At 71.9% G+C, this 57,671-nt stretch carries 43 protein-coding genes and 1 pseudogene (1 of these 44 running past the window's edge); 24 read left to right on the top strand and 20 right to left on the bottom strand.

What is annotated here, in order from left to right; all coding sequences use genetic code 11:
• The first annotated feature begins 171 nt into the window (after positions 1-171).
• The 5 genes and pseudogenes from AB0B35_RS31180 (at position 172) to AB0B35_RS31200 (ending at position 8,813) form a co-directional block, all read left to right on the top strand.
• A complete protein-coding gene (locus tag AB0B35_RS31180) occupies positions 172-876 on the top strand; it encodes an MBL fold metallo-hydrolase (protein WP_361052149.1) in 705 nt (234 codons plus the stop codon).
• A gap of 7 nt (positions 877-883) precedes the next feature.
• Positions 884-4,495, top strand: coding sequence for an adenylate/guanylate cyclase domain-containing protein (locus AB0B35_RS31185; protein ID WP_361052152.1), 3,612 nt, complete (start codon positions 884-886; stop codon positions 4,493-4,495).
• Between the two features lie 3 nt (positions 4,496-4,498).
• Positions 4,499-5,305, top strand: a pseudogene (locus tag AB0B35_RS31190) (serine/threonine-protein kinase); the annotation flags it as partial.
• A 221-nt stretch (positions 5,306-5,526) separates the two neighbouring features.
• Positions 5,527-6,795: a carboxyl transferase domain-containing protein gene (locus AB0B35_RS31195; RefSeq protein WP_361052155.1), complete on the top strand. Its 1,269-nt coding sequence runs from the start codon at positions 5,527-5,529 to the stop codon at positions 6,793-6,795.
• Entirely contained in the window at positions 6,792-8,813 is a 2,022-nt protein-coding gene (locus AB0B35_RS31200) for a biotin carboxylase N-terminal domain-containing protein (protein ID WP_361052158.1), read from the top strand. Before AB0B35_RS31195 ends, AB0B35_RS31200 begins: the two co-directional genes overlap by 4 nt.
• A gap of 462 nt (positions 8,814-9,275) precedes the next feature.
• Here the strand turns inward: AB0B35_RS31200 and AB0B35_RS31205 are convergent, their stop codons facing one another.
• Both AB0B35_RS31205 and AB0B35_RS31210 read right to left on the bottom strand, forming a co-directional pair.
• Positions 9,276-10,409: a chaplin family protein gene (locus AB0B35_RS31205; protein ID WP_361052161.1), complete on the bottom strand. Its 1,134-nt coding sequence runs from the start codon at positions 10,407-10,409 to the stop codon at positions 9,276-9,278.
• Positions 10,410-11,044: 635 nt separating this feature from the next.
• Entirely contained in the window at positions 11,045-11,722 is a 678-nt protein-coding gene (locus AB0B35_RS31210) for a Crp/Fnr family transcriptional regulator (RefSeq protein ID WP_120317442.1), read from the bottom strand.
• A 242-nt stretch (positions 11,723-11,964) separates the two neighbouring features.
• Between AB0B35_RS31210 and AB0B35_RS31215 the strand changes: the two genes are divergently transcribed.
• From AB0B35_RS31215 to AB0B35_RS31235, 5 genes are all read left to right on the top strand, one after another.
• Positions 11,965-13,146: a CapA family protein gene (locus tag AB0B35_RS31215; RefSeq protein ID WP_361052164.1), complete on the top strand. Its 1,182-nt coding sequence runs from the start codon at positions 11,965-11,967 to the stop codon at positions 13,144-13,146.
• Between the two features lie 10 nt (positions 13,147-13,156).
• Positions 13,157-13,897, top strand: coding sequence for an endonuclease III (gene nth, locus AB0B35_RS31220; protein ID WP_361052167.1), 741 nt, complete (start codon positions 13,157-13,159; stop codon positions 13,895-13,897).
• Between the two features lie 125 nt (positions 13,898-14,022).
• Complete coding sequence (locus AB0B35_RS31225; protein WP_361052170.1) at positions 14,023-14,733, top strand: TlpA disulfide reductase family protein; 711 nt, start codon at positions 14,023-14,025, stop codon at positions 14,731-14,733.
• 151 nt (positions 14,734-14,884) lie between these two features.
• Positions 14,885-15,571 (top strand): CoA pyrophosphatase, encoded by a 687-nt coding sequence (locus AB0B35_RS31230; protein ID WP_360523918.1) that lies wholly within the window; start codon positions 14,885-14,887, stop codon positions 15,569-15,571.
• A 4-nt stretch (positions 15,572-15,575) separates the two neighbouring features.
• On the top strand, positions 15,576-16,754 hold the full coding sequence (locus AB0B35_RS31235; protein ID WP_361052173.1) for a MarP family serine protease: 1,179 nt from the start codon (positions 15,576-15,578) through the stop codon (positions 16,752-16,754).
• A 3-nt stretch (positions 16,755-16,757) separates the two neighbouring features.
• On the opposite strand, the gene mycP is transcribed toward AB0B35_RS31235, so the two are convergent.
• Both mycP and eccD read right to left on the bottom strand, forming a co-directional pair.
• Complete coding sequence (gene mycP / locus AB0B35_RS31240; RefSeq protein WP_361052177.1) at positions 16,758-18,017, bottom strand: type VII secretion-associated serine protease mycosin; 1,260 nt, start codon at positions 18,015-18,017, stop codon at positions 16,758-16,760.
• A 108-nt stretch (positions 18,018-18,125) separates the two neighbouring features.
• Positions 18,126-19,577, bottom strand: coding sequence for a type VII secretion integral membrane protein EccD (gene eccD, locus AB0B35_RS31245; protein ID WP_361052180.1), 1,452 nt, complete (start codon positions 19,575-19,577; stop codon positions 18,126-18,128).
• Positions 19,578-19,720: 143 nt separating this feature from the next.
• Between eccD and eccCa the strand changes: the two genes are divergently transcribed.
• Entirely contained in the window at positions 19,721-23,731 is a 4,011-nt protein-coding gene (gene eccCa, locus AB0B35_RS31250; RefSeq protein WP_361052183.1) for a type VII secretion protein EccCa, read from the top strand.
• A gap of 70 nt (positions 23,732-23,801) precedes the next feature.
• Here eccCa and AB0B35_RS31255 read toward each other — a convergent pair whose 3' ends face one another.
• A complete protein-coding gene (locus AB0B35_RS31255) occupies positions 23,802-24,293 on the bottom strand; it encodes an inorganic diphosphatase (protein ID WP_203698955.1) in 492 nt (163 codons plus the stop codon).
• Between the two features lie 301 nt (positions 24,294-24,594).
• Here AB0B35_RS31255 and dacB point away from each other — a divergent pair, with 301 nt between their 5' ends.
• Positions 24,595-26,562, top strand: a complete 1,968-nt coding sequence (gene dacB, locus AB0B35_RS31260; protein WP_361052186.1) for a D-alanyl-D-alanine carboxypeptidase/D-alanyl-D-alanine-endopeptidase — start codon at positions 24,595-24,597, stop codon at positions 26,560-26,562.
• Between the two features lie 4 nt (positions 26,563-26,566).
• On the opposite strand, the gene tilS is transcribed toward dacB, so the two are convergent.
• Together tilS and AB0B35_RS31270 are read right to left on the bottom strand one after the other, a co-directional pair.
• Positions 26,567-27,661: a tRNA lysidine(34) synthetase TilS gene (gene tilS / locus AB0B35_RS31265; RefSeq protein WP_361052189.1), complete on the bottom strand. Its 1,095-nt coding sequence runs from the start codon at positions 27,659-27,661 to the stop codon at positions 26,567-26,569.
• Entirely contained in the window at positions 27,658-28,740 is a 1,083-nt protein-coding gene (locus AB0B35_RS31270) for a zinc-dependent metalloprotease (protein WP_361052192.1), read from the bottom strand. Before AB0B35_RS31270 ends, tilS begins: the two co-directional genes overlap by 4 nt.
• A 59-nt stretch (positions 28,741-28,799) precedes the next feature.
• Between AB0B35_RS31270 and AB0B35_RS31275 the strand changes: the two genes are divergently transcribed.
• Both AB0B35_RS31275 and AB0B35_RS31280 read left to right on the top strand, forming a co-directional pair.
• Complete coding sequence (locus AB0B35_RS31275) at positions 28,800-30,383, top strand: gamma-glutamyltransferase family protein (protein WP_361052195.1); 1,584 nt, start codon at positions 28,800-28,802, stop codon at positions 30,381-30,383.
• Positions 30,384-30,637: 254 nt separating this feature from the next.
• Entirely contained in the window at positions 30,638-33,931 is a 3,294-nt protein-coding gene (locus tag AB0B35_RS31280) for a S8 family serine peptidase (protein WP_361052198.1), read from the top strand.
• A gap of 79 nt (positions 33,932-34,010) precedes the next feature.
• Here the strand turns inward: AB0B35_RS31280 and AB0B35_RS31285 are convergent, their stop codons facing one another.
• Positions 34,011-34,964: a helix-turn-helix domain-containing protein gene (locus tag AB0B35_RS31285; protein WP_361052201.1), complete on the bottom strand. Its 954-nt coding sequence runs from the start codon at positions 34,962-34,964 to the stop codon at positions 34,011-34,013.
• Positions 34,965-35,231: 267 nt separating this feature from the next.
• On the opposite strand from AB0B35_RS31285, the gene hpt reads away from it, so the two are divergent.
• From hpt to folE, 3 genes are all read left to right on the top strand, one after another.
• The gene (gene hpt, locus AB0B35_RS31290; RefSeq protein ID WP_360523952.1) at positions 35,232-35,795 is read left to right on the top strand and encodes a hypoxanthine phosphoribosyltransferase; all 564 of its coding nucleotides are present in this window, start codon (positions 35,232-35,234) and stop codon (positions 35,793-35,795) included.
• Between the two features lie 697 nt (positions 35,796-36,492).
• The gene (gene ftsH / locus AB0B35_RS31295; RefSeq protein ID WP_360523955.1) at positions 36,493-38,511 is read left to right on the top strand and encodes an ATP-dependent zinc metalloprotease FtsH; all 2,019 of its coding nucleotides are present in this window, start codon (positions 36,493-36,495) and stop codon (positions 38,509-38,511) included.
• A 14-nt stretch (positions 38,512-38,525) separates the two neighbouring features.
• Positions 38,526-39,152, top strand: a complete 627-nt coding sequence (gene folE, locus AB0B35_RS31300) for a GTP cyclohydrolase I FolE (RefSeq protein WP_361052205.1) — start codon at positions 38,526-38,528, stop codon at positions 39,150-39,152.
• Between the two features lie 99 nt (positions 39,153-39,251).
• Here folE and AB0B35_RS31305 read toward each other — a convergent pair whose 3' ends face one another.
• The 3 genes from AB0B35_RS31305 to AB0B35_RS31315 all read right to left on the bottom strand — a co-directional run bounded on the left by AB0B35_RS31305 (position 39,252) and on the right by AB0B35_RS31315 (position 42,222).
• On the bottom strand, positions 39,252-39,875 hold the full coding sequence (locus AB0B35_RS31305; protein WP_361052208.1) for a hypothetical protein: 624 nt from the start codon (positions 39,873-39,875) through the stop codon (positions 39,252-39,254).
• Between the two features lie 13 nt (positions 39,876-39,888).
• Positions 39,889-41,829, bottom strand: coding sequence for an FtsK/SpoIIIE domain-containing protein (locus tag AB0B35_RS31310; protein WP_361052211.1), 1,941 nt, complete (start codon positions 41,827-41,829; stop codon positions 39,889-39,891).
• 117 nt (positions 41,830-41,946) lie between these two features.
• Entirely contained in the window at positions 41,947-42,222 is a 276-nt protein-coding gene (locus AB0B35_RS31315; RefSeq protein WP_361052214.1) for a hypothetical protein, read from the bottom strand.
• A 101-nt stretch (positions 42,223-42,323) separates the two neighbouring features.
• Between AB0B35_RS31315 and AB0B35_RS31320 the strand changes: the two genes are divergently transcribed.
• The 3 genes from AB0B35_RS31320 to AB0B35_RS31330 all read left to right on the top strand — a co-directional run bounded on the left by AB0B35_RS31320 (position 42,324) and on the right by AB0B35_RS31330 (position 43,252).
• Positions 42,324-42,485: a hypothetical protein gene (locus AB0B35_RS31320; protein WP_155369439.1), complete on the top strand. Its 162-nt coding sequence runs from the start codon at positions 42,324-42,326 to the stop codon at positions 42,483-42,485.
• Between the two features lie 113 nt (positions 42,486-42,598).
• Positions 42,599-42,742 carry a hypothetical protein gene (locus tag AB0B35_RS31325; protein ID WP_361052217.1) on the top strand — a complete coding sequence of 48 codons (144 nt, stop codon included), beginning with the start codon at positions 42,599-42,601 and terminating at the stop codon, positions 42,740-42,742.
• Positions 42,743-42,766: 24 nt separating this feature from the next.
• Positions 42,767-43,252 (top strand): hypothetical protein, encoded by a 486-nt coding sequence (locus tag AB0B35_RS31330; RefSeq protein ID WP_361052220.1) that lies wholly within the window; start codon positions 42,767-42,769, stop codon positions 43,250-43,252.
• A 611-nt stretch (positions 43,253-43,863) separates the two neighbouring features.
• On the opposite strand, the gene AB0B35_RS31335 is transcribed toward AB0B35_RS31330, so the two are convergent.
• The 8 genes from AB0B35_RS31335 to folP form a co-directional block, all read right to left on the bottom strand.
• Positions 43,864-45,006 carry a M23 family metallopeptidase gene (locus tag AB0B35_RS31335; protein ID WP_361052223.1) on the bottom strand — a complete coding sequence of 381 codons (1,143 nt, stop codon included), beginning with the start codon at positions 45,004-45,006 and terminating at the stop codon, positions 43,864-43,866.
• On the bottom strand, positions 45,003-45,530 hold the full coding sequence (locus AB0B35_RS31340) for a hypothetical protein (RefSeq protein WP_361052226.1): 528 nt from the start codon (positions 45,528-45,530) through the stop codon (positions 45,003-45,005). Before AB0B35_RS31340 ends, AB0B35_RS31335 begins: the two co-directional genes overlap by 4 nt.
• A gap of 2 nt (positions 45,531-45,532) precedes the next feature.
• On the bottom strand, positions 45,533-47,365 hold the full coding sequence (locus tag AB0B35_RS31345) for an MFS transporter (RefSeq protein ID WP_361052312.1): 1,833 nt from the start codon (positions 47,363-47,365) through the stop codon (positions 45,533-45,535).
• A gap of 29 nt (positions 47,366-47,394) precedes the next feature.
• Entirely contained in the window at positions 47,395-50,889 is a 3,495-nt protein-coding gene (locus AB0B35_RS31350) for an ATP-binding protein (RefSeq protein ID WP_361052228.1), read from the bottom strand.
• Positions 50,886-51,248, bottom strand: a complete 363-nt coding sequence (locus tag AB0B35_RS31355) for a hypothetical protein (RefSeq protein WP_360523979.1) — start codon at positions 51,246-51,248, stop codon at positions 50,886-50,888. The genes AB0B35_RS31350 and AB0B35_RS31355 overlap by 4 nt, the downstream gene beginning before the upstream one ends.
• A 9-nt stretch (positions 51,249-51,257) precedes the next feature.
• On the bottom strand, positions 51,258-51,578 hold the full coding sequence (locus AB0B35_RS31360; protein ID WP_155369450.1) for a hypothetical protein: 321 nt from the start codon (positions 51,576-51,578) through the stop codon (positions 51,258-51,260).
• A gap of 313 nt (positions 51,579-51,891) precedes the next feature.
• Entirely contained in the window at positions 51,892-52,260 is a 369-nt protein-coding gene (gene folB, locus AB0B35_RS31365; protein WP_361052231.1) for a dihydroneopterin aldolase, read from the bottom strand.
• A gap of 2 nt (positions 52,261-52,262) precedes the next feature.
• Positions 52,263-53,096 carry a dihydropteroate synthase gene (gene folP / locus AB0B35_RS31370; protein WP_361052315.1) on the bottom strand — a complete coding sequence of 278 codons (834 nt, stop codon included), beginning with the start codon at positions 53,094-53,096 and terminating at the stop codon, positions 52,263-52,265.
• Between the two features lie 21 nt (positions 53,097-53,117).
• Between folP and folK the strand changes: the two genes are divergently transcribed.
• The 4 genes from folK to AB0B35_RS31390 all read left to right on the top strand — a co-directional run bounded on the left by folK (position 53,118) and on the right by AB0B35_RS31390 (position 57,226).
• Positions 53,118-53,645, top strand: coding sequence for a 2-amino-4-hydroxy-6-hydroxymethyldihydropteridine diphosphokinase (gene folK, locus AB0B35_RS31375; protein ID WP_360523988.1), 528 nt, complete (start codon positions 53,118-53,120; stop codon positions 53,643-53,645).
• Between the two features lie 34 nt (positions 53,646-53,679).
• Positions 53,680-54,192: a DUF3180 domain-containing protein gene (locus AB0B35_RS31380; protein WP_360523991.1), complete on the top strand. Its 513-nt coding sequence runs from the start codon at positions 53,680-53,682 to the stop codon at positions 54,190-54,192.
• Positions 54,193-54,349: 157 nt separating this feature from the next.
• Positions 54,350-55,630: an ABC transporter permease gene (locus AB0B35_RS31385; protein WP_361052234.1), complete on the top strand. Its 1,281-nt coding sequence runs from the start codon at positions 54,350-54,352 to the stop codon at positions 55,628-55,630.
• 297 nt (positions 55,631-55,927) lie between these two features.
• On the top strand, positions 55,928-57,226 hold the full coding sequence (locus AB0B35_RS31390) for a hypothetical protein (protein ID WP_361052235.1): 1,299 nt from the start codon (positions 55,928-55,930) through the stop codon (positions 57,224-57,226).
• 61 nt (positions 57,227-57,287) lie between these two features.
• Here the strand turns inward: AB0B35_RS31390 and AB0B35_RS31395 are convergent, their stop codons facing one another.
• A protein-coding gene (locus tag AB0B35_RS31395) for an NADH-quinone oxidoreductase subunit D (RefSeq protein ID WP_203695271.1) crosses the window boundary here: on the bottom strand, positions 57,288-57,671 show its 3' end. 774 nt of this gene lie beyond the right edge of the window; the window shows 384 of its 1,158 coding nt (coding positions 775-1,158); the start codon falls outside the window, past its right edge — the gene reads right to left on this strand; its stop codon occupies positions 57,288-57,290.

A 57,671-nucleotide genomic window follows, 5' to 3' on the forward strand; every position in this document is an offset into this window, starting at 1 on the left:
GGGGGGGGTTTGCCGCCGCCGCCGGGGTGGTATTGGATGTGGCCATATCCAATACACACCAGGGGGGGTTAATTGTTTGTGTTCGCCCAACGTCGATTAAAGGCCCCGGCCGGGGAAAGTCGTGCCGCGCGACCCGAGGCGACGCGCCCCGGGCTCAGTAGAGTTCTCGGCATGACGGCGCGGCTGACCTCGGAACTCCTCCCGGACTGGGTGACCTGGCTGCGGGCACCCAACCCCGGCCCGATGACCCTCGACGGCACCAACACCTGGCTCCTCGACGACGGCACCGTCATCGACCCCGGCCCCGACGACCTCGCCCACCTGGAGGCGATCGTCGCGGCGGGCCCGCCGATCCGGCGCATCCTCTTCACCCACAGCCATCCCGACCACGTCGACGGTGTCGCCACGCTGATCGCGCTCACCGGCGCGACCGTCGGCGAGGTCCCGGACTGGATCACCGAGCTGGGCACCCCCGGGCACACCACGGACTCGGTCTGCTTCGTCGCGGAACGGGGCGGGCAGCGCGTCGTCTTCACCGGGGACACCATCCTCGGCCGCGGCAGCAGCGTGGTGGCCTGGCCCGACGGCGATGTCGGGGCCTACCTGGCGAGCCTGGACCTGCTCGCGGGTCACCCGGTGCCCGGCCTGCCGGGGCACGGGCCCGCGCTGCCGAACACCGCCGTCGCCGCGGCCTGGCTGCGCGCCCACCGGCTGGAGCGCCTGGACCAGGTGCGGGCCGCGCTCAAGCAGGGCGCGAGCACCCCCGAGGACGTGGTGAACATCGTGTATGCCGACGTCGACCCGAGCCTCAGGTTCGCGGCCGAGTGGACCGTGCGGGCACAACTGGCGTACCTCGAAACGTTGAGCGAGCTGTGAAGCTGTCATGACCTGTCCTGTCTGCGGGACCGTCCCGGTGCCGGCGGCCCGCTTCTGCCACCACTGCGGGGCGGCCCTGCCCGCGGCGGCGACGCTGCCCGCCACCGAGCGCCGTGTCGTCACGGTGCTCTTCGGCGACCTCTCCGACTTCACCTCCTGGTCGGAGGAGCTGGACCCGGAGCGGGTCGGCGCGGTCACCGACCGGGTGCTGTCGGCGCTGGCGGGCGCGGTGAAGACGTTCGGCGGGCACGTGGACAAGCTGACCGGCGACGGCATCATGGCCGTGTTCGGGGCGCCGGTGGCGCACGAGGACGACGCCGAGCGGGCGGTGCGGGCCGCGCTGTCGATGCAGCGCGCGGTGCGCCGGGTGCTCGACGACGAGCGCGGCGGCGGCGCGCCGACCGGGCTGCGGCTCGGGCTGAACACCGGGCCGGTGGTCGCGGGGGTGCAGGCGGGGCTGGAGTACACGGTCATCGGCGACACCGTGAACACCGCCGCCCGGCTGGCCGACGCGGCCGCGGTCGGCGCGGTCTACGCGGGGGCGCGCACGGTCGCGGCGACCGGATCCGTGGCGGGCTGGCGCAACCTGCGGCCGCTGCGGCTCAAGGGCAAGCGCGAACCTGTCGAGACGTACGAGCTGCTGGGCCTGCACGACGCCCGGGGCAGCCGGGCCGGGCTGGGCGAGGAGGGTCCGTTCGTGGGCCGCGAGCCGGAGCTGGGCCGGGTCGCCGGCCGCCTGGCCGAGGTCGTCGACCGGGACGAGCCCCGGGTACTGGTGTTCACGGCCGAGGCGGGCATCGGCAAGACGCGGTTCGCGTCCGAGGTGGAGCGTTTCGCCAACGGGTACGAGGTCAGCGCGGGCCGCTTCGCGGCGCGTACGCAGGCGCGGGTGCTGTCGGTGCGGTGCGCCGCGTACGGCGAGCGCCGCCGCCTCGCCCCACTGTCCGACCTGGTGAAACTCGCCATCGGCCTGCCCGCCGACAGCGCCACCGCGGTCACCCGGCAGGTCGCCGAGGAGCGCCTGCGCCGCCTGACCACCCGGCTGACCCAGCGCAGCGAGCCCGGCAAGCCAGTCAGCGTGGACGTCGACGCGCTGCTGTCGCTGCTCGGCTACGCCGACCCGAACGAGCTGGCGCAGTGGCACGGCCTGTCCGGCGACGACCCCGAGCAGCCCGGCCGGGAGACCGCCACACTCGCGGTCGCCGTGGCGCGCCTGCTGGACGCGTTGGCCACCGAGTCGCCGCTGGTCGTGATCGTGGACGACCTGCACGACGGCACCCCGGAGACCCTGGACGCGCTCGGCTTCGCGCTGGAGGAGCTGACCGGGCCGGTGCTGGTGCTGCTGCTGGGCCGTCCCGAGCTGGTACGCCGGGCTGGGCAGCTCACCCGCGTCGCCGACGCCGAGGCCAACACGCTGCCGCCGCTGCGGGGCGCGGACGCGGCGCGGCTGCTCACCGCATACCTCAAAGGCGGCAGGCTGCCGCAGGCCGACGAGGACCGGCTGCTCACCACCGCCCAGGGCAACCCGTTCTACCTGGCCGAGCTGACCACGCTGCTGATGGAGCGCGGCGCGCTGACCAAGGCCGGCGCGCAGTGGCGGCTCACGCCGGGCTCGCTGGGCAACCAGCTGCTGTCCCGGGACCTGGCCGCGGTGCTCGCCGCGCGCATCGACGCGCTGCCCGTCGAGGCCCGTGCGGTGCTGCGCGACGCGGCCGTGGTCGGCGACACGGTGCCGACCGGCGCGCTCGAAGCACTGCGCGAACGCCGCTCCGGCCGCGACGGCCGGCCCGCCGCCGTGGTCGCCGTCGAGCTGGAACGGGCCGTCGACGAGCTGCTGCAGCGCCGCATGCTGCGCCGGGTGCGGGGCGGCTTCGCCTTCGCCACCCCGCTGCTGCGCGAGGCCGCGTACGGCGGCGTCGGCAAGGCCGACCTCGCCGACCGGCATGCTTTCCTGGCCCGGTGGGCGGCGCCCGGCGAACCCCCGGTGCAGGTGTCCTCGGGCCGTACCGTGCCGGGCCTGACCGGGGTCGACGAGGCGATGCGCGACGCCTTCGTGGCCGAGCACGCCGAACGCGCCACCCGCCTGGCCGACGCGGTGCGGCTGCGCCCGGACGTGGCCGCCCGCCAGGTCGCGCCGCTCGGCGTGGCCGCGCTGGGGCGGGCCGCACGCCGTGCGGGGCAGTCCGGCGAGCCCGCCGAGGCCGTCGGCTACGGCGAGCGCGCCGCGCGGCTGGCCCCCGGGGCGCTGCCGCTGCCCGACCGGCTGGTGCACGCCCGCTCGCTGCTGCAGTACGGCCGCATCGCCGAGGCTTTGCACGACGCCGAGAAGCTGGTCGCCGACTCCGCCAACGATCCGCGCACCCGGGCCGGCGCACTGCTGCTGGCGGGCCGGGCGCAGGTGGCGCAGGGCGACCCGCGCCACGCGTACCGGCTCTGGTCGGAGGCGCTGACCACGGCCACCGACGCCGAGCTGCCCGGCGAGCGGGCCGAGGCGATGCGTCGGCTGGGCATGGCCGACTTCCTGGGCGGGCGGCTGGGCGACGCGTCCAGCCGGTTCGCCGGGGCGTACCAGATCGCGGTGACCGCGGGCGACCGCAAGTCGCAGGCCTGGTCGCTGCAGAACCTGGCCTGGGTGACCACCACCCGCGGCGACTTCGCCGGCGCGGACGCGGCCCTGGCCCGCGCCGCCCGGCTGTTCGCCGAGGCCAAGGACCCGGTGGGGCGGGCCTGGCTGCGTGGCACCTCCGCGTTCACCCGGCTGCTGTCGGGCCGGCTGACCGAGGCGCTGCGCCTGGCGCACGTGTTCCTGCCGTTCGGGGAGCGGGTCGGCGAGGCGTGGGCGGTCGGCACGCTGCGCGCGGTCGCCGCGTTCGCCGCCGCCGAGCTGGGCGAGCTGGGCGAGGCCGACCGGGAGGCGCGCCGGGCCTACCGCGACTTCGCCGCCGCCAAGGACGTCTGGGGGCGCGGCTTCGCGCTGGTCGCCCGGGGCGTCGTGGCGCGCGGGCTGGGGGAGTACGGCCACGCCGAGGACCTGCTCGGGGAGGCGCTGGAGGAGGGTGAGAAGGTCGGGCACCCGCTGCTGGTCGGCATGGCCGGCACGGTCCGCGGCTTCGTGGCGCTGGACCGGGGCGACTTCGAGGCCGCCGAGTTGGACGCCCGTTCGGTGCTGACCATGGTGTCGCCGTACGGCGTGCTCGACCCGGCCCGGGTCGGCCCGCGGGCGCTGCTGGGCGCGTCCCGGCTGGCCGCGGGCGACACCGCGATGGCGATCCGGCTGCTCGCCCCGATCGCGACCGCGCCGCACGCGCCGTCCATGCTCTACTCCCGCCGCCAGGGCGTCGCCCTGTACGCGGACGCGCTGCTGGCCGCCGGGCGGGTCGAGGAGGCGCTGGCGGCCGCGGAACTGGCCGAGGAGCTGCCCGCCGTGGACGTGCGCAGCCTGGTGCGCTCGGCGGTCTCCCACGCCCGTGCGCTGTCCGCCGCGGGGCAGGACGAATCGGCGCTGGTCACGGCCGAGCGGGCGCGGGCGCTGGCGGACGGCACGCAGCAGACGAGCGAGCGTGCCGTTGCATTGGCGACATGGGGTGCCGTGACGTCGGGGCGAGGCGCTACCGTCTAGCCCGTGACCAACACGTCCGCCTTCCCGGAGATCCCCGGACTCACGGATCTGTCGCTGCTCGCCGTCGGTGGGTACGCGACGATCTTCCGGGCTGTGCAGGGATCGGTCGGGCGCGAGGTCGCCGTCAAGGTGGAGAACCGCACCATCGACAGCGACCGGGACCGCTCGCGTTTCCTGCGCGAGGCGCGGGCCGCGGGCAAGATGTCCGGTCACCCGCACGTGGCGGACCTGTTCGACGCCGGGGTGACCGCGGACAACCACCCTTACCTGATCATGGAGCTGTACGCGGGCTCGTACCAGGACCGCATGCCGCTGCGCCCGCACGAGGTGCGCGACCTCGGCGTGAAGATCGCCGATGCGCTCGCCGACGCGCACGAGCGCGGCGTGGTGCACCGCGACGTGAAGCCCGCGAACATCCTGATCAGCCACTTCGGCGAGCCCGCGCTGGCCGACTTCGGGCTGGCCATCCTCGCCGAGATCCGCGACCCCGACATCACGCTCGACGTGATGACCCCGGCGTACGCGCCGCCCGAGGCGTTCCGCCGGGCCGAGCCCGCCCCGCCCGGCGACGTGTACGCGCTCTGCGCCACCCTGTACGCCCTGCTGCGCGGCGCCCCGCCGCGCTGGGAACGCGACCACCCGCCCGGCCTGCTCACGCTGATCGAGATGTTCGCCCAGCCGGTGCCGGACCTGCCCGAGGTGCCCGCCGCACTCTGCGCGATCCTGCGCCAGGGCATGGACAACGACCCCGCCACCCGGCCCACCGCGCGGGCGCTGGAAGAGCTGCTGGCCTCGGTCGATCTCGACGGCCCCGCGCAGGAGGACCAGTCGACGGTGGACGTCTCGAACGTCGCCGGACCCGAGATCCCGGCGCAGCGCCAGGGCTTCTTCGGCAACCTCATCGACAAACTGTTCCAGTGACCGAAGCGGTGAGGTAAGGCACGACGCGCCGTGGGGTGCGTGTCGCCCTCCTTGAACCACTCGTTGCTCTGGTGTCAACAAGCGGTGGAGCACCGAGGAGCAGGTTCACCATGGCGACTCTCGACACCGCGCTGGACCCCCGCGCGCCCTCCTTCCTGGAAAACCGAAGCATCGCCCAGGCGGCCCTGCGTGCGCTGGAACAGGCGCATGGGCAGGCCCGCGACGGCGGCGGCGAGAAGGAGGTGACCAGGCACCACGCCCGCGGCAAGCTGCTGCCACGCGAGCGCATCGAGTTGCTGGTGGACTCCGACACGGCACTGCTGGAACTGGCCGCGACCGCCGGCCGCGAGGCGGGCGAACCGATGGGCGCCGGGCTGGTCACCGCGCTGGGGGTGGTCGACGGCATCGAGTGCATGCTGATCGCCAACGACCCGACCGTGTACGTCGGCGGACCGGCCCAGGCGGGGCGGGCCAAGTTCGCCCGTGCCGTGGAACTGGCCGACCGGCACCTGCTGCCGCTCGTACTGCTGCTGGAGTCGACGCCGGAGGAGCAGGGCCGGGCCGCGGTGCCCGATCCCTGCTTCGCGCGGCTCGGGCGGATGGCCGCCCCGGTGCTCTGCGCCGTCTTCGGCCCGCTCGACGCCTGGCTCGCCCCATTGCCCGACCTGGCCGACCACGCCATCACGGTGCGCGGGCGCGGGGACGCGGCCCGGATGGACATGGTCGCCGAGGACGAGCGCGACGCGTTGCGGGTGCTGCGCCAGACGGTGCGCCGCCTGGTCACCTTCCAGCGAGGGCCGCTGGCCGGAGCGGTCGAGCCGCCGCGGTACGACGTGGAGGAGCTACTCGCCGTGGCCAGCGCCGACCCGGCCGCGGTGACCGAGCCGCGCGAGGTGCTGGCCCGCGTGCTCGACGGGTCCGACCTGGACGAGTTCCGCCCTCAGCGGGGCGGCGCGCTGCTGGCCGGGTTCGGTGCGGTGCACGGCCACCCGGTGGCGGTGCTCGCGGCGACCGGCCCCGTGATCGACCCGGACAGCGCCGACAAGGGTGTGGAACTGGCTCGACTGGCCGGCAAGGCGGGTGTGCCCGTGCTCGTGCTGGCCAACCCGGCCGGGCACACGCCCGACAGCTCCGCGCTGCTGCTGCGGGCGCTGGCCCAGGCCGACCGGATCACCCTGGTGCTGGGCACGACTCCCGGGTCGTGGGCGCTGGCCGGGCCCGGCTTCCGGTTCCGCTGGCCGGTGGGCGAGGAGTCCACCGAGCCGTACGACGGTGTGATCGACCCGCGCGACACCCGGACCGTGCTGGGCATCTGCCTATCGGTGAGCGCCGCCCCGGCCCGGCCGGGCAACGCGCCAGAGCGTGAGGTGGCGTCATGATCCGCAGACTGCTGGTGGCCAATCGGGGCGAGATCGCCCGTCGCATCTTCGCGACCTGCCGCGCCGTCGGGGTGGAGACCGTCGCGGTCTACTCCATCGCCGACACCGACTCCCCGTACGTCGCCGAGGCCGACTACGCCGTGCAGCTGCCCGGTTCCGCGCCGAGCGCGACCTACCTGCGCGGCGACCTGATCCTCGCGGCGGCCCGCAAGACCGGGGCGGACGCGATCCACCCCGGCTACGGCTTCCTCGCCGAGAACGCCGACTTCGCCGCGATGGTCGTCGACGCCGGGCTGACCTGGGTCGGCCCGCCCTCGAAGATCATCTCGGTGATGGCCTCCAAGGTCGACGCGAAGGCGCTGCTGGCCGAGGCCGAGGTGCCGGTGCTGCCGAGCTGGACCGACCCGTCCGAGGTGGACGAGTACCCGGTGCTGGTCAAGGCGGCCATCGGCGGCGGCGGGCGCGGCATGCGCATCGTGCGCGACGCGGACTCGCTGGCCGAGGCCGTCTCCTCCGCCCGCCGCGAGGCCTTCGGTGCGTTCGGCGACTCGGCCGTGTTCTGCGAGCGCTACGTCGAGCAGGCCCGGCACATCGAGGTGCAGATCGTCGCCGACCAGCACGGCAACATCGTGACCCTGGGCGAGCGCGAGTGCTCCATCCAGCGCCGGCACCAGAAGATCATCGAGGAGGCGCCGTCCCCGGCCGTCTCCCCGGAACTGCGCGAGAACCTGTGCGCCGCCGCCGTCCTGGTCGCCGAGGCCATCGGCTACGTCGGCATCGGCACCGTCGAGTTCCTGCTCAGCCCCGACGGGGAGTTCTACTTCCTGGAGATGAACACCCGGCTGCAGGTCGAGCACCCGGTCACCGAGTGCGTCACCGGCTTCGACCTGGTCCGGCTGCAGATGTACCTGGCCGAGGGCGGGCAGCTGCCGTTCCAGTCCGCGCCGCCGATGCGCGGGCACTCGATCGAGGTCCGGCTGTGCGCCGAGGACCCGGCCAGCAACTGGCTGCCCGCCACCGGGCAGGTGCACCGGCTGGAGGTCCCCGAGGTCTCGGCCAACTTCCGGCCCATGCTCCAGCCCGGCATCCGGGTCGACTCCGGGGTCGAGCCCGGCACCGTCGTCGGCGTGCACTACGACTCGCTGCTGGCCAAGCTCGTCGCCTGGGCGCCGACCCGGTACGAGGCCGCCCGGATGCTGGCCGGCACGCTGGCCCGTACCCGCATCCACGGCCTGGTCACCAACCGCGACCTGCTGGTGCGGGTGCTGCGGCACCCGGCGTTCCTGACCGGCCAGATCGACACCGGCCTGCTCGACCGCCAGCCCGAGGTGTTCGCGCCACTGCTGTCCTCGGTGGAGGCCGTCCGGCTCAGCTGCCTGGCCGCGGCGCTCGCGGCCGCCGCCCGGCGGCGGGCGCAGGCCCCGGTGCAGCGCGGCATCCCGTCCGGCTGGCGCAACGTGCCCACCGGCGCGCAGACCGTGGTGTACGACGGACCCGCCGGCCCGGTCGAGGTCGGCTACCGCCTCGACGGCACCGGCGCGCTGGCCCAGTGGTGGGTCCGCGCCGTCGACCCCGAGGAACTCGACCTCGCCGGGCTGGGCCAGGTCGGCCCCGTCGACGACCACCCGCCCGTGGCGGTCGTCTCGGCCGACCCGGACGAGGTCGTGCTCGACGTCGCCGGCATCCGGCTGGCCCTGCACGTGCATGAGGTCGGCGAGACCGCGTACGTCGACAGCGCCGAGGGCTCGCTGGCCCTGCGCCGCTTGCCCCGCTTTCCCGAGCCCGTCCAGGAGCTGGAGGAGGGCTCGCTGACCGCCCCGCTGCCCGGCGCGGTCGGCCGCGTCCTGGTCGCCCCCGGCCAGCGCGTGGGCGCAGGCGACCTCCTGCTCACCCTGGAGGCGATGAAACTGGAGCACCCGGTGCACGCCCCCGCCGACGGGGTCGTCGCCGCGGTCACCGTCCGCCCCGGCGTCCTCGTCGACACCGGCGCCCTCCTCGCCGTCCTCACCCCCGCCTGAGTGAAAGGAAGGGCACCTTCACAACGCTCCGCGTTGTAGAAGGTGCCCTTCTTAACGCCCCAACGCGCTGACCAGCACCAACACCCACCCACCCACCCACCCGAACGCCCGCCGTCGGGCGGCTGTCGAGTTCGGGCGGTTTCCGGGAAACTGCGCCTATCCACGGCTCGATTGCCGCAGTTTCCCGGAAACCGCAGGGTGAAGCGGTGGGATGGCGGCGGTTCCTGTGGGCGGGGCTGCGGGAACGCGGAGAAGGACGTCTCCCGGTGGGCTGGATGGGGCCCGGTTCGGGAGACGTCCTTTTCGGTGGTGCTGGCCAGCGCGGGTCTTCGGTCAGCGGAAGGGAGTCGCGCTGGTTGCCGGCCTGCCGGCGGGGTGAGGCGGGTGCAGTGTTTCGCCGGTTCCGGTCCGCGGGTGACTTCTCAAGTCGTCGTGGGCCGTACCCGCCGGCAGGCCGGACGGTTACCGGTTGGCGGACGCGCCGCCGACGCTCCAGGCGGCCGCGTCACCGAGCACGCCGACGGCCACGCCGCTGACGTTGATCGGGATCTGGATCGGCGCGTACACCTGGGTGCCGTTCAGGATGCCGTGGTTGCCGGCGCTGATCATCTTGACGTCGTCGCCGTGCCGGTGCTTGCCCTGGTGGTGGTCGTGACCGTGGTCCGGGCAGGGCTGCGGGCGGGGCTTCGGCCGCGGCTTCGGGTGGTGGTTGTGGCCACCGCCGTTGCCACCGCAGCCGCTGTTGCAGGTCGTGCCGTTGCCGCCACCGTTGCCGCCGGTGCTGGTGTTGTGCTCGGCGGCGTCGCTCTCGGTGTCGAAGCGGCCCATGGTGCCGACCCCGTCCAGGGCGTCGATGTCGATCGCGTCGGCGTTGCGGGCCACGCCCTGGCCGCCCAGCAGACCGCCGACCACGGGCAGGCCGCCCTTGGTCAGGTTGCCGACCAGCGGCAGGCCGCCGTTGCCGAGGCTGCCGACGAGCGGGAGACCGCCGTCGGTGAGGTTGCCGACCAGCGGCAGGCCGCTGCCGCCCAGGTTGCCGACGAGCGGCAGACCGCCGTTGGCCAGGCCGCCCACCAGCGGCAGGCCGCCCAGCAGGTCACCCGACTCGGTCGACTCGCGGTCGCCGTAACCGCCGTGGTCGTCGCAGCGGCTGTCGCACTGGTGCTTCTTCTTGTGGTGGTCGCCGTCGGCGTCGGCGCTCGCGCCGCCCTTGCACTTCGCCACGGCGTTGCCGAGCACGCCCGCGGCCACGCCGCACACGTTGATCGGGGCCTGGATCGGCGCGAAGACCTGGGTGCCGTTCAGGATGCCGGTGTTGTTGGTGCTGATCAGGCGGGCGTCGTACACGCCGTCGAGCTCGGCGGCGCTGCCACCCACGCAACCGGCGACCGCGTCGCCGCCCACGCTCGCGGCGATACCGCAGAGGTTGATCGGGGCCTGGATCGGCGCGAAGACCTGCGTGCCGTTCAGGATGCCGGTGTTGCCCGCACTGAAAACGGTGGTGTCGGCGTACGCGGCGGCGGAGCCGCCGGTGGCCATGACCGCGCCGGCAGTCAGCGCGCCGGCCTTGAGTGAGCGTCGAACCCACGTGTTCATAGTGGTAGGGACCTCTTTCGATCGTCGGAGACATCCGACCGACCGATCGAGGCGGTGCAAGAGGTGTCCGATACGCCCAAGCACAGGCGAAAGGTCACCGCACGATCGGTCACTGTGGACACGTCTAGCCGCGCTCAATTTGCGAGGTTCGCGACCACTCGGACCAACGAAGTCCCACTGGGGCTGACATGTCGGCGACAATTTCCCGACACTTTGACCAGCCAATATGTCCAGGTATGTCCGAATTTAGTCCGAATCACAGGGTTTCTCGGGCGACCTGTCGCAACACCTAACGACGCGGACCCTCATCCGTCGCTCGGCCCGCCCACCCTGACCGAACGTATGACCTCGCCGACCGAGGTAACCGCCCTATCGCCGTGTCCGCGTGCGGGGTCAGCGCGGGGCACAGCCACGTCGACCTCCGTCCGGTCGTTCCGCCCGCCGGGCCCGGCCGGCCACCGCAAGGTCATCCGACTTGCCCGGCAAGTGTGCGTATCTTGAGCGCGCAAACGCCCATGTGCCAGGCAAGTCGGATGATCATGCCGGGCCTGGGCGCGACGTGGGGCGGAAACGAGCGCGCCCACCGTCGCGCGCCGGGTGGGCGCGGGAGGTGGGCGCGTCGGTGGTGCGGAAGGTCAGACGCGGGCGCGGCGGGCCAGGCGCTCCGGGTCGAGGATGATGACGCTCTTGCCGTCCAGCCGGAGCCAGCCGCGGGAGGCGAAGTCGGCCAGGGCCTTGTTCACCGTCTCGCGCGAGGCGCCGACGAGCTGCGCCAGCTCTTCCTGGGTGAGGTCGTGGGTCACCCGGAGCACGCCGCCGTCGCGGGTGCCGAAGCGGCCCGCCATCTGCAGCAGGTTCTTGGCGACGCGGCCGGGCACGTCCGTGAAGATCAGGTCGGCCAGCGCGTCGTTGGTCCGACGCAGGCGGCGGGCGAGCACCCGCAGCAGCTGCTCGGCGATCTCGGGCCGGTTGTTCAGCCACGGGCGCAGGGCCTGCTTGCGCAGCCGCGCCAGGCGCACGTCGGTCACCGCGGTGGCGGTGGCGGTGCGCGGACCGGGGTCGAACAGGGACAGCTCGCCGAGCATGTCCGACGGCCCCATCACGGAGACGAGGTTCTGCCGGCCGTCGGCGGCGCGTCGGCCCAACTTGATCTTGCCGGAGAGTACGATATAGAGGCTGTCTCCAGGCTCACCCTCGTTGAACACGATCTCGCCCTTGCGGATCTCGATCGTTTCCATCTCACGAGCAAGTGCCTCGGCGGCCTCCGGGTCGACACCCTGGAAGATCCCGCTCCGAGCCAGCACCTCGTCCATCGCCTACCTCCATCGACGCGGATCGTGGGCATACCGTGGATTAACTCGTCGCTACACGTACGCCGCGCGAGGTCAGTCTAGGCGCACGCAGGTGGCAACCGGACGCCAACCCCCGTAATCCTGCGACCTCGGCCGGTGCCGGTCGTGGCACCGGGCGGGTAGAGTGCCCGGCGATGTCCATACACCCCCTGAGCCGCCCCGATACCCCCGCATCGTCCGCGCAAACGCCGTCCCGTTCCACCATGGACCGGGTGTTCGGATCGCTTCGCGCACGCCCGGGGGTCTCCGCCGCGGGCGCGATCGTGCTCCTTGTCACAGTCGCCGGTCTGGGCTTCTCCGCCCTCACCTCGCCGGCCGACGCGGTCTCGGCGCAGTGGCACGCGCCCGAGGGCACCGCCGTCACGCCGACGGAGGCACCGGTCGAGCCCACCGCCGACCCGGCGGCCAACGCCATCAGTATGTCCGCGACCGGCGACATCATCATGGGCGACGCGCCGCAGGATCTTCCGCCGAACGGCGGCAAGGGCTACTTCGACAAGATCAAGCCGTTGCTGCCGGCGGACCTGGTGATGGGCAACCTGGAGCAGCCGATCACGGACGAGACCGGCACCGGAAAGTGCCCGGCGCCCAAGCCGGGCGAGCCGGTCAACTGCCACCAGTTCCGGGTGCCGCCGTCCTACGCCAAGCACCTCGTGGACGCGGGATTCGACCTGCTCAACACGGCCAACAACCACAGCCGTGACTTCGGCTCGGCGGGCTTCACCAACACCCAGCGGGCGCTGGACGCGGCCGGGCTCAAGCACACCGGTGCCACGAACCAGATCACGGTCGTCGACGTCAAGGGCGTGAAGGTCGCGGTGCTGGGCTTCTCGTCGTACGCGGGGAACAACAGCCTGCTCAACCTGACCTCCGCCAAGAAGGTCGTGGCGAAGGCGGCCGAGCAGGCCGATCTGGTCGTGGTGCAGGTGCACATGGGCGCCGAGGGCGCGGACAGGAGCCACGTCCGGCCGGGCACCGAGAACTTCCTGGGCGAGAACCGGGGCAATCCGCACGCGTTCTCCCGCGCCGTGATCGACGCGGGCGCCGACCTGATCATCGGGCACGGGCCGCACGTGGTGCGCGGCATGGAGTTCTACAAGGGCCGGCTGATCGCGTACAGCCTGGGCAACTTCGCCGGCGGCGGCCAGCTGCGCAGTGAGGGCCGACTGGGCTGGGGCGGCGTGCTGAAGGTGACCCTGAACCCGGACGGCAGCTTCGTCTCCGGACAGTTCCACTCCACGATCTTCAGCGGCGCGCACGGCATCCCGGTGCCCGACACCAAGGACCGCGCGCTCGGCCTGATCACTCAGATGACCAAGGAAGACTTCGCCAAGAGCGGCGCGGTGCTGAGCGCGGACGGGGCGATCGCCGCACCCGCGACGTAGGCTCTCTGCCGTGGTTACGGTGACGGGCGAGACCGACCTGGCGCGCAAGCGCCGGGTCCGGCGGATGGCGCGCGAACTCGCCGTCATCCATCCGGACGCGCACTGCGAGCTGGACTTCACCAATCCGCTGGAGCTGGCCGTCGCCACCATCCTGTCGGCGCAGACCACCGACGTACGGGTCAACCTGACCACCCCGGCCCTGTTCGCGAAGTACCGCAGCGCGGCCGACTACGCCGGGGCGGACCGGACCGAGCTGGAGGAGATGCTCCGCCCGACCGGCTTCTTCCGGAACAAGACGGCCTCCTTGATGGGCCTCGGTCAGCAACTCGTCGACCGCTTCGGCGGCGAGGTGCCACGTAAGCTGGCCGACCTGGTGACGCTGCCCGGCATCGGCCGCAAGACGGCCAACGTGGTCCTCGGCAACGCGTTCGGTGTTCCGGGCATCACCGTGGACACCCACTTCCAGCGGCTGGTGAACCGCTGGGCGTGGACCGAGGAGACGGATCCCGTCAAGATCGAGCACGCGGTCGGCGCCCTGGTCGAGAAGCGCGACTGGACGATGCTGTCGCACCGGGTGATCTTCCACGGCCGCCGGGTGTGCCACGCCCGCAAACCCGCCTGCGGCGCGTGCCCGCTGGCCCGGATGTGCCCGTCGTACGGCATCGGCCCGGTCGATCCCGCCGAGGCGGTCAAGCTGCTCAAGGGTCCGCGTACCGCGGAGATCGCCGCCCTCGCCGGAGTCGGCGCATGACCCGGCATCCCCGACCCGGGCGCCGCCCCGGTCACCGACCCACCGCACTTTCCGGGAAACTGCGCCTGTCGGCCTTCCGTGAACCGCACTTTCCCCGAAAGAGCGCGCTGACGGCCATCGCGGCGATGCTGCTGCTGGCGGGGTGTACCGGGCCTGGTGAGGCCGGGCCGGACGAGGCCGTTCCGCGGCCGTTCGCGGCCTGCACCCCGTTCACCGGAGGCGCGAGCGCCCAGCCGACGTCGCCGCCGCGCACGGGTCCGTCGCCGTCCGCTGCCTCGCCGCCCGCGGCAGCCCCGTCGTCCTCGGCCATCCAGGGCAGGGACGTGCCGACGACCGGCCCCGAGGGTCCGATCGCCACCTTGCCGACCAGCGCCGCCGCGAAGCCGAGCGGCGTGCCCGGCACCGGCCCGGCCCGCCGGGACGTCCGGACGATCACGCTGCCCGACCTGGCCCTGGAGTGCATGGCCGGCGGCCCGCCCGTGCGCCTGTCCGCGCTGCGCGGACCTCTCGTGATCAACATGTGGGCATCCTGGTGCACACCGTGCCGCCAGGAGCTGCCCGCGTTCCAGCGGCTGGCCGACGGCGGCCGGGTGCCGGTGCTCGGCGTCGTCACCGAGGATTCCCGCGACGCTGCGGCCTGGCTCGCCGACGAGCTGAAGGTGAGCCTGCCGAGCGTGTACGACCGCTCCGGAGCGCTCAAGGCCGCCGCCGGCGAGCTGGCCCTGCCGCTCACCCTGTTCGTGACCGCCGACGGCCGGGCGATCGTCTACCGCGACGTGGCGCTGACCGAGCAGACCCTGGCCCAACTGATCGAGCAGCACTTCGGCCGCACGTGAACGTGCCGAGTGGAGACGGAATGGGCGGGTCTGGTGAGCGGTTCAGCGGGATTGAGGGCACCGCAAAGCAGCGAGGAAAAGGCATGAGCGAGCTTCGCGAGCGAATCGGCAGGCTCGGACATGCCGCCGACGAGCGTAGCGAGGAGAACGCATGACCGAGGTGGTCACCGGGCAGGTGCCGGCGTGGTTCGAGCCGCTGCTGACCCGGGTGCGTGCCGCGCGTGCCGTGGACTTCACCCGCATCCCGACGCCCGACGAGGGCGGTCGGCCCGCCGCCGTGCTCATCCTGCTGGCCGAGGGCGAGCAGGGCCCGGATGTGCTGATCATGCAGCGCAGTGCGACGCTGCGCAATCACGCGGGTCAGCCGGCCTTCCCCGGCGGCGCCGTGGAGCCCGAGGACGCCGACCTGACCGCGACCGCGCTGCGCGAGGCGAACGAGGAGGTCGGGCTGGACCCGGCCAGCGTCACCGTGCTGGCGCAGCTGCCCACGCTGTGGATCCCGGTGACGGATTTCCTGGTCACTCCCGTACTCGCCTGGTGGCACGCGCCGCACCCGGTCGGCGCGCACGATCCGCGCGAGGTGGCGCACGTGGCGCGGCTGCCGCTGGCCGAACTCGCCGATCCGGCCCACAGGCTGCGGGTGCGCCACTCCAGCGGGTGGATCGGCCCGGCGTTCCAGGCGCGCGGCATGCTCGTCTGGGGGTTCACCGCAGGGGTGCTGTCCACCCTGCTCGAACTCGGCGGCTGGGCGCGACCCTGGCCCACCGATCGCATCGAGGCCCTGCCCACCCCGCCCGCCACGCTTAGTGGCACCGCCGATGTCCCTTCCGTAGGCTGAACCGATGTCGGTCGTCGACGGTGTCCTGATCCTGCTGCTGCTGCTCTTCGGTGTGAGCGGCTACCGGCAGGGCTTCGTGGTGGGCGTGCTCTCGTTCATCGGGTTCTTCGGGGGCGCCCTGATCGGCCTCCAGCTCGGCCCGCTGCTGGCCGGGCTGCTCACCGACCCGGTGCTGAAGCTCGTGGTGTCGCTCATCGCGGTGTTCGGCCTGGCCGTGCTGGGCCAGTCGCTGGCCGGCTGGGGTGGCGGCAAGCTCCGGCGGGCCATCACCAACCGGGCCGGGCAGACCGTCGACGACCTGGGCGGCGCGGTGGTCTCGGTGCTCGCCGTGTCGCTCGTGGCCTGGCTGGTCGCGGTGCCGCTGAGCGACGCCGCGCAGCCCTGGCTGGCCAAGGCGGTGCGCAACAGCAGCCTGCTGGCGGCGATCGACTCGGTGATGCCGGGCGAGGCGAAGACGCTGACCGAGGCGCTACGGGAAACGGTCGACACGAACGGCTTCCCCGAGGTGTTCGGCGACCTGGTGCCGACCCAGGTCAAGGAGGTGCCCGAACCGGATCCGAAGCTGGCCGGGTCGCAGGTCGTGCTGAACGCGAAGAAGTCGGTGGTGAAGGTGCTCGGCAGCGCGCCGAGTTGCAGCCGCCGCATCGAGGGCTCGGGTTTCGTGTTCGCCGACGAGCACGTGATGACCAACGCGCACGTGGTGGCGGGCACGAAGTCGATCCGGATCGAGCTGAACGGGGCCCGGCTGTCCGGCAAGGTCGTCGTGTACGACCCGGAGCGCGACCTCGCCGTGATCCACGTGCCGTCGTTGAAGGCGCCGGTGATGCGCTTCGCGAACTCGCCCGCCAAGTCCGGCGCGGACGCGATCGTGCTGGGCTTCCCGCTGGACGGGCCGTACAACGCGCAGTCCGCCCGGGTGCGGGACGTCGGCGACATCACCGGCCCGGACATCTACGAGGACGGCACCGTCACCCGCGAGGTGTACACCATCCGGGGTCTGGTGCGCAGCGGCAACTCGGGCGGCCCGCTGGTCGCGAAGGACGGCACCGTGCTCGGCGTGATCTTCGCGGCGGCCGCCGACGACCCGAACGTCGGCTACGCGGTCACCGCCGAGGAGGCGTCGACGATCGCGCTGATGGGCCGCAACCGTACGGGTGAGGTCGGCACCGGCAAGTGCGCCTGAGCCTCAGCGGTCGTCGGGCAGCCGGCTCGACCGTAGATCGGCGCGGCGCAGTGCGGTGATCGCGCCGCCCGCGAGGGCGACGACCCCGACCAGCGCGAGGTTCAGCCCACCGCGTTCGCGGCGGGGCAGTGCCTCCGCGGTGGCGGACGGCGACGTGACCGGTGAGGGAGTTTCGTCGGCCTGGGCCGGGGCGGTGCCGAAGCCCGCCTTGCCCGGCGGCGGCGCGTTGTCCAGCGAGTTCGTCCGGACCGGAGCCACCTCGGCGGTGAGCGCGGCGACCGGGTCGACCAGGCCGAAGCCGAAGCTGTCGTCGCGCCCGGCCGGCCCGAGGTCCTGCGCGGTCTTGATCAGGCGCTGCACCACCTCGGCGGCGGGCATGTCCGGCCAGCGCGAGCGCACCAGCGCCGCGGTCGCGGAGACCAGCGGCGCGGCGAAACTGGTGCCCTGCACCTTCCAGTAGCCCCCGGGCCGTGCGCCGACCAGGTCGGTGCCGGGTGCGGACAGTACGGCCTCCGCGCCGGTGAGCGAGCCCTGCCAGAGCCGGTGCTGGTCGCCGGGGGCGATCGCGGTGACGGCGAGCACGCCCGGCTCCCGGGCCGGATACCAGATCTCGGTGGGTCCGCCGGTGCTCACGTTGCCGACGCAGGCGACCACGACGACGTCCTTGTCGAACGCGTAGTCGATGGCCTCGGCGAGCGCGTCGCTGGCGGAGCCGCCGCCCAGGGACAGGTTGATCACGTCCGCGCCGTGGTCGACGGCCCACCGCACACCCTCGGCGACGACCCGGGCGTCGTCGTACTTGTTGCCCTCGTCGAGCACGCGCACCGGCAGGATCTTCGCCTTCGGCGCGAGGCCCACGACCCCGCGGCCGTCGTCGACGCGGCCCGCGATCAGCGCGGCGACGGTGGTGCCGTGGCCGACCGGGTCGTCCCGGCCGTCGCCGGAGCTGTCCACCAGGTCCAGTCCGGTGAGCACCTGTCCGGTCAGGTCGGGATGCTCACCGACGCCGGAGTCGACCACCGCGACGGTGGTGTTCGCGCCGTCGGACAGCTGCCAGGCCCGCGTGGCGCGAAGCGTGCTCAGCTGCCACTGGTCGTCCGCGGTGCCGGCGCGGGACGCCCGCTGCTCGGCTGCGGCGGCCCGCACCTCCGCGACATCTGGCGCGGGCGGGTCCTGCGGCGTGGTGGCGGCGATGCTGCCCAGGGCCGCCAGGGCCAGTGCCCCCACGACACGTAGCAGCGCCGTCGCATCTCTCCGCGGCACGGCGCTGACCAGTCGGGGCGTCCGGAATCTGGGCACAGTTCCGCCATTCTCACACGGGTTCCCGCGCGGAGAAAGAATTGCCGCCCGTCTTGCTGGTGCCGCGTGCGGTCAGGCCGCCCAGCCCTGGATCATCCCGTACAGGCCGAGCACCCAGGCCGCCACCGGCACCACCGACACGACGACCAGCAGATCGAACAGGTCCGCGGCCCGGCCGACGTACGGCGAGGGGGCCTTGCGGGACCAGGTCTGCCCGGCCAGCACGATGATCATGGCCAGCGCCACGGCGCCGACCGCGAAGAACGCGCGGCCGCTGCCGTCGGACAGCCACACGGCCGCGCCCAGCAGGAGCAGGTGGCCGAACAGGCCCGCGGCGACCAGCGGCACCCGCTGGCGCACCGTCACGAACAGGCGCGAGCGCAGCAGCAGCGCGGTCGCGCACACCGCGACGAGCACCCGGCCCGCGGTGCCGCCGGAGGTGACCAGGATCAGGCCGGCCGCCGCCATCAGCACGGCGTACCCGATCAGCATGCCGGTGAGCAGCTCCTCCGAGCGGGCCACGGCGGCGAAGACACGGGAGCGGTCGGGCAGGTCCGTGGCCGCGCCGCGGGCCGCGGGGACCGTCGCGAAGGCGTTCTCGCCGTCGGCCGGGCGCGGCGGGGTCACCGAGGGCACCGGCACCTTGCCGAACCGGATGGCCAGCACCGGCACCAGGCCGATACCGCAGACCAGGGCGCTGACCAGGACGGCGGCCGCCCCGGCCGCGCCGAGTCCGGCCAGCAGGGCGGTCAGCGCGCCGAGCAGGCCGGCCGTGCCGCCCGCGGTGAACACGCGCAGCCCGTGGCCCACGCCCGCCGCGCCGAGCATCGCGAACAGCAGCACCGCCACGCAGCCGACCAGCAGCTGCGCCTCGCCGAGCCAGGAGGGCAGCCCGGGGGCTCCCGCGCCGTCCGCTCCGCCGAGCACCAGCGCGCCACCGGCGAAGGCGTACGGCAGCGCGAAGCCGGCCAGGGCGCTGCCGGTGACGCCGTCCCCGTAGGCCCGGGACGCCAGCACGCCACCGACCAGCAGCAGCACCGCCACGGTCAGCGCGAGGTAACCGCCCGGCGTCCACTGCGGACCGCCGTGCACCAGTGCCAGCACGCCCGCCACCAGCAGCACGCCCGCGCCGACCAGGGTCGCCATGCGGGTCGCCGCGGGGCTCCACACCGTGCCGCGGCGGCGCGCGCCCTCGGCGATCGCCTCGACGACATCGTCGTACTCCAGCTCCGGCCACTGTTCCTGTGACGGCACCAGGTGCAGGATCTCACCGTCGCGGACCGACTGCTGCTGCAGCGACATGGTCTCGGTCAGCGGGCTGCCGTCGGTGCGGCGGAGCACCCAGCCGCCGTGCTGCTCGCCGTCGTCGGCGAGGCCGACTCCGGCGTGGCGCAGCAGATCCGGCAGCAGATCCACGACGGTCACCTGCTCAGGCAGCGCCACATCGACGCGGCGCTGCGGCGTGTGCAGCGTGATCCGGGCAAGGCCGGTCGGGGATGCGGTCGTGGCGGCGGGGTAGCTCACCCGGTACGTCTACCACGTTCGGCGGTGATGCGTCATCCCGCGCCGTTCCCGCGCACGGGCGCGCGAACGTGCCATGGCCTAGCATGGCGGGCGTCGTGCGGGCACGCCATGACTCCGCCGGCCGTCTTGGGGAGGGCGTCGCAATGGGTACGGTCATCGTCAAGCGCGCACCTAGGCGTCCCGCGCCCGAGATTCCGGTCGGGGAACTCGTCATCGACGCGCCGCCGGAGATTCCGCAGGCCGCGGGCGGGCGCTGGCAGCAGGCCATGATGATCCTGCCGATGCTGGGCAGCGGCCTGGGCATGGCGATGATGGTCGGCCGCGGCAACGGCGACAAGATGTCCTATCTGGCCGGTGGCATGATGGGCGTGTCCAGCCTCGGCATGATCGCCGCGAGTCTGATGAACGGCGCGGGCCAGCCGAAGAAGGCCGAGATGATGGCGGCCCGCCGGGAATACCTGCGTCACCTGGCCGGGCTGCGCCGTCGCGCCCGCCAGGCCGTGCAGCAGCAGCGCACCGGCCTTTTCTACCGCCATCCCGACCCGCAGCGGCTCTGGTCCACCGTGGACAGTTTCCGGCTCTGGGAACGCCGCTCGCACGACCCCGACTTCGGCATCGTGCGCGTGGGTCTCGGCCCGCAGTCGCTGGCCACACCCCTGCTGCCGCCGGAGACCCGCCCGCTGGAGGAGCTGGAGCCGATGACGGCCGGGGCGCTGCGGCGCTTCCTGGACGCGTACTCCGTGGTCCCCGACCTGCCGGTGGCGCTGTCCATGCGCGGCTTCGGGCGGGTGTTCCTGCGCGGCGACGGCACCGCCCCGCGCAACGACGGCATGTACACCAGCAACACGGCCACCAGCGGTTTCGCCGGCGATCACCGCGACGGCGGCGACGTGCACGGGCTGACCCGCGCGATGCTCGCACAGCTGGCCGTGTTCCACGCGCCCGACGACCTGATCATCGCGATCTGCGGCTCCTCCTACCGCCGTGAGGCGTGGGACTGGGCCAAGTGGCTGCCGCACCACCAGCACCCGAGCCGGGTGGACGCGCTCGGCCCGGCCCGGCTGTTCGCCACCTCCGCCCAGGAGATGGAGGGCATGCTGGCCGAGGTGCTGGCGGGCCGACCGCGGTTCGGCGCGGGCGAGGGCGCGCCGCACGTGGTCGTCGTGCTCGACGGCGCGGACATGGCCGGGGCGGGGCAGCTCGCCGTGCCCGAGGGCCTGTCCGGCATGACCATCCTCGACCTCGACACCCCGCCGCCGCGCCTGCTGGAGCGCGGCATGCTGACCCTGGAGGTGCGCGGCCGGGAGCGGGCGCTGCACACCGTGACCGCGGCCTCGGTCGCCGAGGTGGGCATCGCCGACCGGCTCAGCGTCGTGGAGGCCGAGGCGCTGGCCCGCCGGCTGGCCCCGCTGCGCCTGTCCGCCACGACGATCACCAGCAGCAACGCGATGACGAGCGAGAAGGGCCTGGCCGACCTGCTCGGCATCCCCGATCCGGAGCGCTTCGACGTGGCGTACGGCTGGTCGCCCCGCGCGAGCCGCAACATGCTGCGGGTGCCGCTGGGCGTCGGCCCGGACGGCTCCCCGGTCGAGCTGGACATCAAGGAGTCCGCGCAGGACGGCATGGGCCCGCACGGCCTGCTCGTCGGCGCGACCGGCTCCGGCAAGTCGGAGCTGCTGCGCACCCTGGTGCTCGGCCTGGCCGCCACGCACTCGTCGGAGCAGCTCAACTTCGTGCTGGTCGACTTCAAGGGCGGCGCGACGTTCGCCTCGCTGGACCGGCTGCCGCACACCTCCGCGGTCATCACCAACCTGGAGGGCGAGAGCCACCTGGTCAACCGCATGGGCGACGCGATCACCGGCGAGGTGCTGCGCCGCCAGGAGCTGCTGCGAGCCGCGGGCAACTTCGCCAATCTCAAGGACTACGAGAAGGCCCGCGCCGGCGGCGCGGCGATCGCCCCGCTGGCGTCGCTGTTCATCGTCTGCGACGAGTTCTCCGAGCTGCTGACCGCCAACCCCGACTTCATCGACATCTTCGTGCAGATCGGCCGGGTCGGCCGCTCCATCGGCATCCACCTGCTGCTGGCCAGCCAGCGCCTGGAGGAGGGCCGGCTGCGCGGCCTGGACACGCACCTGTCGTACCGGATCGGTCTGCGCACCTTCTCCGCGATGGAGTCGCGGGCGGTGCTCGGCGTCGGCGACGCGTACGACCTGCCCAAGGCCCCCGGCCACGGTTACCTGAAGTTCGGCTCGGAGCCGCTGCAGCGGTTCAAGGGCGCGTACGTGTCCGGCTCGTTCAAGAAGGCGGGCGAGGGCAAGGCCGCGCGCCGGGTCGACGGCCGCGACATCGTCTACGACTTCAGCAACCACTTCGTGCCCGTGCCGCAGCGCCCGAAGGACGCCGAGCCCGAGGTCAACTGGGACGTCAAGCCGGGCGAGAGCCTGATGGACGTCATGATCGAGCGCATGGTCGGCCAGGGCCCGCCCGCGCACCAGGTCTGGCTGCCGCCGCTGGACGTGTCCGACCCGCTCGACCTCGCCTTCGGTCAGCTCGGCCTGGTCGAGGGGCGCGGCCTGACGGTCGCCAACCCGGATCTGCGCGGCGCGCTGCGGGTGCCGGTCGCCATCGTCGACAAGCCCGCCCAGCAGCTGCGCGACCTGCAGTGGCTGCGGCTGGCCGACGGCGCGGCCGGGCACGTCGCGATCGTCGGCGCGGGCCAGAGCGGCAAGTCCACGCTGCTGCGCACGCTGATCACCGGTCTTGCGCTGACGCACACGCCGCAGGAGGCGCAGATCTACTGCCTCGACTTCGGCGGCGGCTCGCTCGGCGCGCTGCGCGACCTGCCGCACGTCGGCGGCGTGGCGGGCCGGCAGGACGCGCTGATGGTCCGGCGCACCGTCAGCGAGGTCGCGCAGCTGCTCAACATGCGCGAGACCCGCTTCGCCGAGCAGGGCATCGAGTCCATGGCCGCCTACCGGCGGCTGCGCGCGGCGGGGCGGTTCACCGACGACCCGTACGGCGACGTGTTCCTGGTCGTCGACGGCTGGAGCACGCTCAAGGAGAACTACGAGGACCTCGACCCGGTCATCACCGACTTCGCGACCCGCGGTCTGGCCTACGGCGTGCACGTCGTGGCGACGTCGCTGCGCTGGCGCGACTTCCGGGCCAACATCCAGGACCAGTTCGGCAGCAAGATCGAGCTGCGGCTGGGCGACCCCGGCGACACCATCTGCCGGGTACGCAAGATCGCGCCGCAGGTGCCGCAGCGCCCCGGCTTCGGCCTCACCCCCGACGGCCTGTTCACCCTCGCGCTGCGCCCCGACGTGGACGCCCTCGGCCACCGCGACGACCTGATCCGGCACATCGCCAAGCACTGGGACGGCATGCCCGCACCGCGGGTGCGCATGCTGCCCAGCGTGTACGCGTACGAGCGGATGAGCCTGGAGACCGGCGGCGACTGGTCGCTGCCCATCGGCATTGCCGACGACCTCACCCCGGCCGTCGTCGACTTCTACGCCGACGTGCACCTCACCGCGTTCGGCGAGAGCGAGAGCGGCAAGTCGACGCTGCTGCGCCAGATCGCCCGCACGATCACCCAGCGGTACACCCCCGACCAGGCCAAGATGATCATCATCGACCCGCGGCGCAGCCTGCTCGGGGCGGTGACCACCGAACACCAGCTCGCGTACATCAGCAACCTGTCCCAGATCCGCGACTACGTCGAGGCGATCCGGGTCAAGATGGAGGAGCGTCGGCCGCCGGACGGCACCCGCCCGCAGGACATGCCGCTGCGGCCCTGGCTGGCCGGGCGCGGCGAATTCTTCCTCATCATCGACGACTACGACGTGGTCGTGTCCGGTGGCGGCCATCCGATCGAGCCGCTGGCCGACTTCCTGTTCCAGGCCCGCGACGTCGGCCTGCACCTGATCGCGGCGGCCAACGCGAACTGGGGCGGCAACCGGTCCAGCTACGACGCAGCTCTCTCCCGCCTGGCCGCAGCCAACGCGCCTTACCTGATGCTCTCCGCCGAGAACATCGTCAGCGCGCCGTTCGGCAGCCGGATGAAGTACGACCGCATGCCGCCCGGCCGCGGCCGCCTCATCACCCGCCGCGGCTCGCGTCTGGTCCAGCTTGCCGAGCTGCCCGCGTTCTAGCGGGTCCCGCGCAAGACGAAGGGGCGCGGCCGGAGGAATCCTCCGCCGCGCCCCTTCGACATGTCCGGCCTCAGTGGCCGCCGTTCTCCTTGGCACGCTCGTAAGAGCGCACGATCTCGGCCTCGGCCTCGGTGCGGCCGACCCAGGTCGCGCCCTCGACGCTCTTGCCGGGCTCCAGGTCCTTGTAGACCTCGAAGAAGTGCTGGATCTCCAGCCGGTCGAACTCGGCCACGTGATGGATGTCACGCAGGTGCTCCAGGCGCGGGTCGTCGGCCGGCACGCAGAGGACCTTGTCGTCGCCGCCCTTCTCGTCGCGCATGCGGAACATGCCGATGGCGCGGCACTTGATCAGGCAGCCGGGGAAGGTCGGCTCCTGGACCAGCACCAGGGCGTCGAGCGGGTCGCCGTCCTCGCCGAGGGTGTTCTCGATGAACCCGTAGTCGGCGGGGTACTGGGTGGAGGTGAAGAGGGTGCGATCCAGCCGGATCCGCCCGGTTTCGTGGTCGACCTCGTACTTGTTGCGCTGCCCCTTAGGGATCTCAACCGTGACGTCGAAATCCATTTCACACTCCCATTGGCCTGTTAGTTCGCCGACGTTGGCGAATTTTAGTTAGTCTCGCCTGGCTGGTTCGGGGCATCGGAGGAGGGCCGCTTTGGGGAGGCAAGGTTCACACTACGGTGCCGAACCCGGAGATGCCGCGGGTTCGCCGTCCGGCCCGCCGGGCGAGTGGGTGTGGAACGGGCAGGAGTGGGTGTGGCAGCTCCACACCGGTTATCCACAGGCCCCGGACCAGGGAAGCAGCGGGTATCCACCGGCTTATCCACAGAGCGCAAGCCCCCGACCGGGTGCTTATCCACAGGATGTGCACAGCTCTCCCCAGGACCGCCAGCCCTACGGCGGCCGTCCACAGGACACGCAGCCGGGTAATCCACAGGCTTACGGCTCCGCGCGTCCACAGGTCTACGGCAGCCAGCAGGGCCAGGCTTCGCCCGGCTACGGTTCGGCGCAGGTCCCGCAGGGCCAGTACGGCTCGGCCCCGCAGGCGCAGGCCGGATACGGCTCCGCGCAGGTGCCGCAGGGGCAGTCGGGTTCCGGTCAGGGCGCCGCGCAGGTTCCACAGGGCCAGTACGGCTCCGCGCAGGTCCCGCAGGCTCAGCCGGGGCCCGGTTACGGCTCGCCGCAGGGCCAGTACGGCTCGGCCCCGCAGGCACAGGCCGGCTACGGCTCGGCGCAAATGCCGCAGGGCCAGTACGGAGCTGCCCAGGTCCCGCAGGGTCCGGAAGCGGCGTTCGGCGCGGGCGGGCCCACCCGTCCCGGTGAGTACGGCCGACCCGCCGGGCAGACCGCACCCGAGCCCACCGCGCCGAAGGGCGGCAAGCCGCGCAAGCACCGCAAGGGCGTGCTCATCACGGTGCTGACGCTGGTGGTCGCGCTCGGCGCGGGGCTGGGCGGGATCGCCGTGTTCAAGCCTGGCCTGATGTCGGACCTGCTGGCCTCTCCCGACTGGCAGTCGCCCAGCGCGGCCCCGCCCGCCGAACCTGCGGTCGCGCCGGTGCTGGCGGCCCTGGCCGACGCTCCGCTGCCGGACGCCGCCGCGCTCAAGAAGGTGCTGGACCCGCTGGTGATCAGCTCCCCGCTGGGCAGCAGCGTCAGCGCCTCGGTGGTCGATGTCACCACGGGCGAGGTGCTCTACGAGCGCGCCCCGACCGAGATGATCACTCCAGCGTCGAACACGAAGCTGGTCACGGCGGCTGCCGTGCTCATCACGCGCGGCCCCGACTACCGGATCACCACCCGGGTGGTGGCCGGGCCGAACCCCGGCGAGGTCGTGCTGATCGGCGCGGGCGACGCCACGCTCGGCGTGACCGCCAAGAAGTTCTACGAGGGCGCGGCCCAGCTCGACGATCTCGCGGCGCAGGTCAAGAAGGCGATGGGGGACACCCCGATCACCAAGGTGATCACCGACGGCAGCCTGTACTCCGGGCCGAACGCGTCGCCGGACTGGCCGAGCGACACCCTGGGCGAGGGCAACGTCTCCCGGATCACCGCGGTGATGATCAACGGTGCGCGCACCGACATCAAGGACCGGGTGATGCCGTTCAACCGGTACAACGACCCCGAGCGGGCCGCCGGTGACGCCTTCGCGAAGCTGCTCGGGCTGACCGGCAGCGCCAAGGGCAAGGCGCCCGCGACCACGACGGCCACCGGTTCGACGGCCCCGTCACCGCAGGCCAGTGCGGCCGCGGCCGGGCCGCCCGCGCCGGGCGCCGAGCTGGGCTCCGTCCGTTCCGCGCCGCTGCTGCGCCAGGTCGAGCAGATGCTGACCGAGAGCGACAACACCCTGGCCGAGGCGCTGGCCCACCAGGTCGCCCTGGCCAAGGGCCAGCCCGGGTCGTTCGCCGGTGCCGCCGCCGCCATCGAGCAGGTGGTGACCGAGCTCGGGCTCGACGCCACGCAGAGCGACCTGCTGGACGGCTCCGGCATGTCCCCCAAGAACAAGATCTCGCCGAAGGTGCTGACCGGCCTGCTCGTCAAGGCCGCGGGCGGCACCGACTCGCATCTGTCCGACTTCTTCAACGGACTGCCTGTGGCCGGCTGGTCGGGCACGATGACGCTGCGCTTCGCCAAGTCGAAGTCGGGCTTCGGCGTGGTGCGGGCCAAGAGCGGCACGCTCAACGGCGTCAACTCGCTGTCGGGGGTGGTGCAGACGGCCGACGGGCGGCTGCTGGCGTTCGCGGTGCTCGCCGACAACGTGCCGACCGACCGGGAAACGGCGCAGAACGCCCTGGACAAGATCGCCGCGTCGATCGCGGTGTGCGGCTGCCGCTGAGGGCTCAGCCGCCGGTCAGTTCACCTGCCCGGCGGCTGACCGCGATTCCGCCGGGCAGCAGCGTCGGGCCCTGCCCGCGCCAGGCCGTGACCAGCGCGTCCAGGGCCGCGACGTGCCGGTGGGTCAGCGCCGCCCGGGGCGCGCCCAGTTCCGCGGCCCAGCCGTGCAGCACGCGGGTACGCAGCGCCGTGGGCAGTTCGCCCAGCGCCTCGGCGGACAGCCCCGCGGGCGTACGGCAGCGGTCCAGGGCCTGCCCGGCCAGCTCGTCGAGCAGGTCGGCGTCCGCGCCCAGCAGGGCGGCGGACCGGGCCAGGTTGGCCACGACGCCCTCGCCCAGAGCCGTGACCAGCGCGGGGAGCGCATCAGCCCGCACCCGCGCTCGGGCGTACGAAGGATCGGTGTTGTGCGGGTCTTCCCACGGCGTCAGATCCTGCGCCGCACATGCGGCTCGGCACGCGTCCCGCGGCACGTCCAACAGCGGCCGGCTGAACCGCGCCCCGGCGTGCGTCCGGTGCGCCGGCATCCCGGCCAGCCCGCGCGGCCCGGCCCCGCGCGCCAGCGCCAGCAGCACCGTCTCGGCCTGGTCGTCCCGGGTGTGTCCGAGCAGGACCGTCGCCGCACCGAGCCGCCCGGCCGCCTCGGCCAGCGCCGCGTACCGCGCCTGCCGCGCCGCCGCCTCCGGCCCGCCGACCTCCCCGACCTCGACCGTCGCCACCTCCACCGGGTCGAATCCCTGCTCCCGGGCCCACCGCGCGACCTGCCCGGCGCGCTCCGCAGACCCCTCCTGCAACTGATGATCGACGGTCACCAGCCCCACCCGCCACCCCAACCGCGTCGCGACGAACACCGCCCCCGACGCCAGCGCCAACGAATCCGCCCCACCCGAACACGCCACCAAGACCAACCGCCCCGCCCCGGCCCCTACCCCCGGGCGCAACTCTTCAAGACTTGTGCCATCCGGACCCGCCTGAGGCCGCGACTCCTCAAGAGTTGCGGCAGGCGGGGCGGCGGGGGCGGCGTGCGGGGTCGGGGTGGGGAGGGCGGTCAGGGTGTGGCGGATCGCGGTGCGGATCGCGGCGACCGAGGGGTCCAGCCTCATCCCCGGGTGTCGGCGGTGACGACGCGGGTCACCCACGCGTCGGGGTCGGCGATCTCGTCCAGGCTCGGCAGGGTCTGCGGGGAGGTCCAGATCTGGTTCAGGCCGTCCATGCCGACCCGGTCCAGCACCGACTGCACGAAGACCCGGCCCTCGGCGTACTGCCGCATCTTGATGTCGATGCCGAGCAGGCGGCGCAGGTACTGCTCGACCGGGTTGCCGGGGTTGCGGCGGCGGTCGAACGCCGCGCGGATGGTGGCGACGGTCGGGATGACCCGCGGTCCGACGCCGTCCATGACGACCTCGGCGTGGCCCTCCAGCAGGGTCAGCACCGCGGTCAGCCGGTCGAGCACGGCCCGCTGCTCGGGCGTCTGCACGGCCTCCAGCAGGGACGCGCCGCGGGTGCCCTCGGGCGCGCGAGCGGCCTTGATCGCCGCGCCGAACTGCTGGTAGGCCTGGCTGAGCAGGTTGGCCGTGGGCGGCTCGGTGGCCTCGATGAAGGCCCGCACCTCGTCCAGGAAGTGCCCGCGCAGCCACGGCACGGCCGTGAACTGGGTCCGGTGGGTGACCTCGTGCAGGCACACCCAGAGCCGGAAGTCGCGCGGGTCGGCCTTGATCCGCCGTTCCATGGCCACGATGTTCGGCGCGACCAGCAGCAGTTGTCCCGCCTGCACGGGGCGGCCGGGCTCGGCGGGCGGCGCGGCGAAGACGTCGTACTGGCCGAGGACCTTGCCGGACAGGTAGCCCAGCACCGCCCCGGCCTCCACCCCGGTGACCTTCGCGCCGACCAGGTTGCCGAGGAAGCCGACCTTCTCCTCCAGCTTGTCCGTCAGCGGCGTGATCACCGTCCGGAGCCCCTGCACGTTGACGTCGGCCCAGGTGCGCCGGTCGACCACGCGCACGGGCGCGTCCGGGACCTGCGGGATCATCTTCGTGTACTCCGCGACGTGGCCTATCGCCTCGTCGGCGAGCTGCCGCAGGTCGCGCACGACCGCGGTGGCCTGCTCGTAGGTGACCGACGGTCCGGTCGGGCCGAACCGCGCGGCGGTGGTCGAGGCGAGATCCCAGTCCACGAGAGCCATAGGTAAGAACCTACTCTCCCGTAGCCATATCGCCCCGCGGCTCGTGTTTTGATCCAGGGATGCGACAAGCGGTGTACGCGCCCCAGGGAGTGGTGGCCACCAGCCAGCCGCTCGCCGCCCAGGCGGGCCTGGCGATGCTGCGTGAGGGCGGTTCGGCGGTCGACGCGGCGGTGGCGGCGGCGGTCACGCTGACCCAGGTGCAGCCCGGCTCCAACGACATCGGCGGCGACCTGTTCGCCCTGGTCTGGGACGGAAAGCAGCTGCACGGGCTGAACGCCTCGGGCCGTGCCCCGGCGGCGCTGAGCCTGGCCGCGCTCACCGCGGCCGCGCACCCGCCCAACGACGCCCTCGGCGGGGGCCAGGCGCGGGCCGCGCTTGCCCCGCCGGCCCGCGGCTGGCTGCCGGTGACCGTGCCGGGCGCGCCGGCGGGCTGGCAGGACCTGCACGCGCGGTTCGGGCGGCTGCCGTTCGAGCGGCTGTTCGCCGACGCGGTGCACTACGCCGAGCAGGGCTGGACGGTGTCGCCGACGGTCGCCCGGCGCTGGGCCGCGTCGGTGGAGATCCACCGCGGGCTGGCGCAGCCCGAGTGCCGCGACTGGGCGGCCGTGTTCGCGCCTGAGGGTCGCGCGCCGCGGGTCGGCGAGCTGTTCCGCAACCCGGGCGCGGGCCGGGCGCTGCGGCTGATCGGCGGCAGCCACGCCGACTCCTTCTACCGCGGCGAGATCGCGCACGCGCTGGCGGCGTACGCGGCGGACACCGGTGGCCTGCTCACCGCCGCCGATCTGGCCGAGCACACCAGCACCTGGGTCGAGCCGGTCAGCACGGACTATCGCGGGCACACCGTGTACGAGATCCCGCCCAACGGGCAGGGGGTGGCCGCGCTGCAGGCGCTCGCGCTGCTCGACGGGCTGCCGCGGCACGGGCTGCACGAGCAGATCGAGGCGATGAAGATCGGCTTCGCCGACGCGCACGCGTACGTCGCCGATCCGGCCGCGTACCCGATGCCCGACCTGCTCGATCCCGCCTATCTCGCCGCGCGGCGGGCGCTGATCGGGGACCGGGCCGGTGACCCGCCGCCCGGGGACCCGATGAAGGGCGGCACCGTCTACCTGGCCGCGGCCGACGCCGACGGCATGATGGTCAGCCTGATCCAGTCGACCTACCAGAGTTTCGGCTCGTTCGTCGTGCTGCCGGAGTACGGCTTCGGGCTGCAGAACCGCGGGGCCGGGTTCAGCCTCGACCCGGCCCACCCGAACGTCGCCGCGCCCGGCAAGCGCCCGTTCCACACGATCATCCCCGGCTTCCTGTTCCGCGACGGCGCGCCGCTGGGGCCGTTCGGCGTGATGGGCGGGCACATGCAGCCGCAGGGCCACCTGCAACTGGTGCTGGCGACGGTCGACGACGGCCTCGGCCCGCAGGAGGCGCTGACCCGGCCGCGCTGGTACTGGCACACCGAGCGGCAGGTCGAGGTCGAGCCCGAGTTCGACCCGGCCCTGATCGAGGACCTGCGCGCCCGCGGCCACGAGGTCACCGTCGCCACCGACCGCGGCACCTTCGGCATGGGCCAGGCCATCTGGCGCATCCCCGGCGGCTACGTCGCCGGCTCCGAACCCCGCGCCGACGGCCAAGCCGCCGCCTACTGACCTCCCCCGACCCGGCCGCCTCCGCACCGCCCGCGCCGCGCCGCTTCGGTGCTGCAGTTTCAGGGAAACTGCGGTTATCCGGGCGGTGATGGCTGCAGTTTCCGTGAAACTGCAGCGATCTTGACGCCGTGGGCGGGGCTCGGGCGGGTCGGGGTGGGGTGCGTGTGGGCCGCCGCCGAGGGGTGGGTGGGGCAGGTCGTGGGGTGGTGCGTCATGTCCAGGCCCTACACGCGTTCGTTGACGCCACTGTGAAGATGGCGACTTTTGTCCGGATTAGTTGCGGGCTCGCCCTGGTGGCGGGTGGTGCGGTGATACCGGCGGGCAGCGGCGCGGCCGCGCCGAACGGCCCGCAGAAACTCCAACCGGCGTCCCGGGCCACGGCCGGGCGGGCGCCCACCAGCCGGCTCGCGAAGACCGACCGCAGCCTGCTCGACCGCACCGACGGCGAGCGCATCCCGGTGCTGGTCAAACTCGACCACGACGCCGTCGCCAGCTACACCGGCGGGGTGCCGGGCCTGGCCGCGACCAGCCCGGCGGCCACCGGCACCCGGCTGCGCGGCGGCGACGCCGAACGCGCCTACGAGCAGTACCTGGAACAGCGCGAAAACGACTTCACCTCGGCCCTCGCCGCGAAGCTGCCCTCGGCGCAGGTCGGCCAGCGGCTGCGCACCGTGTACGGCGGGGTGGCGCTGACGCTGCCGGCCAACGAGGTCAAGAAGCTGCTCGGCGTCGAGGGTGTGGTGGCGGTGCAGCGCGACGAGCTGCGCGAGCCGCTGACCGACTCGTCCAGCTCCTTCATCGGCGCGGACGTGCTGCAGAGCGGCGCGGGCGCGAACGGCGCGCCGACCAGCCAGGCCGGCAAGGGCGTCGTGGTCGGCGTGCTGGACACCGGCGCGTGGCCGGAGCACCCGTCCTTCGCCGACCAGGGCGTGCTCGCCGCCCCGCCGGTCAAGACGGACGGCACGGCGCGCCGCTGCGACTTCGGCGACAACCCGCTGACGCCCGCCAAGGACGTGTTCCGCTGCAACAACAAGCTGATCGGCGGCGCGGCGTTCCTGAAGGGCTACCTGTCGGCGTTCCCGGACGAGACGTACAAGTCGGCCCGCGACAGCGACGGGCACGGCACGCACACCGCCTCGACGGCCGCGGGCAACGTGCTGGCCTCGGCGAAGGTCTTCGGGGTTGAGCGCGGCCCGGTGCACGGCGTCTCGCCGGGTTCGTGGGTCAGCGTCTACAAGGTCTGCGGCGAGAACGGCTGCATGTCGTCGGACTCGGCGGCCGCGGTGGCGCAGGCGGTGCGCGACGGCGTCGACGTCGTCAACTTCTCCATCTCCGGCGGCACCGACCCGTTCAGCGACCCGGTCGAGATGGCCTTCCTGGACGCGTACGCGGCGGGGGTCTTCGTGGCCGCCTCGGCGGGCAACTCGGGCCCGGACGCCGGCACGGTCAACCACCTGTCCCCGTGGGTGACCACGGTGGCCGCCTCCAGCCAGCGGCGTGAGTTCAGCGCGGGCCTGACCCTGCAGGCCGGGACCGCGACCAAGCTGCTGAACGGGGCCTCGCTGACCGCGGGCGCCGGGCCGGCCCCGGTGGTGCGGGCCGGTGACGTGCCCGGCTACAAGGGCGGCATGGGCTGCGCCAAGCCCGCGAAGAAGGGCCTGTTCACCGGCAAGATCGTCGTCTGCGAACGCGGCGTGAACCCCCGGGTCGAGAAGGGCTGGAACGTCCGCGAGGGCGGCGCCGTCGGCATGATCCTCTACAACCCGACCCTGCAGGACGTGGAGACCGACAACCACTGGCTGCCCACGGTGCACCTGGCCGACGCGGCGGTGCTGGAGTTCCTCGCCGCGAACACCGACGTCACCGCGACGATCACGGCTGGGCAGGCCAACCCGGGCACCGGCGACGTGATGGCGGCGTTCTCCTCCCGCGGCCCCGGCGGCCTCGCCCTCAAGCCCGACGTGACCGCGCCGGGGGTGCAGATCCTGGCGGGACACACGCCGACTCCGGACGCCACCGCGGGCGGCCCGGCCGGTGAGCTTTTCCAGGCCATCGCCGGCACGTCCATGTCGTCGCCGCACGTGGCCGGCGCGGCCGCGCTGCTGGCCTCCCGGCACCCGGACTGGACCCCGGGCGAGCTCAAGTCGGCACTGATGACCACGGCGGTGACCGAGGTGGTCAAGGAGGACGGCGAGACCCCGGCCGGGCCGCACGAGATGGGCGCGGGCCGGATCGCTGTGGACCGCGCCGACCAGGTCACCCTGACCGTCTCGGACTCCGCCACCCGCATGATGACCCTGGCCGGCGACGAGGTGCGCGCCGTCGACCTCAACCTGCCGTCGATCAACGCGCCGATCATGCCGGGCCGGCTGTCCACTGTGCGCACGCTGCGCAACATGACCGACCGGACCATCACGTACGCCGTCGCGGCCACCGCACCCGCGGACAGCTCGATCAGCGTCCCGCCGACGGTCACCGTGCCCGCCCGGGGAGCCGCGCCGCTGCCCGTGACGATCTACTCCCGCTCGGCCGCCGACGGCTACCTGTCCGGCGAGATCCGGCTGACCCCGGCCGAGGGCGGCCCGGCGCTGCACCTGCCGGTCGCCTTCCAGCCCGCCCAGGGCCAGGTGACGCTGGCCAGCACCTGCACCGCGAAGAAGGTGACGCTGACCCGCACCGCGCAGTGCACGGTGACGGCCGCCAACACCGGCTTCGACGACGCGGCGGTCGACCTGACCACGCGCCTGGACCCGGCGCTCGCCGTCACCGGCGTCGACGGCGGGGCCACCGTGGACGGCCCGCGTGAGGTCAGCCATGACACCACGCTGCGCGGCATCGAGCCGGGCACCCCTGACGTCGCGAAGCTGGACGACCGGGTGTGGCAGCCGCTGGACGTCACGCCCGACCCGATCGGCGACGAGGAGATGATCACCTACGACGTGCCCGGGTTCGGCTACGCCGGCCAGACGTACCACCGCATCGGCGTGGTCTCCAACGGCTACCTCGTCGTCGGCGGCGGCACCAGCCAGGACATCCGCTTCGAGCCGCCCGCCGTCGACGGCGTGCGGGCTCCCGACGCGGGCCGGCCCAACAATGTGCTGGCCCCGTACTGGGCCGACATGGACGGCTCGCAGGCCGACGGGGTGCGCGTCGCGACCGCCCAGGGCGGCGGCGTGGAGTGGATCGTCGTGGAATGGCGGGTGAACCGCTTCGGCACCACCGACACTCAGCGCTTCCAGGTCTGGCTGGCCACCGGTGAGAACGAGGACATCCGGTTCGCGTACGACGCCAAGGACCTGCCCAGTGGTGCGAAGGTGTTCGCGGTCGGCGCCGAGAACGCGCTCGGCAAGGGCACGCTGCGCACCGAGAAGCCGGGTCCGGACCTGCGCGTCCAGAGCACCGGCGGGCACCCGGGCGGCGTGGCGTCGTACACCGTGCAGTTGCGCGGCATCATGCCCTCCGACGCCCGGATCACCACGAGCATGACCAGCCCGGAAGTCCCCGGCACCACGGTCGTGCGCACCCGCATCCCGGTGGTCGCCCCGTAAGCCCTGCCCAGCAGGGTCGTGATGTTCGGAAGGGCACCTTCTACGACGCGGAGCGTTGTGAAGGTGCCCTTCCTTCGTCTCACCTGCTGCGGAAGAGGTGGCGGTAGTCGGCCGGGGTGGTGTCGAGGCGGCGGCGGAAGTGGTGGCGCAGCGTCGCCGAGTCGCCGAAGCCCGCGCGGGTCGCCACCGACTCGACGCTCAGGTCGGTCTCCTCCAGCAGCCGCCGGGCCAGCAGCAGTCGCTGATGGGTGAGCCAGTCGTGCGGCGTCGCCCCGGTCTCCGCCCGGAACCGGCGCGCGAAAGTGCGCGGGGCCATGTGCGTACGCGCCGCGAGGTCGTCCACGGTCAGCGGCTCGTCCAGGTGCGTGACCAGCCACTCCAGCAGCGGCTGCAGGGTGTCGCAGTCCACCTGCTCCGGGATCGGCGCCTCGATGAACTGCGACTGCCCGCCTGCCCGGTGCGGCGGCACCACCATCCGCCGGGCCAGCTTCGTCGCCACCGCCGCCCCCTGCACCTGCCGCACCAGATGCAGGCACGCGTCGATCCCCGCCGCGGTCCCCGCGCTGGTGATCACGCGCCCGTCCTGCACGTACAGCTCGTTCGGCGACACCAGCGCCGTCGGATACCGCTCGGCCAGCAACGCCGCGTGCTTCCAGTGCGTCGTGCACCGCCGCCCGTCCAGCAGCCCCGCCTGCCCCAGCAGGAACGCCCCCGAACACACCGACAGGATCCACGCGCCCCGCTCGGCGGCCGCCACCAGCGCCTCCACCGCCGCCGGCGGCACCGCCGACGTCAGCGGATGAGCAGGCACGGCCACCAGATCAGCCGTGGCCAGCGGCCCCAGATCCGCATCCGGCACGATCCCGAACCCCGACCGCGTACGGATCGGCGCACCGTCCGGACTGCACACCGCGAACTCGTACGACGGAAACCCGTCCGCGCTCCGATCGGTCCCGAACACCTCGCACAACACCCCGAGCTCGAACGGCGCGATCTCGTCCAACCCCAGCACGGCCACCCGATACAGCGACATGTGACTCACGCTACTCGATGAATGGCAGAAATTCGAGGCACCCTGGCATCCCTGCCACTGTCCCACCCGAACCGGACACGAGACACTTAATTCACACCGGTGCGCACCACCCCAAACCACTCCGAAACGGTGAGGCCGTCATGGGACAGTTCATCTTCCTACTAGCGTTCCTACTGGTCACCGGCGTCGCAGGCCAGCTCGGGATGATCGTCACCAATTCCGACCCCGACGTGCGCCAGAGGCCCTTCATCCGGCAGTCTTGACCACATGGGCTGGTACGACGCGGACATAGACCGTGTGATCATCACTGAAGAGGAACTCCGCGGTAAGACCGCCGAGCTCGCCAAGCAGGTCGCCGCCGACTACGCGTCGGTAGACGGCCTGCTTCTCGTATGCGTCCTCAAGGGCGCGGTCATGTTCATGGCCGACTTCTCCCGCGAACTCGGCAAGATCGGCGGCCCCCCCGTCGAACTCGAGTTCATGGCAGTCTCCTCCTACGGCCAGGGCACCACGTCCTCCGGCGTCGTACGCATCCTCAAGGACCTCGACCGCGACATCGCCGGCAAGCACGTGATCGTCGTCGAGGACATCGTCGACTCGGGCCTCACCCTCTCCTGGCTGCTCAAGTACCTGGAGTCGCGCTCGGCGAAGTCGGTCGACGTCGTTGCTCTGTTCCGGAAGCCTGAAGCGATCAAGGTGCCGGTGCCGGTCAAGTACGTCGGGTTCGACATTCCTACGGAGTTCGTCGTCGGCTACGGGCTGGACTACTCGGAGCGGTATCGCGAGGTGCCGTACGTGGGGATTCTCAAGCCTGAGGTCTATCAGCGCTGATTCGTGCGCTTCGTGCGCTTCGTGCGTGGTTGCGCTCCGCAGGGGGTGCCGCCGGGTTCGCTGGGGGCCGCCAAAACCGGGCGGCCCTTTTACGCTCACTCCGGCGGCACCCCCTGCTCCGCTCCGGTAGGAGTGGTCGCGGTGGGTGGGGTTCATGCGGGTTTTCTATGTTCTGCCAAGTCAGTTACGCCCCACACTCGGCTACTACCTAGCCCCACAGTCCCCACCCGTGTCTTGAAGGACCGTCATGTGGGGCGTTACTCGTAGGGCGCAAGCGAGCCACCGTGCTCTCCCCGGGAGCCGTCTACGGGGTACGTGGGTGATGCGGTGACCGCTGTCGCTTATCCGTAATTTGTGGAGCTTTCTGTACGTGTCGTGCGGAGCGGGGTAGGGGTCGGGGGCGCGTAAAGGGCCGCCCGCTCTTGGCGGCCCAGCGCCCCCGACCCCTACCCCGCGGAGCGCCCCCGTCCCCACCCCCCAAACCATCCCCTCAGCCGTAAGCGAACACAGGTGTCATTTGTCCCGTATGCGGGGGACCTGAGCTGAGAAAACGCTGAACGTTGTGCGATGGGGACCACGCATCAGCCAACCGAAGGTTTCTACGGTGTACCGTCGACTAACCGGGCCGCGCCCGGTGAGCTGACCGCCTCTATCGATCAGGAGGACACGGGCGCGAACAAAAGCGTCCGGTAACAGCATGGAGCGTACGCGTTTCTTCCGCCGGCCGATCTTCTGGATCTTCATCGTGGCCATCGGCGCGATCCTGCTCAGCCAGCTCTTCACCAGCGGCCCGAGCTACCAGCCCGTGGACACCTCGGTCGCGCTCGCCCAGCTCAACCAGGCTGGCCCGAACGCGATCAAGGAAGTGCAGATCCGGGACAAGGAGCAGACGCTCCGGATCGATCTGGCCAATAAAGCCAAGTTCGACGACGTCGAGACTGACAAGATCGAGGCCCAGTACCCGGCCGACGCCGGGCTGGAGATCTTCAACCAGGTGAACGCGGCCAAGGCCGCGGGCAAGATCTCCGGGCCGTTCGACACCGAGGTCACCGAGGAGTCGGTGTTCCTGTCGCTGCTGGTGAGCCTGCTGCCGATCGCCGTACTGGTGATCCTGCTGCTGCTGTTCATGTCGCAGATGCAGGGCGGCGGCTCGCGGGTGCTGAACTTCGGCAAGTCGAAGGCGAAGCTCGTCAGCAAGGACACCCCGAAGACCACCTTCGCGGACGTGGCCGGCTCCGACGAGGCCGTCGAGGAGCTGCACGAGATCAAGGACTTCCTGCAGAACCCGGCGAAGTACCAGGCGCTCGGCGCCAAGATCCCGAAGGGTGTGCTGCTGTTCGGCCCGCCCGGAACGGGTAAGACGCTGCTGGCCCGCGCCGTCGCCGGCGAGGCCGGGGTGCCGTTCTACTCGATCTCGGGTTCCGACTTCGTCGAGATGTTCGTGGGTGTCGGCGCCTCGCGGGTCCGTGACCTGTTCGAGCAGGCGAAGGCGAACGCTCCGGCGATCGTCTTCGTCGACGAGATCGACGCCGTCGGCCGCCACCGCGGCGCCGGCATGGGCGGCGGTCACGACGAGCGCGAGCAGACCCTGAACCAGCTGCTGGTCGAGATGGACGGCTTCGACGCGAAGGGCGGCGTCATCATGATCGCCGCGACCAACCGTCCCGACATCCTCGACCCGGCGCTGCTGCGCCCGGGCCGCTTCGACCGCCAGATCGCGGTGGACACCCCCGACATGGTCGGCCGTAAGGCGATCCTGCGGGTCCACGGCAAGGGCAAGCCGTTCACGCCGGACGTGGACCTGGACGCGGTGGCGCGGCGTACGCCGGGCTTCACCGGCGCCGACCTGGCCAACGTGATCAACGAGGCCGCGCTGCTGACCGCGCGTCAGGACAAGCGCGCCATCACCAACGAGTCGCTGGAGGAGTCGATCGACCGTGTGGTCGCCGGCCCGCAGCGGCGCACCCGGGTGATGTCGGACCACGAGAAGAAGATCACCGCGTACCACGAGGGCGGCCACGCCCTGGTGGCCTGGGCGCTGCCGCACAGCGCGCCGGTGCACAAGGTGACCATCCTGTCGCGCAGCCGCTCGCTGGGTCACACGCTGGTGCTGCCCACCGAGGACAAGTACACCCAGACCCGTGCCGAGATGATCGACACCCTGGCGTACGCGCTGGGCGGCCGGGCGGCCGAGGAGCTCGTCTTCCACGAGCCCACCACGGGCGCCGGCAACGACATCGAGAAGGCGTCGGCCCTGGCTCGCGCGATGGTCACCCAGTACGGCATGAGCTCGAAGCTCGGCGCGGTCAAGTACGGCACCGCCGGTGACGAGCCGTTCCTGGGCCGCTCCTACGGCCACGAGCGGGACTACTCCGACTCCATCGCCGCCGAGATCGACTCCGAGGTGCGCTCGCTCATCGAGCTGGCCCACGACGAGGCGTACGAGATCCTCGTCGAATACCGCGACGTGCTCGACGCGATCGTGCTGGAGCTGATCGAGAAGGAGACCATCTCGACCGCCGACATGGCGCGCATCTGCGCCCGGGTCGTCAAGCGGCCGCCGATGGCCCCGTTCAACGGGTTCGGCAAGCGCACGCCGTCCACCCAGCCGCCGGTGCTCACCCCGGCCGAGGTGGAGAAGCAGTCGGCGAGCAACGGCCAGGCCACCGACAGCGGCGAGATCACCGTCTCGACGACCGCGGAGGCCACGAACTGAACGGCGAGCAAGAGTTGGACCATCTCGCCGCCCGCCTCGTCGACGGCTCCCTCACCGGTGTTCCGGTGGAGGAGACCGTCGACCTGGCGCGTATAGAGAAGGCAGTCCGGGAGATCCTCCTCGCGCTGGGCGAGGACCCCGACCGCGACGGTCTGCAGAAGACTCCGTCCCGGGTGGCCCGTGCGTACGCCGAGCTGTTCGCGGGCCTGCGGGTGAACCCCGCGGACGTGCTGACCACGACGTTCGAGGCCGACCACGACGAGTTCGTGCTGGTCCGCGACATCTCGATCTTCAGCCTGTGCGAGCACCACCTGCTGCCCTTCCGGGGCGTCGCGCACGTCGGCTACCTGCCCGGCGAGGACGGCCGCATCACCGGCCTGTCGAAGCTGGCCCGGCTGGTCGAGGTGTTCGCGCGCCGCCCGCAGGTGCAGGAACGGCTCACCTCGCAGGTCGCCGACCTGCTCCAGGAGAAGCTCCAGGCCCGTGGCGTCATCGTGGTGCTGGAATGCGAGCACATGTGCATGGAGATGCGCGGCATCCGCAAGGCCGGCGCCCGCACCGTCACCAGTGCCGTACGCGGCATCCTGAAGTCGGACCCGAAGACCCGCGCCGAAGCGATGTCCCTGATCAACTCTCGCTGACTCGCCTGAACAGCGACGCCCGCCTCGCCGCAACCACGGCCGGGCGGGCGTCTTCGCACCCCGAAGCGACTCCGATCACCGAACCGCGTCAGGCGACCATCACAGGACGGCCAGGAGCGCGACGGCCAGCAGCACCGGTGCGATGCAGGCGAACGCGCCGACCGCGGCGGTCCGTGGCCGATCCCGGTAGACGACTCCGACGAGCAGCCAGCCTGCCCCGAAGGCCAGCGGCCCGAGGAGCAACCCGCTCACCGCGGCGAAGAACACCTGCGCGCCGTCGCCGGCCAGGCCGGCAACGGCCAGCTGCACGAGCAGCGCCAGCAGTGCCATCGGCCCGTACACCAGCAGGTTGCGCAGTGTCTGGGAGCCGCTGCCCTCGTCGTCGAGCCGAGCGAGCGCCCCGTCGGCGACCTCGACGTTCGCGCCCACCTGGCGCAGCGCGGCCAGCGCCACCGCCGGGCCGCCGCCGACCGCCTCAGCCGCCGCCAGCAGCTCCGCCGGACCCGGCTGGAGCACCGGCGCGGGAACCCCCGCCCGGCTCGCCGTGTCCAGCAGCCGGGTGGCCTGCATCCCGAGGCGAGCCTGCACGGTCGGCAGCTCGTCCCGGGCCGCCGCCAGCGCCGACGCCTCACCCGCGGCCGAGTCCGCCGCCTCCCGCCGCACCGTGTCCAACCGCTGCGCCGCCCCGAGATACTCCGCCCACGCCGCACTCCGCTCGCTCACGCTTCCTCCTCGCTCATGCGGGTTCCTGGGTCAACGCGGTGAGCACGATGGGCGGATCCGAGGAAGGGTCACGGGCCTGCCAGAGGCGCTGCCGTAGCGCGGCCAGCACCTGGGCGTCGGCATCCGGGTCGGGGAAACGGACCGTCTTCTCGTGCCCGCGCGTCGCGCCCCGCGGGCCGCCCAGGCCGCCCGCCGTGTTCACGACCGCGCAGCCAAGCGGCAAGGTCGCCGCCGCGTCGTTCGTCGCCTCCAGCACGTCCCCGCCGCCTGGCAGCGCGATCCGCACCGGCACCTGCCCGAACAGCGAATCCCGGCGCACGTGCAAAGCCTCGATGCCGCGCACCGTCTGCGAACACAGGATCAGATGCACGCCGTACGCCCGACCGCGCCGGCCGACCGACTCCAGCAGCCCCAGCGCCTCCGCCGCGACCGGATCCGACCCTGTCAACAGCACCGGGAACTCGTCGATCACACAGACCAGCCGGGGCAGCGGCCGCTGCTCGCGCGCCTGTGCGAACCGCTTCACCCCCAACTCCTGCCACAGTTCCTCGCGGCGGCGCAGCTCCTCGTCCAGCTCCCGCAACACCGCCAGCCCTTGCTCGCGATCACAGTCCAGGCCGACCACCCTGGCATGCGGCAGCCACGCCGGATCAGGCTCGGACCCCGTGCTCGGCGCGAACCTGCCGAACGCCTCACCCGGCTTGAAATCCAGCAGGTACAGCGCCAGCTCATCCGGGTCGTAACGGGTGCACAGGCCGTACAGCACGTTCACCAGGAACGCCGACTTGCCGCCGCCGGACCGGCCGCCGACCAGCCAATGCGGCGTCAGATCGGCGAACACCAGCGAGATCGGCGTCTCGCCCGCCAGCCCGGCGGTCGTGGACATGCCCGCCGCCGACGACTCCGCCCACCAGTGATCCGGGTCCGGCAGCAGATCCATCAGGTGCACCTGCCCCGACAGGGCATAACGTTCGGCCAGCTCCCGGCACACCCGAGCCACCAGCTCCGCCGGCGGATCAGCGTCGAGCCGCACCGGCACCGACAGCCCCGGCCAGGTCGCGGTGGGGCTCGGCCCGTCGTCAGCGCGAGCCGACGGTGGCGTGAAAGGCATACCCCCGAGCAGTGCGTACGGGTTGCGCAGCGCGACCTGCGTGCTCATCGGCAGCGGGGTCTGTGCCGACGGCAGCGACGTGTCCGGAGTCAGCGGCGGCGGCGGCCAGCCCGCGACGACCAGGTGCAGCCCCGTCGCCGGCCCCGCCTGCGCCAGCGCCGTGATCCGATTCAGCTCCGCACCCGTCACATCTGAGGGCAGGGCGGCGATCAGCAGCAACATCGTGCAATCCCGGCGACGCGGCCGGGCCGTCGGACGCCGCTGCGCCTCCGGGCGGCTCGGGCGTACCCAATGCTCGGCCTCCGCCAGCACCGCCTGCAACCCGGCCCGGTCAGTGACCGGCGGCGGCATCAGCCCCGCATCGGCCAGCGCCCCGAACGGCGCGAACAGCGCCCCGCCGACCGCATCCACCGCGCGCACCACCAGCGTGCCCGACGGCGCGGTCGCCAGCAGCCGCAGCAGGACCGCCCGCAGCACCCCCGCCACCCGCGGATCCCGCGAGTCGGCGCTGAACGTCAGATGACCCGTACCCAGCAGCGGCAACACCGCCGGGAACTGGGCATCCTCGCCCGGCGCCGCCGTGCCGATCCGGACGAACTCCGGCCGGCGCTGCTCACCCAGCGGCAAACCCGCCGGCACCTCGTCCAGCACGGCCCCCAGCCAGCCCGGCGTCAGCCGCACGGCCGCGTCACGCAGCCGCTGCGCCAGCGCCTGCTGCTCAGCCAGATCCGTGCGCGGCGGCGGAAGATAGGTGTCCAACGCGGACGCCGCCGCCTGAGTCACCGCCGAAGCATGCCGGTGCAGGCTCGCCGCCTGGTCGATCCGCGCGTTCAATCCGGGCACGCCGACACCTCCGCTGCGTCCTCCCCGGGGGAGGGTAGCGCAGAGCGCCCGATACCTGTCGCAACTACGCGGAAGCAACTCCCGTGTAAACCCGACAGTTCATCCGTCGATGCCGGGCTATTCGTCCCTCGACAGGTAGTCGATGAAGCGCGCCCTGATCAGAGGCTCCTGGTCGCCGTAGTCGTGCCCGGTGAACTCCCGCCACAGCGACACCGAGTCGTCGACTGCGGAGCCGATGTCGGCAAGCTCCCGCTCCTCGGTCTCCGGGGAGGTGGGCAGGTGCTTGAACAGGTCCCAGAAGAAGCCGATGTCCAGCTTCTCGCGCGCCTTGGTGAAGGCGCGCTCGCGCAGCTCCTCGGTGGGCAGGGCATCCAGTTCGGCGAAATCGGTCACCCGACCAGGGTACGGGGTGATTCCCGAAGCGGCCTCCCGGCGGTGAACTGTCCGCCTGTCGCGACCTCGTGCGGCCGGGTGGCGCAGGCTATCGTCATCGCGTGTACGAGACCCCGCCGCCGAAGCGGCCGTCGCCCCTCCTCGGCCTGGTGAAGAAGCCGATGATGCTCGCCATCGCCGGAGCCGCCGTGGCCTTGCTGCTGGTCATCTTCTGCTGCTGCGGGTTGTGGCTGTTCGGCAACCTCAACACCGGGTCGGTCTGACCTCGGCGGGTCATCCACAGCGGAATCGCCGGACCCTGTGCGCGGCGTGTCCGCTCGGCTACGCTGCCCGCAAGGTGCGTTGACATGTGCCACTGCTGACGGGGTGGAGCACGGTGGCGAAGCTGCAGTGGATATGGCTTGGGTGGAAGGTTGCCGTGGACATGCGTGCAGCCTTGTTGGAGCAGGTGCTGGCAGCCTTCCAGCCGGGCCGTGAACTCGACGCAGTGCCCTTCGGCAAGCGTGGCCAAACGACGTGAGGATGGGGGGACATAGTGCGGTCGGTGAAGTGGCGAAAAGTTCTGTTGACCTTGGCGATCCTGGTAGCCGTCGCAGGTGTTGCTGGTGTGACAGCCGTCGTTCTTGCATATCACGAGGTTACAAAGATCGACCGGAGCAATCCGAAGATCGTTCTAGATGAGTATCTGCGCGCCGCGTTGGTGGCCAAGGATGAGGTCGGGGTCGATCTCTATGAATGTGCTCACCCCGAGAAGTTGTCCGATTTAAGGGCCATGCGCGCTGATCTTGATCGGCGTGAGAGTGAATTCAACGTGCAGATGTTGGTTAGCTGGGGTGCGATGACCTCAGTCGACAAGTCGGGGACGATGGAATTGGGTACATCGCTGACTGTCACCGCGATGGAGAACGGAGTGGTACAGGGCCGCCAGACGGAACTGTGGTACTTCGAATTGATTGAGGACGATGGTTGGCGAGTCTGTGGCGCAACTAGAAGCTTGACGCCAGCACCGGCGGCGAGTGCCGATAGCTGATTACTCCAACCAGAGTTCCGCCATCGGAACCGCGCGCGTGGCGGGAGCCTGGCCAGTCGCTGCCCACCTATACCAATCGTGTTCCTGCGCGACCCTGACTTGCGGGTTGCCCTCGGGACCCGCGTGGGCTTCTGTCACTGCCCTCAAGCCCCGCTGCTCCCCGTCGGCGCTGGTCTGCACAAGCCGCCGTCCTGTCAGTTGACCACTGGACTGAGCGGCAACAGTTTCCGCAGGAATCGCGACACGCGTAGGTGGGGCATCAAGCGACACCAGCAGTAGTCCTTCAGTGATCGGGGCGCTCTCGGCCGACGTGCTGATGGTTTCCACCCAGACCCGCTCTACGGGCACCAGAGCTGCGAAAACCTCGACACGCTCCCGTTCGGCGCGATACCACTCTGCCTCTGCCAGAACCGGAATGAGACTGCGAGCGCCCTGCCGTATCAGCGTGTCTCCACGCAGACCGGTGCGCCACCCGTGGCCAGGTAGGCCGATCATCACGCGCGCACCACGGAGTACACCGCCACTGCTTATGACGGTCAGGGCGGGCACCGGAACGATGGGAGCCGGCGGTGTGCGCCATTCGGCCGCCCAAGCTGCGAAGTCTGCCTCGGTCATGCCGAGTCGTTCCCCCTTCCTAATGCGGCACCCTTGCTCGCCATGAACGGCACTGGGTCGATTGCGCCGCGGTTGGAGCGGTCGCCATCGAGGTGAACTTGGAAGTGCAGGTGCGGCCCGCTCGAGTGGCCGCTGGTGCCTACGTATCCGATGACCTGGCCAGCGCCGACCCGTTCGCCGACATGAACCAGAGGCCGGCTGACCATGTGGCAGTAGCGTGTGATCACCTGGCCTGCGTGCAGTATGTCAACGAACCATCCGCAACCAGGTGTGGACGGTGAGCCGTCCCGGTCGCAGTTGCCCACATCGCATTTGCTGACGATGACGACGCCTGCTGAGGCTGCTCGGATCGGTGTGTGGCGAGAGGCGCCGAGGTCAACGCCATTGTGGCTGGGCCTTTCGCGAGTGCGGAACCCCGACCACACCCCCGCCCCCACTGGAGCCGTCCATCCGGAGGCCGCGATCTGGCCGAATTCAGCGCACTTCAACTGGTTGCCGACCACGACAGCCCGCGCCGCACCGTCCGTGAGCTCATTGACGATGCGCGTTGCCGTCGGCTCGTGCTTGGCGTAGGCATTCGGATAAGCGCTGATCTGCACCCGCTGCGCGGCGACAGTGAGTGGAAGCGTCTCCCAACCCTTGAGCTTGACCAGCTTGTTGTAGAACTTCGTCGACGAGTAGGCGGGATCCATGATCTGCTCCGGAGTGCCCCATCCCTGGCTTGGTCGCTGCTGAAACAGTCCCAGTGAATCATGGTCGTTGCGGTCGCCAAGATGGCCATGATTGGTGAGGCTGCTTTCCTGCATCGCGGTCGCCACCGCGATTACCCAGCCTCGTGGGGGCACCTTGAGCTGCTGGCCGGTCTTGATGATGATAGCGGCGTTACGGATCTTGTCCTCGCCATATGGTCCGATCCTCGGGAACTGACCAGTAACACTGATGGTCTTGGTGCTGCCACAGCCAAGCGCATTGCTCAACGATGAGTTGTTCGTGGCGAGGTCGCCGAAAATGACCGCAGTCACGGCACCGCCGCAGCACAGCAAACCCAGGGCCGCAGTAACGGAGACGACGATCCCCGGCCGCAGGAACCGGCGCCCCTTGTCGCGTAGAGGAGGGGTGAGCGACGGGAGGCTGCTCATACCCGCTCCCAGTCGATACCGTCCACCAGCCATCGGCCTTGCGCAGCCACAAGACGCAAGCGCAGCAGACCTGCGTCGATCGGGATGACAACCTCTACGAATGCGTCCGCGAGGGCCTCCATGCGGGCTGGTCCGGTGATCCTGTTTGCGGGAACACCGGCGGGGTCCACACCATCAAGTTCGGCGACAAGTGTTTCTGTACTGTGCGGCCGCAAGGCGTCGAGCCATGCGTCGGCGTTCCGATCGTGTTTGATCCACTGTTGGGCGAACTTGGTTGCCACAGAGAGGGCTTGTGGGCCGTTACTCGCCTTCATGGGACTCGGAGTCGGGTCAAGCTGGATCAAACCGTCGTCGCCCTCGTGCGGGTCGACGGCGCTAGGGGCAGCGACCGGCGGTTGGACAGATGAGGTCTCCGGCGGAGCGGCGTCGCCTAACAACTTGCCGAGGGCGACGATCACTGCGACCACTCCGGCCAGCCCGAGCGCCACCACGGTGCGGGGCCGTAGAGGGATTCGGGACAGCATGACTAGCTCCGTTCCGCCCAAGTTTCGGAGCGGCGCGACTCGGTCGTTCGCGACGGCTCAGAAGCAGGTTCCGTCCGTGCCTCCGCGCGAGTGTTCGCCTGGTGAGGCACAGAGGCAGGCCGGTAAACGGCGTAGGCCGGTGATGAATCGGGAACATCAGGCGAACGCCAAGCCTCCGCACGTACTGGGTCGGCACCACCGCGTGCCTCGGCGCGGACGACTGAGGCGGGGTCCTCCGCGTTGACCGAGAGTTCCGGCCGTGCCTCCGGCACGGTTGTGCTGCTCGTGCTTCCAGGCGCGACTACGGTAGCCGGCATCCGATCGTTTGAGGAGGACGCTGTCGCCGGTGCGGCGGGCCTGGCGGTGAGAAGCGAGGTGCCGCTGCTGCCACCGCCAAGTTGGGTGATCCGACGGTACGGCCGCAGCAGCATCCAGCCCACTGCTCCGCACAGAAGCACCAAGGTCACCTGAAGCCATCCCGCCAACGATGACGTGCTCATGATCAGGTCGACGGCGAATAGATAGACGGCAGCGCCCGTCCCGAATATGAGCACGTTGAACAGGGCCGCCAAGACCGAGTTGACGAGCCGGCGCAATCCGGCGCTAGCGGGACGGAGAAGACCGACGGTGCCGAGAGCTGGCGCGGCTACGACGGCCCAACGAATGATGAGGAAGCCGAGCAACACAAGTAGCGAAGCGACGACATCGAAGGCCGCGTAGCAGACAGCGGAGAGAATGGCGACGAAGCCGGCACCGATGCGCTCCATACCCTTTGTTCCACGAAGATACTCGTATGCCTCTGGATCCTCCGTTTTGATCTGTTCTGCGACCTTCATCCAATCACTCTGCTTGGCGCGGATGATGCCGTCGCGCCGGGCGGGATCGTCCTGGATAGCCGCGACGTCCTGCCAGGAGAGGGATTTCGCTCGGTAGAGTGCTGGCCCGTACTTCTTGGCAGTCTCGCTGTCGGCGGATCCCAGGGCCCCGCGAAGCCAGTTTCGGTAGAGCAGAGCGTCCACGGCTGTGTCGCCTGCTCGTACTGCAGGTGGGCGATGGTCTTCGCAGGCTGCGGGATCAGGAAGACTGCAGGATTCACTGGTGATCGCTTGAGGGCCAACAGCGTCGTGGACAACGCTCAGGACGCTCACCAGCGTGCCGTCGGCGGCCTTCGCCGACTGGACAGGCCAACTCGCGATTGCGGTGACTCCCACCATGACCAAGAGAGCCCATCCGACAGTGGTCAACGCCATGGACATCTGCGCCTGGCGGGAGCGCCACAGCAGGTACACGCCGATCACTGCGAGCGTGATGACACCGAATACGCTGAATACTTGCTTGTACAGTGCTGTAGTGGCCTTTTCGACCAGCGGATCAGCCCAGCCCCACATCTCGTCAGGAGCCCAAGCGCGTTCCCGTAATGCATTCGCCACACCAACGATCCCGGCAGCGAGCATGAACTCGCCGTTAGCGATGGTGTTCTCTAGCTTGTAATCGGGGTGCATCACGGTCTGGACGCAGTTGATGTCATAGGTCGTGTAGTCATAACCCGCGTAGCCGTATGTGCTGTACCGCAGGCCGATTCCGGTGCCGTTGTCCCACGTAGGCTTACTGACGAACCAGCCTCCGAGCCCGGAGTCTGGGGCGGCGGGGTTCGGCGCGCTGACGCATTGCACGCGCGCGGCGCTGACCTCCTGGAGACGCTTGATGCACTCGTCGAGCCCGCGTGCTGTCCACTCCTCCAGCGAGCACAGCTTGTCTCCTGGGGCGGCCGCCGCAGAAGCAGCAGGCGCGGCCTGGACGGGCGCGCCGAAGAGCGTCCCCAGCGCCAGCACCATCGTGGCGAGGGTCGCGGCGGCGAGCCGCTTCACCGCTTGCCTCCCTGGCCGGCCGCCTGCCCGGTCGGGGTGGTGTCGAGCGTCTCCAGCAGCCCGGCGACGTACGACACGTCGACCCGCACCCGCTGCACCCGGCTGTCGACGTCCCGCAGCACGAACTCGCGATACCCGAGCCGCCCCGAGCTGTTCGCGTCCGGCGCGGACAGCGAGGCCAGCACGGCTTCGTACCCGACGTCGGTCGGCACCCGCAGCAGCCGGAGCGCCTCGGACGCGATCTCCGGGTCCTGCGCGATGCGCCCGACGAACACGGTCGAGACGAGGTTCTGCACGTCGAGCCCGAGGATGTCCTTCGGGTTCTGCGAGGCGACGAGCGCCGCGAGGTTCCACTTGCGGCTGTCGCGCGCGAGCCGGACCAGGAACGAGCGCCCGGACCGCCAGCCTTCCATGAAGTGCGCCTCGTCGAGGCCGACAAGTTTGCGCTGGTGCATGTCGCCGGAGTAGCAGCGCCGGACCGCGAGCCGGTGCGCGGTGTGCAGCATCGGCAGCGCGAGGGCTTCTTCGGCGGACCAGTACTCGCGCTCGATCTTCAGGTCGGGCAGGCGCAGCCCGGACATGGTGATGACGGTGAGCGCGGAGTCGGTGCTGAGCAGGTCGCCGGGCGGGCTGCCGAAGAACAGCAGCGCGAGCGGCATCTCGGCGGTGTCGAGCAGCAGGTTGGCCAGTTCGCGGCCGGTGTCGTCGATGCCGGCGAGGCAGCGTACGACGTCGTCGAGGGTCGCGGTCTCCTCGGCGGGCACGGTGCGGACCGCGTGCCGGAGCAGTGTCGCGGTGGACGCCTCGCGGGCGACCTGCGGCGGCATGAGCATCGAGCAGATGTCCTGCACGAGCATGCGGCGTTCGGCGCGGGCGTTGCTGACGGAGATCTCGTATTCGCGGTCGCCGTCGGGGCCGGGTCCGAACTCGGTGCGCTGCGGGGTCGGGATCAGCGAGTACGGGGCGAGGGTGCCCTGCTCGCCGCCGGTCAGGTTGAGGACCCGGGAGTACGGCTTAAGCTCGGGCATGTTCGCCAGGCGGGCGAGCGGGCCGCTCGGGTCGAGCAGGGTGACCTGGACGCCGCGCCGGGCGTTGAGGTAGCCCATCGCGCCGAGCAGGGTGGACTTGCCACCGCCGGGTTCGGCGACCATGACCGACAGGCCGGAGCGTTCCCGGACCTCCATGGGGAAGTGCGGGTCGAGGAAGACGGGGCGGCGGCAGGTGCCGGCGGTGCGCCCGAGCAGGTCGCCGCGGCGGTCGCCGACGACGGACGCGGCCTGGGGCAGTGCGGCGGCGAGCAGCCGGACCGGCATGCGGCGCAGGTAGCCGGTGTTGGCGACGGGCTCGCCGGGGATGAACTCGCGGGCGAGCTGGTCCTGCTGCTTGGGGTGCTGCAGGGAGACCCGCAGCTCGCGGCTGTACGTGGCGACGACCGAGCGGGCCCGTTCGAGGCATTCCTCGCGGTCGGCGCCGCTGACGGCGATGCGGTGCCAGCCGTGCGCGCGGGCGGAGTCGACGGGCAGGCCGGTGGTCATCTCGTCGCCCATGACCAGCGCCCGGCTGGCCAGGCGCTCCAGCTCGGGCGGGGCGTCCATGCCGTGCTCGAGGTAGTCCAGCTGCTGCGAGCGGATCATGCGCAGCCGGTGTTCGAGGTTGCGGAAGCTGTCGCCGGGTCCGAGGATGTCGACCCGCGACGACAGTTCCATGGGCCAGGGCAGGCGCTCGTGGAAGTGCAGCCAGGGCTCGTGCCGCTCGGGGATGTCGAGGGGCTCCATGCGGCCGACGGTGAGCACGGCGACGTGCCGTTCCTCGCCGGTCATCCGGTTGACGAGCTTGACCGTGCTGCCGTACGGGGTGCGGTAGCGCTCGATGTGCTCGGTGAGGGCGAGCAGGTCGCCGGAGTCCCAGCGGCCGTGGTTCACGGCGCCGAGCATGTTCGGCGGGCTCATGCCGAGCGCGACGGAGCGGTAGAGCAGCCATTCGAGTTCGGCGGCGGCGGCGCGCTGGCCGCGCATGCCGAACGCGGCGAGCACCTCGTCGAACTGTTCGACCTGCTTGCCGAGCTTGCGGCGTTCGGAGTCGGCGGTGCCCTTGCCGAAGGCGCGCAGCAGCTTCTCGCTGAACGAGTCGCCGAGCGCGCGGCGGGCGAAGGTGACGCCGAGGTAGGTCTGGCCCTCGCTGTGGTTGATCTCGCGCAGGTGGCGCTGGGCGGCGACGAGGTGGTCGCCCCAGCCGGGCGCGCCCGGCACGGGCGGCAGCGGCCGGGCGGTGAGGTGGTCGAGCTGGGCGGCCCACTGGTCGGCCGGGAACGGCCGGGTGGTGCGGCGCAGGTGCAGGCGGAACCCGGCGAGGCCGGCGTACTGCTCGCTGATGGCGGACAGCAGCGCCTCGCGGTCGGCGTCGGGGCGGAACGCCCAGCGCACCTCGGGCAGCATGTACCAGGCGGTCACCGCGTGTGGAGTGAACGTGAGGTGACCGGCGATCTCGGTGATCGCGAGTTCCTGGGCGGCGTCGCGGTCCTTGGCGGGCTTCGGCTGCGCGGGCGGCTTGACCTGCTTGCCGCGGCTCTTGGGCGGCGGCTGGCGGTGGCCGGTGGCGGGCGGCGCGGAGCGGGGCGCGGCCTGCGGTGTGCCGCGCGGGGGCAGCGGCCTGCTGCTCAGCGGCACGGTGCTGACCGGCACGGAGCTGACCGGCATCGCGCTGACCGGGCGGTTGCGCAGGTCCGGCTGGGGGCGCATGGGCACCCCGCTGACGGGTACGCCGCTGACGGGCGCGTTGCGTGGCACCCCGCTGACCGGGGCGTTGCGTGGACGGCCGGAGGTGGCGCGCCCCTCGCCGGTGGTTCGGGCCGCGTCGGGGTAGCCGCCCTGGTCGGCGAGCCGCGAGCCGGTCGGCGGCGGCGTGGTCCGAGCGGGGGTGACGGGCGGCGGGGCGACCGGGGGCGAATCTGCCCGTACGGGTCCGCTGCGCTGGGCGGTGCCGGCGGTCGGTGCTGCGTCGGGGCGTCCTGCGTTGCGGCCGGTGGCAGTGGTGGCCGGGCCGCGGCTGGGCGGGGCCGAGCGCGGCGGGGTGCCGGACTGGCCGACCGAACCGGGATCGGCCGCCTCCGAGTCGAACAGCTCCAGGAACGGCGACTCGATGTCGGGGCCGGAGGGTGCCGGTGGCGCGCTCGGCGGCTCGGGGTCGCGGCGCGAGGAGGCGGCGCGTTCGCGCTGGGCCTGGGTGGCGGCCTCGGCGGCGGCGCGCATCTCGGCAGCCCGGCGGTCGGCCGCGGTCTGCAGGTCGCTGCGCAGGTCCGCGTTGCGCAGGTCGCCGGTGCGCGCCTCGGGACGCCCGCCGGTCTCCTCGGCGGGTGCGTCGGGCTCGGCGGGTTCGCGGCGGCGGGGCGGCTGGAACACGGCGACGGGGCCCGTCGCGGCGGTCCCTTCGACGGATGGGACGACGTCGGATACCGCGTCGTCCAGGTCGTACTCGGTATCGTTGCTGGTCATGTGATCGCCTGCCGCACGACGACGCGGCGGGCGACCAGTCGCGGGTCGCGGCGCTCGATGACCGGCTCGCGGGTGCGCCGCCAGTCGGTGAGCGCGGTGCGGATGACCATGCGCGCCGGCCGGTCGGGGTCGACGTGGCGGAAGATGTACGACGTCGTCACGATGGCGAGCGCGATCTCCCAGGTGGGGAACAGCTCGAACTCCTGCGTGAACAGCCAGTGGACGCCCATGTAGAGCGGGACCAGCAACACGAACAGGCCGTACTGGGCGTACGGCAACTGCACGGGGAGCGTGTATCCGGGCGGCCCGAGATAGACCAGCCGAGCCCGGTAGATGTCGTCGTCCGTACGCAGCCGCATCGCTTCCGCCTACTCGAACATGATGTCGATGAGGTTCTCGCCGACGAGCAGCAGCGCCCCCGCGCCGACGATGAAGGCGACGCCGATGATGGCGATCGCGGAGCTGGTCAGCACCTTCGACACCTCGCCCTTGCTGGCCCGGCCGATGAAGATGACGCCGAGGATCGCCAGCAGGATCGGAGAGATCTTCGTGGCGAAGAAGGTGAGGATGTCGTTGGTCGCGATGCCGCCCTTGGGCTCCTCGGGGGCCGCCTGGATCGCATCGGCGATCATGCCGAGGGTCGGCGTGGCATGGCTCCACGCCGCCTGGACCAGCTCCATGGCGATCATTCGGTACCTCCCCGGTGCGCGACCGGCGCTGCAATTGCTTAAGCCTTACTGATGGGGGTCCTCAGCGGTGGGATGCAGCCGATGACACCCTGCTTCGTGTCGATCACAGTTCGTAGTGGAGCGCCGGGGTTTGCTGTTGTGTAGGACCGGTGTTCGATCCATAGCAGAGCGTACGGTGCACCCACCGGTGCGACAAGCCGTGCAGGTGGTGGCGGGTGTCGGAAGTCCGCCCGTCACTGCGACATGCCCGCCGGCTACCGCGGCCTTGCTCGATGTCATCCTCCGCCGCGCTCCGGAAGACACCGAGCGGCCGCTACCGCGGGCGAGGATTGACCCCGGTCATCGTGACGCTCACGTCGGCGAAGGTCAGCGGGATCGGTGCCTGTGGCTTGTGGACGGTCACCACCGCCTGCGCGACGCGGGGGTCGGCCAGGCAGGCATCGACGAGGCGCTGTGCCAGGGTCTCGATGAGGTCGACCGGCGGTCCGGCCACGATCTCGGCCAGCCGAGCCGCCAGCTCGCCGTAGTGCACGGTGTCGGCGACGTCGTCGCTGGCCGCGGCCGGGCGCAGGTCCAGGCCGAGTTGCACGTCGACGACGAAGTCCTGGCCGTCGCGGCGTTCGAAGTCGAAGACGCCGTGGTTGCCGCGTACCCGCAGGCCGGTGAGCGTGATGAGGTCCATGGTCAGCCTTCGTAGCGCAGCCGGGGGCTGCCGGTGGCCCGCCACACCGCGAGGGCGTCGACGGTCGAGCGCACGTCGTGCACGCGTACCCCCCAGGCCCCGGTCGCGGCGGCCAGGACGCTGGTCGCGGTGGTGGCGGCGTCGCGGTCCGCGGCGGCCCGGCCGTCGAGCAGCAGGCCCAGGTAGGACTTACGGCTCGCCCCGAACAGCACCGGGAAGCCCAGGTCGATGATGCGGTCCAGGTGCCGGGTCAGCGCCCAGTTGTGCTCGGCGGTCTTGGCGAAGCCCAGTCCCGGGTCGACGATCAGCCGGTCGGCGGCGACCCCGGCGCGCAGCGCCTCGTCGACCCGGCGCGACAGCTCCTCGCGCACCTCGGTCACCACGTCGCGGTAGGTGGCCAGCGCCTGCATGTCGGCCGAGTGCCCGCGCCAGTGCATCACCACGTACGGGCAGCCGGCCTCGGCGACGACGCGGCGCATGTCCGGATCGGCCAGCCCGCCGGAGACGTCGTTGACCGCCGCCGCCCCGGCCTGCACCGCGGCCGCGGCGACCGCGGCACGGGTGGTGTCGACACTGGTCGGCACGCCGGCCTCGGCCAGCGCCGTGATGACCGGAACGACCCGCTTGATCTCGGTGTCGGCGTCGACGCGCGCCGCGCCCGGGCGGGTCGACTCGCCGCCCACGTCCACCAGGTGCGCGCCCTGTCCGTGCAGCTCCATCCCGTGCCGGACGGCGGCTTCGAGGTCGTCGTAGAGGCCACCGTCGGAGAAGGAATCCGGGGTCACGTTGAGAACCCCCATCACCACCGGCGGCGTCGCGTGCATCAGGTCGGACACCACGCTGCGAGAATATCGGTCGTGACTTCGGTGGTCTTCTCGATAGGCAGCAACCTCGGCGACCGCGCCGACCATCTGCGCTTCGCGGTGCGCCGGCTCGCGCAGGAAGGCGAGCTGCTCGCGGTGAGCGGCGTGTACGAGACGCCGCCGTGGGGTGACACCGAGCAGCCGGCGTACTACAACGCCGCGCTGCTCGTACGCGGCCCGCAGTCGGTGGAGCAGTGGCTGCTCACCGCTCAGGGCATCGAGCACGAGGCGGGGCGGGTGCGCCACCAGGCCCGCCGGTACAGCCCGCGCACGCTCGACGTCGACCTCGTCGCGGCGTTCGCCGAGGACGGCGAGCCGATCCTGCGCGACACCCCGGAGCTGACGCTGCCGCACCCGCACGCCCACCAGCGCGCCTTCGTGCTGCGGCCCTGGCTGGAGGTGCAGCCCTACGCGCAGTTGCCCGGACACGGCTGGGTGAACGACCTCGTGCTGGCCGAGCCGATGGCGACCGAGGTCGCCGTGATGACCGCGCTGCCCCAGGTGCGCCTCGAAGTAGAGTGACGGTCATCCAGTCGAGTGAAAGGTGGGGACCGAGTTGAGTCAGACGCCGGAGCCACGGCTGCAACCCACCAACCCGGCCACCCTGATCGTCGCGGGCCTCGGCTCGGCCGCCGTCGCCTGGCTCGTCATCAGCACCTGGTACTTCGACCTGGCGACGCTGCCGTTCCTCGGCCGCAGCGGCTGGCTGCCGGCGTTCACGCTGCTCGCGCTCGCGATCGTGGAGTTCGCGCTGGCGCAGCAGACGCGGGCGCGGCTGGAGGGCAAGCCGGGCCGGGAGCGGGTCGAGCCGCTGGCCGTCGCCCGCTACGCGGTGCTGGCCAAGGCGTCGTCGCTGGCCGGGTCGATCTTCGCCGGTTTCGCCGCCGGGCTGAGCCTCTGGCTGTTCGTCGACGGCCAGCAGCGGCAGCTGGCCGCGGTCAGCCGCGATCTGCCGGCCGCGCTCACCTCGCTGGCCTGCTCGCTCGCGCTGGTCGGGGCGGCGCTGTGGCTGGAGCGGGCATGCCGGGTGCCGAAGCGCCCCGAGGACGACAAGCCGGACGTCCAGTAGCGGCCGAACGGATCGGCGGCGACCACTATCGGGTACCCGTCGGCCGCGGTATGTCATCGCCGGTAGACCCTGTTGCATTCACGTTTCAGCCGGTAGGTTGCCTCGGGTATGCCGTGTCGTACCCCGCGACCGGCAGCCGACTCGGGAGGCGCGAGTCATGGCCTACGACAGCGAAGCGACCGACGCGACAGGGCAGCGACGGTACCGCGGCGAGGGCTTCCGCGAGGAGTCCGATCTCAGAACCGACGGCGGCGCGCACAGCGTCCTCGCCGGCGTGCAGTACCGGCCGAGGGCGACGCCCGCGGCCAACCTCGACGACGTCTTCGACGACCCCGCGCACGGCGAGGTCGGCCGGGACCGGCTCGGCGTGCACTTCGCCTGGGAGGGCGTGCTGCTGCTGGGCGTGGTCGCGATCGGCTTCCTGCTGCACAGCGGCCACCGCGACACGATCACCGGCGCGAACTTCAAAGAGCTGCTGGTCTTCGCGTCGGTGCTGGGCCTGCTCGGCTTCGGCGCCTCGATGACGCTGCGCGCCGGTGCGGTGAACCTGGCCATCGGCCCGGTCGCCGCGGCCGCCGCGCTGTACTACGCCGAGCACGGCGACCAGGGTGTCGTGCCCACGGCAGGCATGGCCGTGGCGCTCGCCGCCGGGCTGGGCCTGGCCGTCGCCGTCCTCGTGGTGGGCTTCCACGTGCCCGGCTGGGCGGGCAGCCTGGCGGCGGCGCTGGTCGCGATCGTCTGGATCCAGAAGCACCCGGCCCCGCTGACCGTGAGCGGCGGGTACGACCCCACCGACCACGCGCTCTACCTGTACGGCGCGTTCGCCGCGCTGACCATCGTGGCCGGCCTGCTCGGCGCGATCCGGTCCATCCGGCGCGGGGTCGGCCGGTTCCGCCCGGTCAGTGACCCGGCCCGGCGGCGCGGCGGCCTCGGCGGCGTCGTCGCCGTGCTCGCGCTGGTCGGCTCGACGGCGCTGGCCGCGGTCGCGGGCGTGGTGATGGCCGCGCTCAACGGCTCGACCGAGCAGGTCGTCGCGCCGACCGAGGGCTTCGAGCTGACCGGCCTGGCCCTGGGCGCTGCTCTGATCGGCGGGGTGAGCGCGTACGGCCGCCGCGGCGGCGTGTTCGGCACGCTGCTCGGCGTCAGCCTGATGGCCCTGGTCGTCTGGTACGCCGAAGCGGCCCAGTGGCGCATCTCGCTGTACGCGCTGGCCGCCGGCGCCATCGCAGTCGGTCTCGTGGTCACCAGGCTGGTGGAGACGTTCGGGCGGCCGCTGCCGCTGGACGAGGACAGCCCGGACGACTGGGCCGACGTGGGCGTGCCCGGCACCTCGTGGTCCACAGGCAGCGGCGACACCTGGGCGAACCTGCCCGCGCAGCCCGCTCCCGCGCGCGCCGACCAGTGGGGCGACGAAGACCGCTGGTCCTCCCTGCGTTAGAGCTGAACCGAGCCGCCGCGTCCGCCTCCGCGGGCGCGGCGGCTCGTTTCGTGCCGTGCCACTTTCGAGCGCGGGAGCGGTCGAGCCGGGCGAAACGGGCGGGCGCTCGTTGAACCGTTCGTGACGAAGGTTCGGCGATTACCGGCGCGTCGCGCGCCGCGGGCGGGTGTGCGCAAGCCGCGCTGGGTGGCGCAGCTGTTCAGGACGGGTCGGCGACGATCTCCGGGCGGAATGTTCTCGCATTTCAAGGCCGTGGAGCATTCCCCTCGCAAGCAACTGTCGGTAGCCTCTAGCAACATGCCGGACTCGGACACTCGCGATGAACAGCGGCACGCGCGCCTGCTCCCGGTGTTGTTCTGGGGCGGCGTCGGGCTGGCGCCGCTGGCTGCGATTTTCCTGTTCATAGCCGATGGTGGCACTGCGTTGCGGGCCGCCGTGGGCGTGGTCATCCTGTCGGTCATCCTGATCGGTCTGTCGATCACTCTCCGTCGCGACACCGAGACGGTGCGGCTCGAGATCGAAGACATGATCCTCGATGAGATCGACACCGTGCGGGCCGACGTCCGCGACGACATCTCGACGGCCGCCCACGCCACGCACCGTGCCTTCGGGGAGAAGTTCCAGTACCTGGTGGACCAGCTCGAGGCCACCCGGCACGAGCTGGAGGCCACCCGTGCGCAGCTGGAGCACGTCCGGGCCGAGGCCGCCCGCGCGGCACAGGCCGCGCCCGCGCCCGCCGCGCGTGGCGGCAGCCCCGCACCCGCCCCGCACCAGCCGGGCCCGAACTCGGGCCGCGCGGGCATGCCGCCCGGCGGCGTGGTGCGGCACACCGAGACCGTGCAGGTGACGACGCGGCACACCATCGTCGACCCGCACGGCGAGGACGGCCAGCGCGGCGCGGCGATCTACGGCAGCCCGGTCAGTGGCGGGGCGGGCGGCTTCGACCGCGACCGTGAGCGGGGCCGCGACGCGGGGGAGTACGCGCACCGCGCCGAGACTCCGCGGATCGAGGTGCAGCGCCCCCGGGCCGAACGCGCCCGCGAGCGGGACCGGCACGAGGAGTCGTGGACCGAGCAGCGGTTGCGCGAGCAGCTGGAGCGCCGCCGCGACGCCAACGAGCCGGTCTCCGGCGGAGATGGCTGGACCTCGCGGCGCGACCGCGGCGACGACCGCTGGTCCGACCGGGCCGGTGACGCGATCGAGGGCCGCTGGTCGGACCGCGACGACGAGGACCGTCCGGTGCGGGCCGCCGGCGACCGCTGGACCACGGTGCGCAGCGACGACCGGGGCCGTGAGGTGCGGATGGGCGAGCGCCGGGCGGCGCTGCACAGCGACAGCTCCGGCACCGAGCTGCGGATAGAGGACCGCTGGGCCGCGGTGCGGCGCGAGGACCGCGGCTACGACGACGACCGGGCCGACGAGGGCCGGGGCGGCTTCCCGTACCGCGACCAGGACCGCCGTGAGCCCCGCGCGCTGACCGGCTCGGACCGGGAGGACCGCTGGTCCGACTACGAGGACTCGCGCGAGCGGGACCGTAACCAGGACCGGGACCGGGATCGGGATCGGGATCGGGACTACGACCGCCGGTACCGCTGAGCACGACAGCCAGGACGCGCCCTTCCGGACAGCCCGGGAGGGCGCGTTTTCCCGTCAACGGCTACTTGTCGATGTCGCCGACGACGAAGAACATCGAGCCCAGAATGGCGATCAGGTCCGGCACCAGGGTGCCCGGCAGCAGCGTGGACAGCGCCTGCACGTTGGCGTACGACGCGGTGCGCAGCTTCATCCGCCAGGGCGTCTTGTCGCCCTTGGAGACCAGGTAGTAGCCGTTGACGCCGAGCGGGTTCTCGGTCCACGCGTAGGTGTGCCCCTCCGGGGCCTTGACCACCTTCGGCAGGCGTACGTTGACCGGCCCGCCGATCCGGTCCACCCGGTCCAGGCACTGCCGGACCAGGTCCAGCGACGCGTACACCTGGTCGAGCAGGACCTCGAAACGCGCGTGGCAGTCGCCGGCGGTGCGGGTGACGACCGGGACGTCCAG

The sequence above is a fragment of the Catellatospora sp. NPDC049133 genome (assembly GCF_040648455.1).
In the GTDB taxonomy this organism is placed as follows: domain Bacteria; phylum Actinomycetota; class Actinomycetes; order Mycobacteriales; family Micromonosporaceae; genus Catellatospora; species Catellatospora aurea.

Coding starts and splice junctions, on each gene's coding strand:
- AB0B35_RS31185 (WP_361052152.1), top strand. CDS start 884: ATGACCTGTCCTGTCTGCGGGACCGTCCCGGTGCCGGCGGCCCGCTTC.
- AB0B35_RS31360 (WP_155369450.1), bottom strand. CDS start 51,578: ATGATCGCCATGGAGCTGGTCCAGGCGGCGTGGAGCCATGCCACGCCG.
- AB0B35_RS31270 (WP_361052192.1), bottom strand. CDS start 28,740: ATGGCTCTCGTGGACTGGGATCTCGCCTCGACCACCGCCGCGCGGTTC.
- folB (WP_361052231.1), bottom strand. CDS start 52,260: ATGGACCTCATCACGCTCACCGGCCTGCGGGTACGCGGCAACCACGGC.
- AB0B35_RS31225 (WP_361052170.1), top strand. CDS start 14,023: ATGCTGCTGCTGGCGGGGTGTACCGGGCCTGGTGAGGCCGGGCCGGAC.
- AB0B35_RS31180 (WP_361052149.1), top strand. CDS start 172: ATGACGGCGCGGCTGACCTCGGAACTCCTCCCGGACTGGGTGACCTGG.
- AB0B35_RS31230 (WP_360523918.1), top strand. CDS start 14,885: ATGACCGAGGTGGTCACCGGGCAGGTGCCGGCGTGGTTCGAGCCGCTG.
- AB0B35_RS31340 (WP_361052226.1), bottom strand. CDS start 45,530: ATGCTGTCCCGAATCCCTCTACGGCCCCGCACCGTGGTGGCGCTCGGG.
- tilS (WP_361052189.1), bottom strand. CDS start 27,661: ATGAGGCTGGACCCCTCGGTCGCCGCGATCCGCACCGCGATCCGCCAC.
- AB0B35_RS31390 (WP_361052235.1), top strand. CDS start 55,928: ATGCCGGACTCGGACACTCGCGATGAACAGCGGCACGCGCGCCTGCTC.
- AB0B35_RS31215 (WP_361052164.1), top strand. CDS start 11,965: ATGGACCGGGTGTTCGGATCGCTTCGCGCACGCCCGGGGGTCTCCGCC.
- AB0B35_RS31210 (WP_120317442.1), bottom strand. CDS start 11,722: ATGGACGAGGTGCTGGCTCGGAGCGGGATCTTCCAGGGTGTCGACCCG.
- AB0B35_RS31355 (WP_360523979.1), bottom strand. CDS start 51,248: ATGCGGCTGCGTACGGACGACGACATCTACCGGGCTCGGCTGGTCTAT.
- AB0B35_RS31200 (WP_361052158.1), top strand. CDS start 6,792: ATGATCCGCAGACTGCTGGTGGCCAATCGGGGCGAGATCGCCCGTCGC.
- AB0B35_RS31235 (WP_361052173.1), top strand. CDS start 15,576: ATGTCGGTCGTCGACGGTGTCCTGATCCTGCTGCTGCTGCTCTTCGGT.
- AB0B35_RS31205 (WP_361052161.1), bottom strand. CDS start 10,409: ATGAACACGTGGGTTCGACGCTCACTCAAGGCCGGCGCGCTGACTGCC.
- AB0B35_RS31280 (WP_361052198.1), top strand. CDS start 30,638: ATGGCGACTTTTGTCCGGATTAGTTGCGGGCTCGCCCTGGTGGCGGGT.
- AB0B35_RS31335 (WP_361052223.1), bottom strand. CDS start 45,006: ATGAGCAGCCTCCCGTCGCTCACCCCTCCTCTACGCGACAAGGGGCGC.
- ftsH (WP_360523955.1), top strand. CDS start 36,493: ATGGAGCGTACGCGTTTCTTCCGCCGGCCGATCTTCTGGATCTTCATC.
- eccCa (WP_361052183.1), top strand. CDS start 19,721: ATGGGTACGGTCATCGTCAAGCGCGCACCTAGGCGTCCCGCGCCCGAG.
- AB0B35_RS31275 (WP_361052195.1), top strand. CDS start 28,800: ATGCGACAAGCGGTGTACGCGCCCCAGGGAGTGGTGGCCACCAGCCAG.
- AB0B35_RS31255 (WP_203698955.1), bottom strand. CDS start 24,293: ATGGATTTCGACGTCACGGTTGAGATCCCTAAGGGGCAGCGCAACAAG.
- AB0B35_RS31385 (WP_361052234.1), top strand. CDS start 54,350: ATGGCCTACGACAGCGAAGCGACCGACGCGACAGGGCAGCGACGGTAC.
- hpt (WP_360523952.1), top strand. CDS start 35,232: ATGGGCTGGTACGACGCGGACATAGACCGTGTGATCATCACTGAAGAG.
- AB0B35_RS31285 (WP_361052201.1), bottom strand. CDS start 34,964: ATGTCGCTGTATCGGGTGGCCGTGCTGGGGTTGGACGAGATCGCGCCG.
- AB0B35_RS31350 (WP_361052228.1), bottom strand. CDS start 50,889: ATGACCAGCAACGATACCGAGTACGACCTGGACGACGCGGTATCCGAC.
- AB0B35_RS31195 (WP_361052155.1), top strand. CDS start 5,527: ATGGCGACTCTCGACACCGCGCTGGACCCCCGCGCGCCCTCCTTCCTG.
- AB0B35_RS31345 (WP_361052312.1), bottom strand. CDS start 47,365: ATGGTGCTGGCGCTGGGGACGCTCTTCGGCGCGCCCGTCCAGGCCGCG.